We start from the raw sequence: 56,233 nt of genomic DNA, 5'->3' as shown, positions 1-56,233 counted from the left end.
CGTTTCCTCTGATGCGATTATTCAGAGCGTTACCAGTACCATTGATAGCAGATGAGCCTTCTAAAGTTAGATTTTCTACGTTATTTCCTAATGTATAAGTGATGGTGCTGTAAACAATATCAGTTCCTTCACCAGCATTTTCTGTAATGGTATCTCCGGCATTATCAACAGAGTAGGCATCATCACCCACACCACCAATTAGGGTATCTGCACCTGCTTGACCATCAAGGAAGTCATTTCCAGCACCACCATTTAGAGTATTAGCAGCTGCGTTTCCTCTGATGCGATTATTCAGAGCGTTACCAGTACCATTGATAGCAGATGAGCCTTCTAAAGTTAGATTTTCTACGTTATTTCCTAATGTATAAGTGATGGTGCTGTAAACAATATCAGTTCCCTGATCAGCAATTTCGACGATGCTATCTCCGGCATTATCAACATAGTAAGAATCATTACCAGCACCACCAATCATGCTATCTGCACCTGCTTGACCATCAAGGAAGTCATTTCCAGCACCACCATTTAGAGTATTAGCAGCTGCGTTTCCTCTGATGCGATTATTCAGGTCGTTACCAGTGCCATTGATAGCAGATGTGCCTTCTAAAGTCAGGTTTTCTACGTTATTTCCTAATGTATAAGTGATGGTGCTGTAAACAATATCAGTTCCTTCACCAGCATTTTCTGTAATGGTATCTCCGACATTATCCACAGAGTAGGCATCATCACCCACACCACCAATCATGGTATCTGCACCTTCTTTACCTTCAAGGAAGTCATTTCCAGCACCACCATTCAAAGTATTAGCAGCTGCGTTTCCTCTGATGCGATTATTCAGAGCGTTACCAGTACCATTGATAGCAGTTGTGCCTTCTAAAGTCAGGTTTTCTAAGTTATTACTCAATGTATAAGTGACGGTGCTGTAAACAATATCAGTTCCCTGATCAGCAATTTCGACGATGCTATCTCCGACATTATCCACAGAGTAGGCATCATTACCAGCACCACCAATCATGGTATCTGCACCTTCTTTACCATTGAGGACATTATTACCATTGTTACCAGTGAGGGTATTATTTAAAGTATTACCAGTACCATTAATCGCAGTTGTGCCTTGTAAATTCAGGTTTTCTAGGTTATTTCCTAATGTGTAAGTAAGAGTGCTGAAAACTGTATCAGTTCCCTGACCAGCATTTTCTATGATGGTATCTCCTGCAATATCAACATAGTAGGAATCATTACCAGCACCACCAATCATGGTATCTGTACCTTCTTTACCATTGAGGACATTATTACCACTGTTACCAGTGAGGGTATTATTTAAAGTATTACCAGTACCATTGATAGCAGTTGTGCCTTCTAAAGTCAGGTTTTCGAGGTTGTTTCCTAATGTGTAAGTAAGAGTGCTGAAAACTGAATCAGTTCCCTGATCAGCATTTTCTGTGATGGTATCTCCGACATTATCAACATAGTAGGAATCATTACCAGCACCACCAGTCATGCTATCTGCACCTGTTCCTCCGTTCAGGGAATCATTTCCAGCACCACCAGTCATGCTATCTGCATCAGTTCCTCCGTTGAGGGAATCATTTCCATCACCACCATTGATGGTATCTGCACCTGTTCCTCCGTTGAGGGAATCATTTCCAGCACCACCATTCATAGTATCTGCACCTGTTCCTCCGTTCAGGTAATCATTGCCATCACCACCGGTTAAATCATCGTTTCCAGCACCTGCGTTAATCCAATCATCACCGCTAGTACCTACAAAGCTGATTTTGCCATTAAATCCACTTAAATCAAAGCGTTCAAATCCGATGATGGTTGTACCAGGAATATTAAATTGATTAGCATTATTGAGATTAATAGTAATGGCATTACCACTAGTTCCTCCGGTAATAATCAGAGTATCAATTTCTGTACCACCGTTCAAAGTATCGTTTTGTTGTAAATTGGCAAAGGTGCTAGTGATAATGTCGTATCCACCTTTAGCGTCTATGATATCTTGTTGGGCTGTGGTGGTGAATTTTTCGGCTGTTCCTAAGTTAGGGTTATTGGGGAGAATTGTACCGTTGATAAAATACTGTCCTAAACTGCCATAATCGGTGTAGCCAGTACCAAGAGGATCTCCTTTTCCGACACCATCAATGGCTAAATAATACGTTCCCGCAGCGACATTGGTTGTAATCGTAGCGGATAGTAGGTCGCTGGGATTGGATGATCCGATTAAATTACCACTAGCATCGTATAGTTCTGCTAAGATGTCTAGGTTTGGTGCGCGGGTAAAGGGATTCACGGTGAAGCTAATTGCACCAGCACCAGTATAAAAACTATAAAAATCAATATCTGTATTGCGCTCGATGATGCCATTACCACTTAGAGATGTACTAGTTGTGGTGAGTGGTTTGGCGGTAGCAATTGTATTACCAGTATCATCGTCTCGGTAGCCAAAACCGTTTCGGGTTGTAATAATGTGCAGATCATCTTGTTGATTATCAGCAGAAGCATACTCGCCTTGGCTCCATCCTCTTAGGTTCTTGCTGGACCCTCCCATGATTGATCCCCAGCCAGTTTCCCCAGTACCATGTCCTGAGTAGTATTCTTCGACAGGAGCTATTCTGCCATCATGTTTTAGTCCCAGAGTATGTCCTATTTCATGAGAGATAATGTTAGCTGTAGCTTGTTCGCTTTCAGACAGGTTATCACTAAAGAGAAAAGTGGGAGTATCAGTATTCCAGTTGAAAGAAGAGTAATATGCGATTCCGTTAATTGTACGAGATAACCAGTCACTGTTACCACCAATAACAACACGGATACCCCAACGAGTATCACCAGATCCACTATTAATCAGATCGTTGATATCTGTTGGTTCTTGGGTGGTGACATTAACATTAAACGGGATAAAATCCTCAACTACGCGCTGCCAAATATACTGGATTCTTTCCAGTTCGGCATTACTAAAAGATGCTGTATTGCCGTCAAAATCGAAAGCTGGGGTAACAATATCAGCCCCACCTGTCTCGTCTCTATTCCAGGGAGTATTACTGGTAGTATGTCCGTTGAAGTCTAAATAAATTGTATGTTTAGCTGTTGGTAAGCTGCTGAGGAAGAATGTCTGAGACAAATCTGATAAAATTGTTGTGGGTGCAAATACTCCCTGATAGGTGTTGAGGGTATCTGCACGAAAAACAAGAGAAGTCCCATTATTTTGCGGAAGATTAACTTCTAATTCCCAATTTCCCCCTAATGCTGCATTTCCGGTTTTTGTTGCTGAGGCGCTAATGGTTGCGTTTGTAATCTCATGTAACTTGCGAATAAATTCTTCTCCACCATCCCCCGCAGCAACATTACAACCATAGAGTAAAATGCTTTTGCTTTGCCAATGCTGCAACCAATCAGCATATTTACTGATGTTGTCTAAGTTCAGTTGACTATTACCTAAATACAAACATCCCGGTGAACCGTGTGAAACAATGTGAATGGTGGTAATTTGGGGATGTTGTTGGATAAATTCGGTAATTTCCGCAATTCCATTTTGATTGGGGGAAAGAATAACTGCTTCTACTCCTTCAACAACTCCCGTCTGTAGGGTTTGATAGTCAGAAATAGAGTCATCAATAAAGACCACTGTGGTGGTTTGATAGTGTAAAGACTTATTTAACATATGTATGATTTTTGCCCCTGATAACAGAGTGTAGTTTCTTACTGAGGTTGCTAGCAGCATTTTATAACCTATCAGATATGCTGCTAATACTAGTGTAACTTTGGTTTTATGGTTGGTCAATATTCAAGAATATGATCTACAGTTTGTCCAGAATCTATGGGTAATTGATGTCCTGGAGAAAACCCTACGAGTAATGTCAGAATTGCCTGAAATCTAGATAACATTAAATTCGGCGTGTTTATCATTCACAGAGTGCCAAGATCCTTCAATTGAAGTGAATGAGACAGATGCGATCGCCTATTCTGCGAGAGAATCAGTAGGGAAAAGTGCAGATGTAATTCTCGGTGGTGGCAATTTGGAAAGCAAAGTTTGGGAATTGATGGCGCTTCAGGTTGATCAATTCCTGGAAATTCAGACGGTGTATTTTTAACCCACATGAGATTTAAATCTGGTAGGGTCTATTTATGACGTTAGTTCTAACGCACTGAGAATCTAGGATGGTGCGTTGCGCTACGCGACAACACTACGAAAAAGGATCAGGAAGCTGATTGCACTAACTTGATTTGGTGAAATTGGGATAAGATTGGGTACAAAATATTGCTTTAGCGATGGGCGTTCGCGTAGCGTGTCCGCATGACTCAGCCCCGCCTTTGGCGATCGCAGATCAGAAGTATTGCTAAAATCCAATTAATTTGCCCTCAATCTTGATAACCTGATTCCTATGAAAGAAACTGTCCTAGAGGTTCGTAATCTACAAGTTGATTTTTCCAGTGATGGTAGCAGTGTCAAAGCTGTGGATGATATATCCTTTGAGATTAATCGTGGTGAAACTCTAGGTATAGTGGGGGAATCGGGTAGTGGTAAGTCGGTGACAGCATTGGCTGTGATGGGTTTGTTGCAAAGTCCGGGGAAAATTCGCGGTGGTGAGGTTTGCTTTCGTCCCCAGTCCCATAGTAAACCGATTAATTTGGTAGAATTGCCGACTGCACAAATGCAGCTACACCGAGGCGGCGATATCGCTATGATTTTTCAAGAACCGATGAGTTCGCTGAATCCGGTTTTTACTATTGGGTTTCAGATGGCTGAAGCGATTATGCAACATCAGAAGGTCTCGGAAACTGAAGCAAAACGTATTGCGATCGCACTTTTGCAAGAAGTCAAACTTCTACCTAGTGATGAAATTATACAACAGCAGTGTCTGGAAAATTCAGGTCAAGCAGATGGATTCAAGTTGGCTAGGTTAGTCAAGCAGCACAAAGCAGCTATCCTGGAACGTTACCCGCATCAACTTTCTGGAGGTCAGCTACAACGGGTGATGATTGCAATGGCGATTTCTTGTAATCCTTTGCTATTGATTGCTGATGAACCAACTACGGCTTTAGATGTGACTGTGCAAGCAACTATTATTGAGTTGTTGGCAGAATTGCAGCAAAGTCGTGATATGGCGATGATTTTTATTACCCACGACTTGGGACTAATTTCGGAAATTGCTGACCAAGTAGCGGTAATGTACAAAGGTCAAATTGTCGAATACGGTGCAGCCGCACAAATTTTTAATAGTCCTCAACATCCCTATACTAAGGGTTTAATAGCTTGTCGCCCTACACTCAACCGTCGTCCTCATAAATTGCTGACCGTTTCTGACTATATGAGTGTCGATTCAACGCCAACGGGTCAGGAAGTAATTCAAGCGAAAGAACCCCAGCGTCCCCCAGAAATCAGCCTTGAGGAAATATCTCAACGATGGGACAAGCTAAAGGATAAATCACCCTTATTAGAAATTCGTGACCTCCAGGTGGGTTTTCCGATCAAGGGCGTATTTGGGATCACAAAACGCTACAATATGGCGGTTAATCATGTTTCATTTGATGTCAAGCCAGGGGAAACACTCGGTTTGGTGGGAGAATCTGGTTGTGGTAAAACTACCTTGGGTAGAAGTTTGCTGCGATTAATTGAACCGATGGGTGGGGAAATTATTTTCGAGGGTCAAAATATTACTACCCTCAAAGGCGAAGCGTTGCAGAAGTTGCGGCGAGAAATGCAAATTGTTTTCCAAAATCCTTTTAGTTCCCTAGACCCCCGGATGAAAATTGGGGATGCAGTTATGGAACCGTTGATAATTCACTCTGTGGGAAAAACCAAGAAACAACGTCAAGACCGTGTAGTTGAACTTTTAGAACGGGTGGGTTTAGATGCAGATGCAATGTATCGCTATCCCCATCAGTTTTCTGGTGGTCAACGTCAACGGGTTTGTATTGCGCGGACTTTGGCTTTAAATCCCAAGTTTATTATCTGCGATGAGTCGGTTTCGGCTTTGGATGTGTCGGTACAGGCGCAGGTGTTAAATCTGCTGAAGGAATTGCAAGAAGAATTCCAACTGACTTATATCTTCATTTCTCATGATTTAAGTGTAGTCAAATTTATGAGCGATCGCATTTTAGTGATGAATCGTGGTCAAATTGTCGAACAAGGAACAGCCGAGAGTATTTACTTAGAACCCAAGGAAGAATATACACAAAAATTAATTGCTTCCATTCCTACTGGTAGTGCTGAACGGGTACGCGCTAGGCACTTACGGACATTGTAGGAATCCTATTATCGAACCGCCTTGGCGCTAGCCTCTCCCTTTGGGAGAAGTCGCCAAATTCGCCAAGAGAAGAAGGAAGGTGGTGAGAAAGTAGAGACGCATGGAACTTCTCTACAAGGGTTATGGGAAACTCATATTTAAATTCGGTCAATGTCTAATGAATCCTCAAAACAGTAAAAAATGGTTGGGAAATGCTTTAACCTTCATTGAATCTGTGGGGAATAAGCTTCCCGACCCACTGACACTATTTTGCCTATTATCCTTAATGGTAATTGTTGTTAGTGCGATCGCATCTGCTCTCAATCTCTCTGTTGTCCACCCCGGAAACGGTGAAACCATCGTTGCAGTATCTTTACTTACTCCTGAAGGTATCCGCCGCATTTTCACCTCTGCTGTGAAAAATTTTACTGACTTTCCCCCTCTGGGTGCTGTGCTGGTGGCTATGTTAGGCGTAGGCGTTGCCGAATACACTGGTTTACTTTCAGCATTACTACGCAAAATTGTATTAATTGCCCCTAGTAAATTTATCTGTCCCGTTGTCGTCTTTGCAGGTATCATGGCAAACATCGCTGCTGATGCGGGTTATGTGGTGCTTGTACCCCTGGGAGCAATTATCTTTTTAGGATTTCGACGGCATCCTTTAGCTGGTTTAGCTGCGGCTTTTGCGGGAGTGTCTGGTGGTTTTAGTGCAAATTTACTCATTAGCTCCCTTGACCCGTTGCTGGCTGGATTAACCCAAAGTGCAGTGGAATTAATTAATCCTAGTTATCAAGTCAATGCCACTGCTAATTATTATTTTATGGCAGTTTCGACATTTTTAATTACTCTAATTGGCTGGTTTGTTACCGAAAAAATTGTTGAACCGAGATTGGGTAATTATGCAGGCGAAGTTGATTTTCAAATGGCAGAAATCAGCGTAGCTGAAAATAAAGGTTTACGCTGGGCTGGTTATGCTTTATTAGCATTTATTGCCTTTTTGTTGGTAATGGTTGTACCACCGCAAGGAATTTTACGACATCCAGAAACTTTCACAATTATTCCTTCACCTTTTCTGGATAGCATTGTGTTTATTATTGCCTTGGCTTTTCTAATTCCGGGAATTTTTTATGGCAAAGTGGCCGGAACTATTCACAATGATAAAGATGTTGCTAAAGCTTTGAGTAATTCCATGAGTGCTATGGGATATTATATTGTTTTGGCATTCATTGCGGCTCAATTTATTGCCTATTTTAGCTGGAGTAATTTAGGCGCGATTATGTCGATAAATGGGGCGAATTTTCTCAAGTCTACAGGTATTACTGGCGCACCATTACTAATATTATTTATTTTAGTCAGTATGCTGCTGAATTTATTTGTGGGTTCGGCTTCGGCAAAGTGGGCAATTATGGCTCCTGTGTTTGTGCCAATGTTTATGTTAATGGGTTATTCTCCTGAGTTAACTCAAGCTGCATATCGTATTGGGGATTCTACAACTAATATTGTTACGCCGTTGATGCCTTATTTTCCTTTGGTGGTGGCGTTTGGACAGAAGTATGATAAAAATTTAGGCATTGGGACGTTGATAGCTATGATGTTGCCTTATGCGATCGCCTTTTTGTTGGGGTGGTCTATGCTGTTAATTATCTGGTTTGTTTTGGGGTTACCCCTTGGCCCTGGGGCTTTGATGAGGATTTAACGAACCGCAGAGGCGCAGAGAACGCAGAGGAGGAGAAAATGAGGAGTTATGTTGAGGAGATGGCTTTGTTGTTGGGGTTACAGCTTGGGGATGAATATGTTGATGGGGTGGTGCAGAATTTTGAGAGAATTAAGGCGATCGCTCAATTAGTAAATGAGTTTCCTTTACCGGAGGAAGTTGAACCTGTATCTGTGTTTGCACCATGAATGATGCTGTCTCAATCGCTGCGGCTGTGCGTATAGGGGACGTTAGCGCGGTGGAAGTTACTCAGGCTGCTTTATTGCGAATTGCGGCGCAGAATCATCAACTCAATTGTTTTACGGCGATAACTGCGGAAACTGCTTTAATAGATGCAGCTAAAATTGACCAAGAAATCGCCCAAGGTAAAAATCCCGGTTTGTTGGCTGGTGTGCCTTTTGCGGTGAAAAATCTCTATGATATCGCTGGTTTAACAACTCTAGCCGGGTCGAAAATCAATGCCGAAAATCCCCCAGCTAGCCAAGACGCGACAGCCGTAGCGAAGTTAAAACAAGCGGGTGCGGTGCTGGTTGGGGCTTTAAATATGGATGAGTACGCCTATGGGTTTGTCACGGAAAACTCCCATTACGGTGCTACCCACAACCCCCACGATTTACAACGAATAGCTGGTGGTTCCTCTGGTGGTTCGGCTGCATCTGTATCGGCGGGTTTAGTTCCCTTGACGCTGGGTTCTGATACTAATGGTTCAATTCGGGTTCCGGCGGCTTTGTGTGGCGTGTTGGGCTTTAAACCCACCTATGGGCGCTTGTCTCGTGCTGGGGTAGCTTTATTTTCTAGCAGTCTTGACCATGTTGGCACTTTTGCCCGTTCGGTAAAGGATATTGCGATCGCTTTTGATCTGCTGCAAGGTGAAGATCAGCGTGATCCTGTTTGTACAAAGCGCTCTCCCGAATTATGTCTACCACAATTATATCAAGATATTTCTCAGATCAGAATGGCGATCGCATCTGATTATTTTACTCAAGGTGCATCACCAGAAGCCTTAGCCGCAGTGCAGAAAGTAGCAGAGGCTTTAAGTGTAACTGACTATGTAACTATACCAGAAGCCCACCGCGCCAGAGCAGCAGCCTTTGTAATTACCGCTAGTGAAGGGGCAAATCTGCATTTAGATCAGTTAAAGTCACGTCCCCAGGATTTTGATCCGGCTACACGCGATCGCTTTTTGGCAGGGGCATTAATACCGAGTAGTTGGTACATCCAAGCACAAAGGTTTAGAAGGTGGTATGGCGATCGCCTCCGCGAAATCTGGCAAAATGTAGATATAATTCTCGCCCCCACCACACCAATATCTGCACCGCTAATTGGTCAAAAAACCATGATTTTAGATAGTGAAGAAATTCTAGTGCGTCCTCATTTGGGATTATTCACACAACCATTATCTTTCATTGGCTTACCCGTTTTATCAGTCCCAGTTCAGCTTCCTGATAGTTTACCTTTGGGTGTGCAAATCATCGCTGCACCCTACAATGAAGCCTTAATTTTACGAGTTGCAGCTATATTAGAATCCCAAGGTGTGATTTCTGCAAAAATAGCTGGTAGCTAATAAATTGAATTCGGGAACACCAAAAAATAAATTACCCAAAAATTGTAGGGTGGGTTAGCGCAGCGTAACCCACCATTATCCTTAACTACAAATTAATTGGGGATTTTATTCCTTGGAAGTCCCTTATCCGAACTGGATATTTAGTCATGAGTATGATCGCAGCAATGCTTTTTCGCCTCTGGAACTGGATCATAACCACCAGGATGGAAAGGATGACAACGCAAAATCCGCCGAGTCGCCATCCAGCCACCGCGCCAGATCCCAAATCGCTCAATGGCTTCCATCGCATACATTGAACAAGTTGGTTGAAAGCGACAAGTCGGGGGAAACAGTGGCGAAATAAACATTCTGTAACCTTTAATCAACGAAATGAATAATACTTTCATCGCGATCGCCTAAAATCTTATAAATTAGTAATAAAGCTCAAAAATTTATATATTATAGTTTCTTTGTTATCTCCATCTCTCGATTTCACCTCAATTTCACCTTTGTGGCTGCAAATTACCGTAGTTGCAGTTTGGGTATCACTCATCCTCCTGGTCGCATGGGTAGTACATCGCTTTGCTCAGGGCGATCCCGAAATAGTCAGAAAAATAGTTCACATTGGCACTGGGAATGTAATTTTGCTGGCTTGGTGGCTCGATGTTCCGGCTAGTTTAGGGATTACAGCGTCCATTGTCGCCAGTGCCATCACCTTACTATCATACCGATTTCCCCTCCTTCCCGGTATTAATAGCGTGGGTAGGCAAAGTTTGGGAACCTTCTTTTATGCTGTCAGTATGGGCATTTTAATTGCCTGCTTCTGGCATATACAACAGCCCCAATACGCCGCTATCGGCATCATGGTGATGGCTTGGGGTGATGGGTTAGCAGCATTGATTGGGCAGCGTTTTGGTAAACATAAGTATCAAGTCTTGGGAGCGCAAAAAAGCTGGGAAGGCTCCTTGACGATGGCTTTAGTCAGTTATCTGATCAGTAGTTTAATTTTATTGAGTGTTGAAGGTAACATCTGGCAAACTTGGGTAATATCCCTAGCGATCGCTTTCGCTGCTACTAGCTTAGAAGCCATTTCATTTCTGGGTATTGATAATTTAACAGTTCCTTTAGGCAGTGCAGGCCTAGCATTTGTGTTAATTGATATCTTCTTGCACCATTCCCCATAACCGAATAGCACTAAGATAAGCTAAAACCTCGTCAGGGCAGGGTGTGGGAGGTGTGGGAGGTGTGGGCGTAGCCATATCTCAAAAGTGTCCACCTAACAAATGATGACAATAGTTAGTATTTTTCACAACCTTAATTTTTAGCAATTACAGTCAAGCGATCGCCAGGACAGATCATGCAAAACTCGATTATTTGATGACATAGCCGTAAAACCTGGAATATTGTCAGTTTATTTTCTCAAGGTATGAGTTTGGCAGCAAAAAAATTAGACTTTATATCTACTTTGAGGAGTAAATATACAACATTGATTTCTATCTAGGGATTTATGAATTCCTCACAAACAGTGCTTATAGTTAAGTTCTTAGGTGGTCACAAACCTATGTACGTAAGTGAGGCTAACAATCATGTCACATGAAATATTTGCATCAGAATTGTTTGTTACTTTATCTGATGATCAACAGGAGCTTTTAGCTGGTGGTGCTGACTTTGAACTGGCTGGTAGCAACTTCGGTCAAAAACGTGCCAACTTACAAGGAACAAGTAATGCCGGGCCAAATGGCAGCACTGCCAACTCTACAGGTGATGTTACAGCTATCAATACCGCTGCACAAGACTTGTTAGGATTTGGTGCGGACGAAATTCCTTCAATTGATGCCTTGGGTGCTGCACCAGTTCTTAACAGTGGTAGTGCTGGTGGTGCTGGTGGTGCTGGTGGTGAAGATGAAGGTTAATCAACTAAACCATTTAAAAGATTCCTACAGTTGATCCGAAAAGCTGATCTGTCACATTCAAGCGTTTCACCCATCTCAGTAGGAAATGGTGCATGGGGGTGATTCACCGAATCAGCAGGGCAATTTTGTATTCCTTCCCCTACCCAAAAACTGCAATTATGATCTCGAATAGCTGAACTATTGCAGAGATCAGCCTGGTTAGTTTTCCCAGGAACTTTGGTGGCGCTGAACTAATTAAGCACTTTGGGTTTCTTTTTCTCAGGCGTGGAAAGTAGGCTGAAATTCCAGAATTTTCTTGCCAGTTGATTTTGACTGCATAGGTCAGCAAAACTGCATCAACAAGTTAGGATCTGGAATCTGTTGTTTAAGAATTACGTAAATGAGGCTAACAATCATGACAGAGCATATCGTATCAGAATTCTGTGTCGCGTTATCCGACGAGCAACAAGAACTCGTAGCTGGTGGTGTTGACTTTGAACTAGCTGGAAGCAATTTTGCTAACAGACTGGCAAATTTACAAGGAACAGCCAATTCTGGCCCAGATGGTAGCACTGCCAACTCCACAGGTCAGTTGACAGCTGTTAACACTGCGGCACAAGATTTATTGGGATTTGGTGCAGAGGAAATTCCTGAAGTTGATGCTTTGGGCGGCGCACCAGTTCTCAACGCCACAGGTGGTGAGGAATAGACATCTGGTGACAAAGAATGTAGAGACATTCCATGAACGTCTCCATAAGGGTTCCAGATAAAGGATATTTAATTTTCACCAATCCGGTCTAGTAGTCTGTCAATTTCAAATTCACGGGTCAGCAAACTCTCAACATGACTTTGACAAAGTACTAGATAAATCTGCAATTGCTATCTGGAATAATTGATGATTGCACAAGTAACTGTGTTTATTGTCTCCAGCTGGCAGTGAATTATCTGGTTCCTGACTCAACATTTGCGCCAGAACGGATTCCAGAGCTTGAATGTGTGATTCATGTTTGCACAACTTGATTATTTAGCTGAATACTCAGGATAAACTGCATCCACAAGACAGTTTCTGGAATCCTTTATTGGAGAATTATCTAAATGAGACTAACAATCGCCAAATCACATTGGAGTAGATTGTCAGTGAGGCTAATAATTATGTCAGATCAAATCATCACATCCGATTGGTTTGCAGAGTTAGAATTGTCCGATAGACAGCAGGAGTTGCTGGTTGGTGGTGTTAACTATCAACTGAACGATAACAATTTCGCTCAAGGATCTGCAACAAAGAAAAACTCAAGTAATAATAGTCCAGAAGGAAACTCTTCTGAATTAAATACTCAGCTTGCTGATGTAAATTCTAATGCCACAAGTTTTTTGTCTAATGAACCTACAGAATTTCCGGCTCTTGCCAACTCGGAAGAACTAAATCAATTCAATACTGAGTAGAAATTTGGCAACATCAAGATTTACGTTTTCTGCCTCTATCTAAACTTTAGACATTAGCCTTGATTTTGCTGGACTATAAAAGTTTTCCTGTGGTTTATAAAATTTTTGGCGTTGCATCTGAAAAGGGGGGAGAGGAGATAGTTATCACTCGCTCAACGTAAGTGAGGTCTTTGAGAAAGTTTGAGCATTCTCCTCTGTTGTTTCTACGCGTTATCCACGTTAGATACATGAGAAAGGTGATTGCCGTACATAGCTGACTCCTTTCTCTATCCCCATTTTTAATTATATAACATCATAAACCATGTTGTTGGCTAAGGTTAGCATCATATGTTACAGTTTCAATTTTTGTCCCAATATTTGACAAGTTATTCATGGCTTTGCTGATGTCTTGATTCTCAATCTTTAAGGTAAATATTTCTATTTATGGAAGATTTGAAGGATATTTAGCCAATCAAAAATCTGAGCTTAGTCACTCGATGACGGCAACTTCAGATTCCTAATTAACAGACACGATCTGAAATAACCCGATTCATCTATCCAATTCAAACCCAAGGTACAGTACAGTGAACTCCTTTCCCCAACAAGATAACCATTTTTGGAATCGGTTTAACGAACCTACTCCAGAAGAACTGAGTTTAGTTGAACCTCACGAGTTTCTTCCCCGCATCAGTAAATGGACAAACATCGGCGCAGGAGTTCTGCTGATTACTTTTATGGCGGCGGCTGGACTCACATCTGTGTTTAATTACAATGTCACAGTCAAAGTTCCTGCGAGTATTAGACCAGAAGGAGAACTGGGAATTGTGCAGTCTGCGGTAATTGGAACAGTGCAGAAAATAGATGTGCAAGAAAATCAGCTAGTCAAACAAGGAGAACCCATTGCTTACATTGATGATTCCCGCCTGCAAAATCAAAAAAGCCAACTAGAAAACAGTATTGAGCAGAGTCAATTACAACTGCGCCAATTTGATGCTCAAATCGCTGAAATTGCTACTCAGATTGCGGCTCAAAGAACCTTAGCTAACCGGACAATCATTGCTGCACAAGCAGAACTCAGTGCGAGTCAACGCAACTATGAAGACCAGCAAAAGACGACAATGGCTGATCTGGCACAAGCCGAAGCTGCTTGGAATTTAGCGAGAATACAACGCGATCGCCTTCAACAGAATAACCTATTAACTGCAACAGTACAAGAAGCCGAAGTAGCTTTAAATGTAGCGAAAATGCAACGCGATCGATTACAGTCAGTAGTCGCATCCGGAGCAGTTTCTCGCAATTTATTTGAGGAAAAACAACAGGAGGTAAAATCCGCCCAGGCCAAGCTAGAACAAGCCAAAGCTAGCGCTCAGGACTTGATGTCAGAAAAAGAACAATCCTTGCAGATTGCCCAAATCCAACTCGAAAAAGCTCGCACCAGTATCAATCCTCATAATGCCGCTATCACCATAGCCTCAGAACGCATTAAACAAGAGCAAGCCAGTGGTGAATCGACCTTAGCCGCTTTAAACAGAGAACGAGAAACCCTACTGCAACAGCGTCTAGAACTAGAAAAACAAAGTATGCGATCGCGCAAAGAACTACAACAGGTAGAAACTGACCTGAATCAAACTATAATTCGATCGCCAATTACAGGTACAGTGCTGCAATTAAATCTGCGTCATCCTGGGCAAGTAGTAGAACCAAGTCAAGCTATTGCTCAGATTGCACCCGTCAATAGTCCAATGGTGATCAAAGCATTTGTCCCGCCTCAAGATATCGACAAAGTAAAACCTGGGCAAAAAGTACAGATGCAGGTTTCAGCTTGTCCCTATCCCAACTACGGTACTCTCCACGGGACAGTGAAAAATGTTGCACCAGATGCCCTCCCAATCGGAAATAACAGCGCCGAGCCTGGTGTTCCAGGTGCTACCCAGACAGTCGGCTATGAAACCACCATAGAAGCCGAAACCAATTATGTAGGTACAGACAATCATCAATGTTATATCCAAGCAGGAATGAAAGGTCGAGCTGATATTATTTCCCGACAGGAAACAGTACTGAATTTCATTCTCCGCAAAGCCCGATTAATCACAGATTTCTAAGCAACCCCCATCACAAAACTTAATTACGAATTACGAACTACGAATTACGAACTACGAATTACGAATTACGAATTACGAACTACGAATTAAATTATGTTTGGTTTAATCAAACTTCAAAAAACCTATCAATGCGTTTCACAGTTGAGCGAAGAAGATTGTGGAGCAGCTTGTCTGGCTTCTATTTGTAAACATTACGGCCGATTTTTAAGCATTAATCGCAGTCGAGAATCCGTAGGAACTGGACAACTAGGAACTACTTTATTAGGACTAAAACGTGGTTCTGAGAATTTGGGTTTTAATACTAGAGCAGTTAAAGCCTCGCCAGAAATTATCGACAGAATCACAGAAGTGCAGTTACCAGCCATTATCCATTGGCGCGGTTCTCACTGGGTGGTTTTATATAACCAGCAGGGCAAAAAGTATGTGATTGCTGACCCATCTGTGGGTATTCGTTATGTTAACCGCAAAGAGTTAACAGAGGCTTGGAATGGGGTAATGCTCTTACTGGAACCAGATCCAGACCGCTTTTTTGATCAGCCCCAAGACAAACCAATGGGTGGTTTCGGACGCTTTCTGAAGCGGATTTTGCCCTATCGTGGTTTGCTGACTCAGGTTTTAATGCTCAATGTTGCTTTGGGTGTACTCGCTTTGGGTTCTCCCATACTCATCCAAATTCTCACAGATGATGTTTTAGTGCGGGGAGATGTCCAGCTACTGACTGTTGTCGTCGCCGCAGTTGTAGTTATGACCTTATTTAGCAGCACTCTCCAATTATTGCAATCGACGATGATTGCTCACTTTGGTCAACGGCTGCAATTAGGGCTTGTTTTGGAATTTGGGCGCAAAATGCTCCAGTTACCTTTGAATTATTACGAAGCCCGCCGGAGTGGGGAAATCACTAGCCGATTACGAGATATCAATCATATTAACCAGTTGGTATCACAGATAGTTGTGCTTTTACCGAGTAAGTTTTTCATTGCAGTGATTTCCTTCTGCTTAATGCTGTTTTATAGTTGGAAACTCACATTAGCAGTTATCCTGGTCGGTGCTTTAATGACTTTATCAACTCTGCCTTTTTTACCTATTCTCCAACAAAAGACTCGCAGTCTTTTAGTCTTGGGGGCGGAAAATCAAGGTGTGTTAGTTGAAACCTTTAAGGGCGCACAGGTACTTAAAACTACGAACGCTGCACCCCAATTTTGGGAAGAATTTCAAAGTCGTTTTGGTCGTTTAGCTAATCTGACTTTTAGTACTGTGCAAATCGGAATTATCAACAATACTCTTTCTCGACTCCTTTCGACTATTGGTGGTGTAGCTTTATTGGGGTTTGGAAGTATCTTGGTGATTCAGGGAGAATTAAGTATCGGTCAAATGCTGGCTTTTAATGTGCTACAGGTGAATGTTCTGAGTTTAATTAATTCCTTAGTGGGTTTAGTAGATGAATATTTTCGCTCTCAAACAGCAGTTTCTCGGCTTTTAGAAGTGATTGATGCGACACCGGAAGTGGTGGGAGGGAGTGAAAAGCCTGTGGCGCAAATTTCCGGTAGTGCAGATATTCATTGTTCTCATCTGACATTTCACCACCCTGGTAGAGTGGACTTATTAGAAGATTTTTCCCTAAAGTTGCCTGGTGGTCAAGCGATCGCTTTGATTGGTAAATCTGGCTGTGGTAAAAGTACCTTAGCCAAACTGTTAGCAGGTTTATATCAGCCGAATTCTGGGAATATTCGCATTGGCTCGTTTAACCTCGATGACATCGCTCTCGATTGTCTGCGACAGCAAATTGTTTATGTCCCCCAAGAACCTCATTTCTGGAGTCGCACAATTTTAGAGAATTTCCGGTTAGGAACGCCCTATATCTCCTTTGAGGAAATTGTCAAAGCTTGCGAGATTGCGGATGCAGATAGCTTTATCAGTCAACTTCCCAGTAAGTATCAAACTGTGTTAGGCGAATTTGGGGCGAATCTCTCTGGTGGACAAAGACAAAGATTAGCGATCGCTAGAGGAATTATGACTAATCCACCTGTGCTAATTTTAGATGAAGCCACAGCCGGACTCGACCCAGTTAGTGAAGCTAGCGTTTTAGATGCAATTTTGGACTACCGCAAAGGTAAAACTACAGTTTTAATTACTCATCGTCCCAGCGTTGTCAAGCGAGCTGATTGGATTGTGATGTTAGAGAAAGGTGAAGTGCAATTAGAAGGTACTCCAGAAACTTTTCTGGCAGAAAAAGGAGAGCATCAAAAGTTTTTATCATTATGACAATTTACCCTGGTGTGAGCAAGTAAATTCATGTCTGAAAATCATACATCAAACAATTCATTTTTTTTGCAAAGTCTGACTGAAGCAGAGCAAGAAAGCCTAACTGGTGGGCAAGGGGAAGGTATACTAGGAACCAGTAATTTTTTGTTTCAGAAAACTGACATTCAAACTGAGGCAGACAATAATTTAAACCTTGCCAAAGATGAATCGGGTTCCCAAACTACTAAGTACAATTTGTCACAGATTACTATGGCATCATCTATAACGTTTGGATTACCAAATCCTAGTTCTAATAGTAATAGCATAAATGATTTTATAGCTAAAGTTATCAGTGGATTATAGGAATCCGGTTTGATTTATGAAAAAATTAAGTATTGTAGGGTGTGTTCAAAAATCAAATATTAGTCCTATAGTTTCTTGAATAATCTTAATATATTAGGACTTACGCAATAACTCTCTGAAACCTTCTTTCCTTTGTGTTCTTTGTGTCCTTCTCCCAAAGGGATAGGCTAGCGCCAATGCGGTTCGTTTTTTCATGATTTTGCGTAAGTCCTGTATATATATGGCAATTCGTCTAGTTTTCCTATTTTTATAATCAGCAAAAAAACTTAGCTTTTCAATTTTGCAAATTATCTGGAGAAAAATCAAATCTTCTCTCATTGCCAGGTAAACATTACTGGCTGAGATACTCGATTTTTTTAAGAAGTCGGGTATTTTTGTTCTTCTTTAGGATTGTTATTTATGAAAATAAACAAAGAGAAATAAACTTGCTTTCATGAGTCTAAAGAAATAAAATTTTTTGATATTTTTCTAACTTAAGAACAATTTAAATAATTGTCTAATAGTTAATAATAAAAACACAGGTGATTCCACACCTATATTAAGTAAGTGAGGCACAAAATTATGTCATTCCAAATCACCAAAACTGATTTGTTTGAAGAGTTATCCGCAGAACAACAAGAGCTTTTATCTGGCGGAGAAAATGGATTTGGTCAAGGAAATGGATTTGGCCAAGAAGATGGATTTGGCCAAGAAGATGGATTTGGCGGTTCTCAACCTAGTAATGGTGGCGATTCTCAAAGCCGTGTTCGCCGTATTCCCATCCGCTTGACCGGTATTCTTGAAGTTGTTAAATAATAATTGAGTATTACCATGATTTCAACTTCGCCATAGTCTTGTTTAATTAGCCAATATTTTTTACGGTATGAGGTAAAACTTAAACCGTAATTTCGCACCCACCCAGAAAAATTTCTGGTATGGGTGCTACCTAACATTTATGTCCTAGATTGAGGCAACAAATTATGTCACAACAAATCATTCAACCTGATTTATTTGTCGATTTATCCCCAGAGTCACAAGAACTGATATCTGGGGGTCAACAATTACAATTAGGTGGACAAACTAGACCTGATATTACCGTTATTGGTACTCTCATTGATTCTAGCGGTCAACGTATCCCTGTTCGGATTTTTGGCTTTGCTGCTGGACCACCTAGCGGCGGTGGCGGACCTTTTGGTGGTGGCGGTTTCTAATAGCGCCGGGGAAGAAGTCTCCGACTAATCATTAAATACCTTGAAACCTAACTAAACTATCCTTTCTTGTACAAAACAAATGAGATGCTCATCACCTTTCTCCTATGAGGAGAGAGGTTTTTTAAGTTATTTTGTATTTAATAAAATATGCTTTCAGATTTATTGTCTGCCTCTTCCTGAAGATGTAAATAATTATTTGATTTTATCAGCATATTTTTTGAACTGGAGTTAAAGACACTCCTGAAAATCAAGAATAAAATTCAAAATTCAGATTAAATTAATTGAAATTTAAGATCATGATTTTTTGCTCATGTTCAGGAAAACTTATATTTGAATTAAAACTAAATTCTGCATGAGTCAAAAGATGTATTTCTTAGGGTATTTATTTATAACTATGGGGCAATTTAATCATTAGAAAATACGTTTAGAAATAAAAGCACAGGTACAACACTTCCATATTTGTTTGAAGTATGTGTGTACCAGCTATGGACAAATTTGAGGTGAAAATTATGTCAGTTAAAGACCTTCAATCTGATTTGTTGATAGATTTATCCACAGAGGAACAGCAGCTTGCCTCTGGTGGCTACGGCTACGGTGGCTACGGTCGCGGCTGGGGAAGACCCGGTTTCGGTTACGGTGGCTGGGGTAGAGGTGGCTTCGGTCGAGGTGGCTGGGGTTACGGTGGCTTTGGTCGAGGTGGCTTTGGTCGAGGTGGCTGGTACTAGTAATGTGCCATTCGCCTATACTTACCTGACAGCTCAATTTAGGGAGTTGACGACATTAAAAAGCCTGCCCCCCGCAGGTTTTACGAAACGAAGCCCGTGGGGGCTTCGTTTTTTTGAATTGCTAATTAGAGGAATAGCGATCGCTCATCCAATCGAGTAAAATCGGATTGACTAACTCAGGTGCTTCATCTTGGGGGCAATGTCCCACCCCTTCCAAGGGGATAAACTTTAGCACTTGTGGGTAATTGGCTAGTTCTCTACCTAAATCTACTGGTTCCCAGGGGTCGGCTGTTCCCCAGAGAATAATGGCAGGACAAGGTAGCACAGGCAAAAGGTCTTCTGCTAGAGGCCCTGTAGAGTAAGAAGTAAAAGCCAGAAACACCGCTACCGCCCCTGGGTCTTTTGCTGGTGCTGTCAAAATATCAACCAACTCTTCTGTGACTATCTCTGCATTAGCGTAGGCTTGAAGCAAAATCTTTCGTACTGTTTTCGGTTGAGCAACTTGATTGAAAAAAAACTGACCCACTGGTTTGATAGATAATATCTTCTGGAGTATTGGCGCTCCGAAGCGACGCGACCAAGGTAGTGTTTCCCGTTTGCGGTCATGCAACAATCGTAAGGAACAGTTGATTAAGGCTACTCCTAAAGCTATATCCGGGTTGCTGACGGCTGCTTGTAATAACACAATACAGCCAATGGAATTTCCCACTAAAAAAGCAGGTTCCCCCACGACTTCCCGACAAAAGTCGGCTAACTGCTCTCCCCAAGTTTCCAATGTGTAATTAATTTCCCCTCCCGGTTGAGGTTTAGCAGAACCGCCAAAGCCAATTAAATCAATGGCATAAACGCGACAATTTTCTGCTAGCACGGGGATATTTTTCCGCCAGTGCCACCATGAGGCTCCAAAGCCATGCACGAGGACAACTGCGGGGCCATCAGTTCCTTGAGTCTGATAGCAGATGGGAAAACCTCGCCAAATCCAAGTTTTAGTGGAGGTAAATGTGTTTGTGGAAGTTGTCATCAGAACTTTATGAATATATGAATATGATTACCAAGAAAAAATACCTTTGTCCCTTGACTCAAAACTTATAATCCTGACAAATAGAAGATATCGGACTTCCATTTGATTGCGGAAAATCGAGCGGTTTTAAAACATCGGTTTCTCGCCTTTGACAAATCATTGAGGATTGCTATACTTGAAATTTTCGTAAGCCTTCAGGGGGATTTTGATATTATCTCTATGATACTTCACATTTCGTAATCTTGCCGTTTCCTTACCTGGATAGGGCGGAAGAGTTAAAGCTTCTGTTTTGCAAAAAAATGTTAAAATGTCATTTTGTATGATGTAATAGAATTAGTATCGTTAATAAATTCAGTAGTTTCACAATTTACGATAGCCAGATTGGTCTGTAAGATCATGGGATATCAATGATTGACTTAAGATTGGTTTGCACGCAAAAAAGTTACCCTAAATTTCAGATAAACTTTTTTGTTACTAGTTCCTTGCGACTATAGAAGATGAATATACTAGAAACAATTAACACACCTGTTGGTAGCTATGCACCTGATTTTGAGCTTCCAGGAATTGACAATCAAGTACACCATCTCAGCCGGTATTTAGAAAAGTTTCGTGCAGTTGGTGTGATTGCTATGTGCAACCACTGTCCTTATGTCAGCTTGTATCTAGAGAGATTAAAAAATATTCAAGCGGAATTTGCTCAACACGGCGTGACTCTGATTGGGATGAATTGTCGCATGACTACGCAAAACCTGAGCGCCAGCTTTGATGACATGAAAGCTTTTGCGGAACGTCACCAGTTGAATTTTCCTTATTTATGGGATTCAACCCAAGATGTGGCTCGGAGTTTTGGCGCTAGTAAAACGCCAATGGCTTTTCTGGTCGATCAGAATGGGATAGTCCAGTACAAAGGACAAATTGACAATTATCCCCAAGAACCATCATCTGGGGGAGAAGATTATCTCAGAAATGCGATCGCTTCTCTGTGCAGTAATCAAGCAATTAACCTAGCACAAACAGCAGCAGTCGGGACTTCATTGATTTGGCGAAACTAGACATATATCGTCGCGGTACTGCTATCTTAAATTGGAGGCAATTGCAACTTTTTTGATAAAGCGTAACTTCATGGGAACGAATTACCGACGGGTTTTACTTAAACTAAGCGGTGAAGCCTTAATGGGCAACATGGGCTATGGTATTGATCCAGAAGTGGTCAAGGAAATAGCCGAGGAAGTAGCAGAGGTGGTAGCCACTGGCGTTCAAATTGCCATTGTCGTTGGCGGCGGTAACATTTTTCGTGGCGTTAAAGCTGCGTCGGCGGGGATGGACAGGGCAACTGCTGACTACATAGGGATGATTGCCACGGTAATGAATGCCATGACGCTACAAGATTCCTTAGAGCGCATTGGGGTACAGACGCGGGTCCAAACCGCGATCGCTATGCAAGAATTAGCGGAATCCTATATCCGTCGTCGCGCTATCCGCCATTTAGAAAAAGGGCGAGTAGTAATTTTTGGTGCTGGTTCCGGAAATCCCTTCTTTACAACTGACACCACCGCAGCCTTAAGAGCCGCAGAAATTGATGCCGAGGTGATTTTTAAAGCCACCAAGGTAGACGGCATATATGATGCTGATCCCCATATTTATCCAGAGGCCAAGCGTTACACCAGTCTCACCTACGCGCACGTTTTAGCCAAAGATTTGCGCGTCATGGATAGTACAGCGATCGCCTTGTGTAAAGACAATAATATCCCAATTCTGGTATTTGATTTAACGGTGCGAGGTAACGTCCGCCGAGCCGTCTTGGGAGAAAAAATCGGCACCCTTGTGGGAGGTTCATGTGAAATTATCTGAAGCTGAGAGTACGATGCAAAAGACCGTTGAAGCAACTCAACGAGCTTTTAACACTATTCGCACTGGCCGCGCCAATGCGAGTTTACTAGATAAAGTCTCGGTGGACTACTACGGTTCACCCACACCATTGAAATCACTGGCAAACATTAGCACGCCAGATGCCTCAACCATCTTGATTCAGCCTTACGATAAAGGCAGCTTAAACATAGTCGAGAAAGCAATTTCCCTCTCTGACATCGGTTTAACACCCAGTAACGACGGTTCTGTGATTCGGCTAAATATACCACCATTGACAAGCGATCGCCGGAAAGAATTTGTCAAAATGGCTTCTAAGTATGCTGAAGAAGGTCGCGTAGCCATTCGCAATATCCGTCGTGATGTCCAAGACTCCATTCGCAAAGAGGAAAAAGCTGCGGAAATCTCCGAAGATGAATCCAAAGACCAACAAGATAAACTGCAAAAACTCACAAACAAATACACTTCCAGAATAGATGACTTGCTGGTAGAAAAGGAAAAAGACATTTCAACTGTCTAAAAGCAGCTCATAGAGTAGAGTATTATTAACCATAAAGGCTGAAGGATGTTGTCTAAATTCTTCAGTCTTTCTTTCTTTGTCTACTTCTTCCAAAAGGAGAAGGGGAGAAGCTACGCGAATGCGGTTTGTTTCTCCTATAATTCCGCGCATCCTTATAAAGAATTGGTATGACGCTTGAGTACAAAAGATGCGCTGAGAGTGCCGAGGGCAAGTAAGCTAAAGATGGACGAGGGTTCAGGGACAGTGATTGGAGAAAGTTGATTTCCCGATATTTGAGTCCCTCCGGGTGGGAAGCTCGATATTCCGACACCACCGGAACCGAACAGTATTGGGTTAACAGTGCTGGAATAAGAAAAAATCGGCCCTATATCAAGAACACAAACCTTCGAGATAAGATCAGGCTCATTCCCAGTATTATCAGCATCATTCCCATTATGATCAGCATCATTCCCAGGATTATCAGAATAATTGCAAAAAGAATCATTCGGCGGAATCAAAGCATCATTGCAAACTGCTGTATCAGGAACGCAAGCAGCAGATGCGGCTTGCATTGTCCCGAACATCAATCCCGATGTGACGGCGAGGGCTGTAGCAAATAGTAGAGATAGATGTTTCATGTGGTCGTTAGTGCGATCGCTAATCTTGTAGAGAGTTTCCGTAAAAATTATACATGGTTTCTCAGAGTAAATGCGCTATGACTACCCAAAAAATAGGTGTGCCTCATTTCAACTTGTATAAATTCGTCCCAAGTCCGAAATTTTAATCATCCAAGATATCAGCCTCCCACGGGCGCAGTTTTCATTACCTCAAAATATGAAACCAAGCTTTCTTCCCCACTCGCTGTATTTCTGGAAAAATCATCAGCCAGGATTGAATTTATGTAAAGCAATTCCCTTACTCCAACCTACCTGAATCCCCTTCAGACACTGCTCGATATATTTCCACAGCATCTTATACGAAAGATTGTGAGTAAACTTCAGGCGAATTATTCTTAATAAACAGCGATAAATCAGTAGTAGAGTCAAGCGGATGACTAAAACAGGAAAAGGCAGTTTATTAAAAGCGTGTTTTAAAGCAAAGTAGGTGGTATTTTTCGCCAAAGAATACCAACAAGTCAAATGTTTTTGGTCTAAGCGATTGTGACTAGGTTGGGGGTAATGGTCTACAACTACATCACAATGGTGAATTTCATAGCCAGCTTGAATCAGGCGCAAACAAACATCAGTTTCATCTAAAAAATAGTCGAAAAACTCATCATATCCGTTAATCTTTTCTAATAATTCTTTGCGGTAAGATGAGTTCGTACCCATCAAACCATTATACCAAAAACCTTGCGGTTGATTGTAGTTGATCACACCAGCCAAACAAATTGGACTTGTATTACTAATAATATTTGTGATGCCACGATGATATTGTAAAGGATAGCCAGGAGCCGTCATATCACGCACTGCACCACCCACACCGGCGCATTTATCACCATATAAAGAGTATGTAGATAAAAGTTTTTCTATCCAGTCAGGTGGTGGAATTGCATCATCATCAATAAAAGCAATAATCGCACCTGATGCCAACTTTATACCCACATTGCGAGATACACTAATATTTCTTTCTTGAACAGTGGCTACTTTGAGGTTTCTGTTGAAACTGCTGGACATGATAGTTAGCATTTCCATAGTTTCAGGACTTGATGAAGCATCGACTACAATAACTTCACAAAATGAATAAGTAATTTCTTTGATTGCTATGAGTGTCTTCTCTAAAGAAATCCGACGGTCAGCTGTACAGATAACAATAGATATCAAGATTGTTTGATTTTGGTTTACTTCCGCTTCTAATAAACTACTGCAATGCATTTTTTTGTTTTAAAACTCCTTTTATATAAATCCTCATTGATGCAGATAAAGATAGTTTGTCTGCAAGACGTTTGGTGATTTTCCAAACTATTGCTAAAATTAGAGTTCTCAGATTTGAACCTGATAAATCTTTGAAATTATTTGCATATATTTTCCCCGGTTGGACATAAAGTTCTTGTAGTCTGGTAAATAAAAAATAATTAGCAGTCACCTTTGCTATTTGCGGTACTTTCAGCAATTGCGTGAATACATCAACATCAAACTCTAGAATTGGTTGTGATTTAATTTGATTCAGCATTTGGGGATTTTGGATAATTTGACTTAAAAGTGCAGTCAATCCCTCTACAGAACCATCAAATTTATAACAATTAATTCCATGCTGAAAATGCTCTTTAAATGCCGGAATATCCGCTAAAATTAGAGGTACTCCCATCCAGTTAAGCTCATGAGCCGCCAGGCAAAATGTTTCCACACGAGACGCAAAAATTGCCAAATGTGACTCTTGAGATATTTTTAAGTATTCCTCTGCTAAATATTGCCCAGAAAATGTAAAATGTTTCAGAAAATTGGGAGAAATGAAACTTTTAACTTCATCTAGATAAGACTTATATTTTGAGTTTGTCGTAGCTAAATTGTATCCGGCAAAAGTGACATGAATCTGCTCAGTCAAAGTCTGACAAATTTCTTCACAAGCACGAGCTATGATGTCCGTACCTTTCAAATGTACTATTCTTCCTGGACAGAGAATTTTTATCGGAAATTGAGGATGGTTAGTTACACAGTGGCTATTTTGTTCTGCCAGCTTACGATAAGGTAAAGGAGAGATAAAAACTTGATTATGAATACCAAAATAGCTCGTGTACCAGTCGGCTACAGACTGAGAAGGACTTTTCCAAGCATCTGCTAATTCTAAACAAAATCTCTCAGCATAATTAGATAATATATAGTCATTCCCGACATCCAAAGCTACAGGATAACGGTCTGTTAAATCCCAAATTTCTCTGGAACCATGTAAATGAACCCACATGGGTATGTTTTTGAAGACTGAATCAGGATTGCAATGTTTGTCTCGCAGTGTATGAAATCCTATACCCCCATGTTCGCACCATTCCACTCCAATGATATTTTTATCAGCAATTATTTTTTTTAAACCCTCGGCTAAAGCTAGAGAAGTTTTTTCTAAATTATAAATATCTTCGGAATTTAGCTGAATATCAGCGCATTCATTAACATGATATATTTCACATTTTAAGCTGGATGAATCAAAATATTCTCTGGCTTTGATAGCCTCAATTTCAGGAATGCCATACAATAAAATTAACGGTGTATATTCTGAACTTTGTAAATATTGAATAACTTGTGATATGTACTGCCCTATTCCTCCATTAATAAATGGGGCAATTTCTAGCGTGGGAAAAACTATGTACATAAAATTAGATTTTCATCTCCTTTAAATATTCTCGTTATTCAGATAATCAAGATAACTATGCCAAGATGTCCTTGTTAATCGCTCAACTACATGAGGATATTTGGGATTGATTTTATACTTAGCTTCAAACTTGCGTCGATTGATGTCATTATTTCTGTTACCCAAAGAAGGTGGATGGGGAATATGTATGATGTAAGACTCAAAGCAACTCGCAAAAAAATAACCCGCTAACCAGGCTCGATAAGTAAAATCAATATCATCAAAGCCATAATTACCATCGTAGATAGGATCAAAACCACCCAAATTGATCATCGCCTGCTTACACATTCCCATATTTGAAACTAGGACTCCTGTCCAATTAGCTATAGGCTGATCAGCAGAAGGTTGCATCATACTGACTGGTTCATGTCCCCAAAGAAAATTAACAGCGCCACTACAATCGGAATTTGCATATTCCAGTCGTGGCCCCGTAGACAACACAGCGCGAGGATGTGATAAGTGCAGATTTACATGAGCTTCAATATGTGTCCGGGATGGTACATGATCTGCATCTAGTATGATTACTAAACCATCTAGACAAGCTGAAACACCTTTGTTACGCAGCGTGTTTAGTCGAAATGCATTTTTTATTGTTGGTTCTTGAACAATTTTGTAATTGAGATTGTATAAGTTGCAATGTTCAATAAATACTTGTAACGAATTATCTGTTGACCCATCATCACACAAAATAATTAAATCAGGTTGCCGCGTATTTTTGGCTATGGCAGAAATCACAAAAGGTAATTCCTGGGATTTATTATAACAGATAATTACCAGAGAAATTGGTGTATTTACTTGATATTTATGTAAAATAATTGGTTGAGAAAATTCATAAGTATGATCATGAGTTTCTCTGGTTAGTGAAGTTTCCAGTATTGATTTATGCTGATTTAATAAAAAGCTGTTTTTCCCAAAAGGCAACACTAGATTAATATAGTGGAATATGTCTAGTAAGAATCTGCCAATCATCCGGAAAATCAAGTTTCCTTTGAACTTTGTCAGCAATAACCATGTGCGAGAGTTTTTAATTTCAGAAATTTCTGCTAGTAACGAGTTATAAGATAAATTTAATTGTTCTATTTCTGCGTTCAAGGATTGGCATTGCTGCGCTAATTCTGAATTTTCTTTAATTAGGCGATGATCGCACTCTGAGCTACATAGTTTCTTTTCCATAATCACATATCCTCATTGTAATTATATGATCAATCTGAATCATTGATTTTTCTAACTTGCAACTTTTTGTAAATAATAATTTATCGCTTTTTTAGTTTCACCAATAAACATAATTTTGCCTTTATCTATCCACAGCACACGCTCACAAGACTGTTGCACAAAATCCAAATCATGTGATACTACCAGAACCGTAGTTTTTTCATGCCAAAAAGTTTCAAGTCGCTGCTTACACTTATGTTTAAAACTTTCATCACCAACGGAAAGTATTTCATCTAATATCAAGATATCTGGCTGTACATCCGTAGCAATAGCAAATCCCAACCTGGCTATCATCCCTGAAGATAAACCCTTAACTGGGACTAATACATAGTCCTCCAATTCGGCAAACTCCAAAATAGACTGCGCCCTTTTTTTGATTTCTGCCCGTGAAAAACCCAATAGCACACCATAAAGGAAAATATTATCTATCACTGAAATATCTGGATCAAAACCTGCTCCTAGTTCAATCAAAGGAGCAATTTTACCGCGGACTCTGACTGTACCACTGGTAGGTTGCAAAATCCCAGAAATTGTCTTCAAAATAGTAGATTTACCAGAACCATTTGCGCCAATAATGCCAATTTTTTCACCTTCTTCAATCACCAAATCAATTTGATCTAGGACTAACCTCTTGACTGGGCGACGATATTTACCTTCTAATAAAGAAAAAAATGTTTTCTTCATATCATAAGAAAACTCTTCTTGTGTTCGTCGCCATAGAAAAACTTGATTTAGGCGAATTACTTCCATACTTTTTAAAACATTCCTGTTCTGTTCGCAGTTGGTGGGTGCTTCAACTCTGGAAATTAAAGCAGATGAATTAATTAACCACAGATAAACACAGCTAATTTTGTAGCTACTAGATGGAGAAAGGCTATAGCTAGTTTTAGGAGTTGCTTGATTAGAGTCAATCACTAATCCAGTTCTTTAGATAATCCCAATTTGTATTTAACTTTAAACCACAGCTTGCGTAACTGCCAAAATTTAGATGATTCCATCGCCCAAATTCTCTTTTTCAATTCATCTATTTCATAACTATGACTTCCTGATATCGCCACCTCATATTCTATTTCTTTATCTTTCCATAATTGAGTCAGGTATTGCACCATCACATGAGAATATGAACTCACCGTTTTTTGGTGTTTCCCCAACATATACTGAATTAATTGTGTCCGGCGAGGTTGTGCTACTGTCCACACCATTGAATCGTAGTGGCGACGATAAAGAAATAATTCTAATGGTAAAATATCCCCGGCACAGCCATTTTCATATAAGCTAATGAAATAATCCCAATCTTCATAAGAAATTAACTCTTCATCAAAATCTCCTACTTTGGCAATAGCTGATCTGCGGTATAAATTTGTACTATTTACCACATTAGTATTATTAAACAGCATCAATTCTGGAATGAAGCCTACAGGAGCTTGAGTATATTCATAAGCTTCAAAGTTGCGAGTATAACAACCTACATAACTTAGTTCATGATTGTTGATCAAGGCTATGACTGCTTTTTCTATATATTCAGGATGAATTTTGTCATCTGAATCTAGAAGCATAATATATTCACCTGAACTGACTTTTATCCCGGCGTTACGAGCCGAACTTAAGCCTCCATTAGGTTTAAAGACTTTAATTACACCTGATAAATTTTGAAAAATCTTATTAGTTTCGGAATCAGTCGAGCCATCATTGACAACGATAATCTCTACATTTTTATAAGTAGATTCTTGAATAGATTGAATCGTTTCTTCAATATAATTTCCTTGGTTGTAAAGAGGAATAACTACAGAAATTTTAGCTTCTTGATTAACTAGCCAATTTTTGGGAGAACTAGCAATTTTATAAGATTCTTCCACTTGAGCAGAGGCTAATTCAGGATCACACCATTGCTGAATGCTTGATTGAGCGGTTTCGGAAATCTGCTGTAAATAAGCAATATTTCTGTAATTATCTAAGATTGTATGGGCAATTTCTTCAGCATGGGATGGATTAATTAAAAATCCGGAATTTCCGTGTTCAATCATTTCTGACATCCCACCTTCTTGACTACCAATTACCACACAACCAAAAGACATCGCTTCTAAACAAACATTAGCCCAGTTCTCCCAGCGTGAAGGAAATACACAAAAACAAGTGTCTAACAAAATTTCGGGAATTTCTGCATAGGGTGCAGCTCCTTTAAAAATAATTTTGTCTTTTAAATCATAGGGAATACGTTTTTGTAAATATTCAGTATAAGAACGATAAAAGGGCGCAGAGTATGTATCTCTCCCATACATTTCAAAGATAAAGTTCGGTTCTTTAGCCAGAATTATTTTAGCGGCTTCAATGAAAGTATCTACGCCTTTTCTGACTTGAATACTGCCAATAAATGTAATTTTTTCAATTTGTGATTTAACAAATTTACGTGTAGGCTTAATAGTAGATAATAATAAGGGATAAGGACTTCTAGTAATACAATTCACATCAAGTCTTTTGGTAAAATACTCAGCCAGAGATGCTGAAGGTGATGTGACAATATCGGCATTTTTAACGCAGTAGTCTTCTAAATATATATCTATTGGCGTTTGAGTAGTTGTATGCTTTTCTTCATCGATTTCGACTAACAGAGAGCGTGGTGTATGTAATTTTACGACTAGTTGAGTATTGGCAAATTCATTTAAGAGTTTTTTGGCTCTAATTGTGGTGAATCCTTCGGCGTTGTATTCAGCAAACTCAATGACATCAAAAGGAGTCAGCAACTTGAGGGTTTGATAAACTCGATCAGAATAATTTTGATTATATGTAAAAAAATGGCGATCGCTTAGTGCTGGTTCTGTCCGAATTAGTGTAACATTTGGGGGTAAATAATGTAGATTAGACTCAGTAAAGCAGTCAGTAATCAGGTACACGTCATGGCCTCTTTTTGCCATATATTTGGTAATATTAGCAATATAAGTACCAATTCCTCCTCCGGTAATAGGGCCAAACTCACGAGAAACATAAGCTATTTTCATTAGTAAAGCTCTTCTGTTTGAAAAATTTTATTTTGACTTTGCCAGAAATTCAATGATATAAAGGATACAATAAAGTCCGGTGAATAATCAACCATATACACAAAACTTTTACCAATCTATTCGAGAAGGTTCACTACTTTCAGCCCAAGTAGTTGTCCCCTTAGTCATGGAACTAACCCAAGCAAAAAGCCTAGTAGATGTTGGTTGTGGTTTGGGAACTTGGCTGTCAGTATTTAAAGATGCTGGTATAGATGACTATCTAGGAATCGATGGAGATTACGTAGATGTAAATATGCTGGAAATTGAAAGCAGCAAATTTCTCTGCTTTGATTTAAAGCAACCTCTAGTAATTGAGAGAAAGTTTGATTTGGTTGTGTCTTTGGAAGTGGCGGAACATCTTCCTTGCGAGTCTGCGGAAATCTTTATTCAGTCATTAACTAACTTAGGAAATATCGTGCTATTTTCGGCAGCAATTCCCTTTCAAGGTGGTCTGAATCATCTGAATGAACAGTGGCTGGAATATTGGGGAGAAATTTTTGCCAAGTATGGCTATGTGGCGATTGATTGCTTACGCCGGAAAATATGGAATCACGAAAAAGTAGAACCTTGGTATGCTCAAAATCTCCTAATTTTTGTTAAGGAAACTTGCCTTGGTGAATATCCTTTATTAGAAAGAGCATTTCACCAAGGTGAGCATAATTTAGCAATGGTTCATCCTAAAATCTACCTGAGTGCGATCGCCGCAGTCAAATGGGAGATGCATCTAGAGTTGGAGAAATTAAAATCTCAGCTAGAAACTTAAGCCATACCTGCAATTTCCCAACCAGCCGGCGCATTAGGCAAGTTAGCAAAACCTGTATAGTTAGTTCCATCCATCAACCAAATTGAATTCCATCCTTCGGTGATATTATTCATGATAATGTCAGCTTTACCATCGCTATTAAAGTCTCCGGTTCCCAAAGATTGCCAACCCGGTGCGCTGGGTAAATTCGCAAAGCCCATGTAATCTGTGCCATCTAAGAACCAGACTGTGTTCCATCCTTCTGTGGGATTATTCAAAAGAATATCCGCTTTACCATCGCCGTTAAAGTCAGCAACACCAGTAATATCCCAGCCATCAGCCACAGGTAAGTTACCAAAACCTGTGTAAGTAGCACCATTAGCACCGCCTAAAAACCAGACTGTATTCCAATTATTGGCAGTATTATTCAGCAGAATATCAACATTACCATCACCGTTGAAGTCTGCGGCTCCTTTAATGTCCCAACCTGCTGCTATTGGTAAACCTACACCATCTAAGTAGTTAGGGCCATCCAGAAACCAGGCAACATTAAAATTGTTAGTGGGATTGCTGGCAATTAAATCGGTTTTACCATCTTTGTTAAAGTCAGCCGTTGCGACTGGTCGATAACCAGGAGAACCAACAATATTAATAACTCCTGTATAGTTAGTCCCATCCATTGTCCATGCTTGATTCAAGCCTTGACTGGGATTAGTTAAGAGGATATCCGTTTGACCATCTTTATTGAAGTCTTTTGCTGCGTTGGCAGAGGGAATAGTTAAGTTGGATAAACTTAACGAATAATTAGAATTGGTAATAGCACTATCCGGTTGAACTTCGATAAAGTAATTACCAGCCGCCAAGGTAGCATTAATCGTCCCATTGCTATTCAACTCAGCAATGTTAGTGTAAAGTGTTTCTCCACTATCAATTAAGCCATTATTATTTGCGTCGGAAATAATACTAGTTTTCAGCCTGCTTTCCGTTACTCCACTCAATAGCAGACTAATTTCACTTGTAGCTGCAAGGGAAAAGTTATAGTAATCGACTGGATCTACAACACCGACAAACTCATTGTAAGTTCTATTACCCCTTAGATTGCCAATATTGTAGGCGGTATTCAGTGTATTTCCCGGATCTGAAAGAATAGAAGCCAGAGTAGTTGTAGCGCCTAGCTGTAAAGAATAGCCAGAATAAGTATTACTACTAGCTGAAGTATTGGGTTTAACTTCAATTAAATAATTACCAGCACCCAAGGTAGCATTAATCGTCCCATTACTACTGGGAAAAGCCGTGTCACTGTAAAGCCGTTCTCCGCCATCAAGTAATCTATTATTATTTGCGTCATAAATAATACTAGCTTCTACGGAATTTACAGTTATTCCACTCAACAGAAAATTAATTGCACTTGTTTCTAAAACGGAAAATTCATAGTAATCGACTCGACCTACAGCACCGACAATTTGATTGAAAGTGTTAGTAGCTCTGAGATTCCCAATATTGTTGAGGATAGTTAGTGTATTGTTGTCTGACATATTTTTTTGTTAATTGTTAATTTGATCCGGCGTTGACTACGTGCTGTGCAAGTATGTCAGTTTGATTATACAAGTAATTATGGTAAACAAGTGATTTTAGCTACGCTGCTATTATAGTTATGTATCAAAAAGAGGAGTAAAAAATTTTATGAAAATAATATCTTCTATCTCAGGAGAGATATTTTATGGTGGATTGTGCGATCGCTTGTCATGCGTGCGATCGCTTTACACTATTAAAACTAAGCCATACCAGCAATTTCCCAACCAGCAGGCGTAGTCGGCAAGTTAGCAAAACCTGTATAGTTAGTCCCATCCATCAACCAAACGGCATTCCATCCTTCGGTGATATTATTCATAATAATGTCAGCTCTACCATCGCTATTAAAGTCTCCGGTTCCCAAAGATTGCCAACCCGGTGCGCTGGGTAAATTCGCAAAGCCCATGTAATCTGTGCCATCTAAAAACCAGACTGTGTTCCATCCTTCTGTGGGATTATTCAAGAGAATATCCGCTTTACCATCGCCGTTAAAGTCAGCAACACCAGTAATATCCCAGCCATTAGCCACAGGTAAGTTACCAAAACCTGTGTAAGTAGCACCATTCTGACCGCCTAAAAACCAGACTGTGTTCCAATTGGTTGTAGTATTATTCAGCAGAATATCAACATTACCATCACCGTTGAAGTCTGCGGCTCCTTTAATCTCCCAACCTGGTGCTGTGGGTAAACCTACACCATTTAAGTAGTCACCACCATCCAGAAACCAGACAGCATTAAAATTGTTAGTGGGATTGCTGACAATGATATCGGTTTTGCCATCTTTGTTGAAGTCAGCCGTTGCAACTGGTCGATAACCCGGAGAACCAAAGACATTAGTCGCTCCTACATAGTTAGTCCAATCCATTAACCATGCTTGATTCCATCCCTGACTAGGATTGGTTAAGAGAATGTCAGTTTTGCCATCGCCATCAAAATCTGGTATTTGCGACAGTGGTAACAGTCTGCTATTAAATTTATACTCTCCTGTCTCCCCTGATGACCCACTCCCTACTTGAAAAGGATTGAAAGAATCATTACCATAACCAGCTACAGCTACAAAATAATCTGTATTTGCGGTTATTTCATAGTATAAAAGTGGGTCTAGATCAAAAAATAGATCCCTATCATCGTTAAAATCTAAAAGATTGCCTTCCCTGTCGTAGATAAAGACAACGGCATCAACTGGGACATTAATGCTAGGATCAGCATAGGATTTGATATCAAGCTCTAAAATCCCGGCGATAGGAGAATTGATTTTGAAAAAATCGACATCGCGATCGCCTACTTCAATCAATTGTCCAGTCTCAAAATTACGATCACTACCAATGACCCCTCCGATATTTGTTGCCGGGAAGGGTATATAAGAACCGTTTAATGCCTCAGCAATACTATTATAAGGACTCATAACTAAGTAACTCGGTATTTACTGACTACGAGTGTAATACCTATTAAAATATTGTGCAGAAAGAAAATAAATACTTTACACAAAAAACACTAGTATTTTCTCTAGGAAAACAAAAAACTTAGAGTTGGTAAAAAACGTAGTCAAACCTGTAATTTAGAGATTTGTCCAGTTTTTTTTTGCCTGAATCCGGTGAATTTTATCAAAATGGGATGCTCCCGTTCAGTTTTGCTGTTACTCATCCCATATCTGAAAGTTCTAATGTTTGATCAAACCCCAACTTTTTGTTAATTTCAGCCAGATTTGTCTTAATCGCCAAAACTTGCTAGATTGCATTTGATTAATTGTATTTTTAGATACTTCAAGTTCAGATTTAAGATTTTTGAGATCCAATCTCAAATGAGATAACTCTTCGCTTAATTGGGATATGAGATGAGACTCAGAATCTGCTGATAGGGAATCTAATTCATCAGAATTCATTTCAGGAGAATCAATTTTATTGTGTGAAGCTTCTAAATAGGGAATACCTGCTTGAAAGCCATAGATAAATTCACCATTTTCAGACACCAAAGAATTATCTTGCAGATGCAATGGTTGCTTAGTGATGGGACAAGCTAGAAGTGGAAAAAACCAATCTTGATCATTCTTCTGTGTCAAAGCTTGCATATAGTGAGGTTTAACATTGATATCCCCAGGCTTCCGCACCACAATATAATGAGTATTGTGAGTATTAGGACTATCTCCTTTCAGCAAATTCCCTAACGAAAGTTGACGAATCAGGTTTTGCCAAAAAAACCAAGTAACCTTGCGTGGTGGATGAAACTGTAAATACTCCCATAACAACCATGCTAAAGTTTGACCAAAATGATGGACATAACTAGTTTCAATGACTTCAAAACCTGCATATTTAACAATTTCCATCAAGCCATTTTCAGTAAACCGGATGTAATCTCCAGGAAAGTCATGTTGTGGTTGGAGAAAGGGAACAGCAATAATTCCATATCCCATCGGTCTGAGAACTCGATAAAATTCCTCAGCAATTTGCCAGGGATATCGAGTATGTTCTAGGACAGCAATAGAAACTATTGTATCTACTGATTCATCTAGTAAAGGAATATGATGTAAATCTGCCAGGATATCTGGTTTATTCCACTCAGTAATATCAATATTTAAATCTTTTTCACCTAATTGAATACTTCTTTGACCAGAACCAGCATTGAGAACAATACCATAGCAGTATTTGCGAAAACGACTGATTTCTTCAGACAAAGGCATCCAGACTAATGGATTAGGAAAAATAGTCATATATATATATAGAATATGGCAATGGTAATTTATTTGAGAAAAATCTTCAGTAATCTAGGGTGGACATTATAGCAAATCCATAAATTGATCTCGCCACAGATGAAAACAAGCCCAACCCAGAGACAAAATAATCATACCACTGAGTAAAGCACCCCAAATTAAACCCAAATCTGCTGATGTTCCTGATAATGTAATTTGACGCAAACTTTCAATAATCGGTGATAATGGATTCAACACCAAAAACTGCTTGACGTGTGAGGGAACAATAGCGGCTGGGTAAAATATCGGACTACTAAGCCAAATCACAAATACAACTAACTCATAAAAATAAGGTAAGTCTCTAAAAAATACGTATAATCCACTAACAAAAAATCCCACCCCTGTAGAAACTAACACTAAAGCTAAAAACGGGAAGAACAGCGCCAGCACATTGACTAAACTCTGGGAATAAATGAAAGTAATCACTGCCAACACAGGCAGTACTCCTACTGAAAATTGAAATATATTCGACGTAATTATAGATACAGGAAATACACTAGATGGCAGAGAAATTTTATTCAATAGTGAGCCATTATTGACTATACTATTTAATGCCTGAGAGGTGGAAGCCGAGAAAAAATTGATCACAACCAATCCCGTAAAGGCTGCGAATATATAGTTGAGGATTGAATCGTCGTAATAGGATGCAAATGCCGTCCCAAAAATGGCTGAGTACAATCCTGTCATCAGTAATGGATTCAATAGCGACCAATAAACCCCCAAAAACGAGCCTCTATAGCGGACTTTTAAATTCCGCAATACCAAAACGTGCAGCAATTCCCAATAGCGGCGTACTAGCAACCAAGTAAAATTACTTTTAAATGAAATTTTCATTCTTAAAAAATACCATACACTCTTAATTTTTTGAGATTAATTTATTTTTGGTAAGTTCTCAAACGCCGACAGCCCTTTGCTTACCTTCGCATAGAGTCTCCCAAAGGGAGAAGCAAAAGGACAGGTTTGGTGTAGCAGCAAGGTACTCAGCAAACATCGAGAGGCTCAGATTCCAGACTTCTTCAATTCGTCGGGGATCTATATAGCGTAAAGCCTCCAACTTAAACAAGGTTTTTTCTCCCCTGCTCCCTTTCCTCTTTTCTGACTAAGCACCTACGGATTTTTTGGCTGCATAAAGCACTTCGGCGTTGGAATCTCTTCCTTATCTTACACGACCATTGCAAAAATTAGCATCAACTATCGAACAAAAAAGATACTCTCTGTAACTTAAATTCACATTGTCTTGTAGCTATCCAGGAGAGCAGATTTAAAATCTACCGCACTCTTAAAATAAATTTCGGGTTTCTCCACTAAACCCAAATCAATCACTTCAGCTAACTTTTTCGGGATATTTGCGTTGCGTTGTCGAATAGGTACAGGGTCATTTTGCAATACAGCTAAAAATGGGTCGTTTGTCAAATTGCGGGGTAATTCCCCAGTTAACATATTATAAAGAGAAGCCGCAGTTGCCCAAATATCTACTTCTGGTTGTACGTATTTAAAATTTAGTAGCTGTTGACGAGGGATAAAAGCAGGTGTCCCAGCTTGAGAACCTGAAAGAGTTTGTCCACTTAAACCTGCTAAGTCAAAAGCTTTTGCTAAACCATAATCTGCTATTTTAGCAGTGATTTTGTCATCAGTGTAGTTAAGTAAGATATTACCCGGTTTCAAATCGCGGTGGACTAAACCTTTACCTTTACCAAAACCTCCATCTTTTAATTTTACATAGGGAATTTCGGCATTATGACTATATTCCAAACCGTTGAGAACTTGCATAATAATTGGGACAGCAATATTCACAGGTAATTTACCACCATATTTTGCCATTAAATCGGCAACAGTTCCGCCAGCACAATATTCCATTGTGAAAAAGAAAATATTCTCAAAAAAGCCATAATCAATGACTTGGATAACATGAGGATGCTGTAAAACTTTAGTATTTTCTGTTTCGCGTAAAAACCTTTGGACAGCATTTTCATTACCGATAATTGCAGGTAACATCACTTTCAAGGCGATAAATTTACCAGAATTATTGTGTTGGGCTAAATAAACTTCTCCAAAACCACCTCTACCCAATAATTTAATAATATTGTAACCCTGAATTGCCAAGAATTGATTATTAGCCTGGGCTGCTAAACCGAGCCAACGTTTGATAATTGCCAGGAAGTTTGGTGCTTGTGTTGCAGATTGATTATGATCAATTGTAGGAAGAGAAAAGTTAGGAATATTTAATTCTTCTGGGTCAGCTTCGATATGCACTGCAAACACAGTATTACCCAGTTTAATTTCATCATCACATTTTAAATCGTATTCGGGAAATTGTAATTTTGCACCTTTTTCTGGTGTTTGATTTGCGCCTCTCTGCCCAATTTTTTCACCGTTGACGTAAGTCCCATTTTTGCTGCCAAAATCTCTAATTCTGATATTTGGTGGGTTGATATCCAACAAACACTGATAGCGAGAAATGGTAAGATGGTCTGCATCATTTGGTAGTTGAATATTGCACTCTGAGCTTCTACCAATAATACAGGTAGTGCGGGAATCAAAGGTATATTGTCTTCCTGGAAGTTTACCTTTGATAATGGTCAGGGTAGCTTGGGCAGCCATTGGATTTTTTCAGCTAAAATTATATTTTAAGCTGATTACAGCACATTTAATGTGAGTAGTTACACGAGGGCGGGCAAGACTTGTACTGAGCTTGTCGAAGTATGCCCACCCCACAAGATTTATAATATTAAGGCGAGGATGTTGGGTTTTCTTGCGTCAACACACCCTACAGTTAATTTGTTTCCAGCCAGTTGAGTAAATCTGACATACTTGTGAAATCTAGCAAAGCTTCGCCAAGGGTTTCTAATTGATTTTCCGAAAGAGTTTGGATGCGCTGTTGTATTTCTGGGGATAGTTCACCTACTCGTCTTTTGAGTAGTTTTAAAATAATCGCCTGTTCGCCTTCTTGTCTTCCTCGCTCGTAGCCTATGCGCTCACCTGTGGTGACATATCTCATAGTCCTCTCCTGCTCAAATTGAACCAAGAAAAAATATACAATATTTGTAGGGTGTGTTATGCCGGAGGCTAACGCACCTGGAATTTTTCAAGCCGAGCCGAAGTGTTGACGGTGCGTTGCGCTGCGCGACAACACACCCTACGGTTAATTTGTTTGCAACCAGTTAAGTAAATCTGACATACTTGTGAAATCTAGTAAAGCTTCGCCAAGGGTTTCTAATTGATTTCCTGAAAGTGATTGGATGCGCTGTTGTATTTCTGGAGATAGTTCACCTACTCGTCTTTTGAGTAGTTTTAAAATAATCGCCTGTTCACCTTCTTGTTTTCCCTCTTCTTTTCCTCGTTCGTAGCCTATGCGCTCACCTGTGGTGACATATCTCATAGTCCTCTCCTGCTCAAATTGTTTAAATTCGTCCCAGAATTGATTTTCTAATGCTTTTGGTAAAATCATAACCCAATCGATGAATCGATAGAGGTTGCGAATATCTTGCTCTTGTAAGCCTATGTCGTATAATCGGCGAATTAGGCGGAATTTCCAGATTTTGCGTTCGGCGGGTGATGAGCGCGTCTGTTGGGTTTTCAAATGCGCCATGACTACTGTCGCAAAGGGATTATTGCTATTTTCTAACTCTTCCCAACGGTCTTCGTAATCTAAAAGTTTGACGCTACCAAATTCAAAGTTTAAGCGGGTGTCGGGATAATTGTAACTGTAGTTGCTGGGTCGCCATTCTCGGTTGGTGTCGCACAGAATGGCCAAGCTGATTGCTGGTTGGTCAAAGCGGTCAAAGATGCGAAAGTTATAAGTAAACATTCGCTTACTAAAATTATCTTCTTTTTGCGCCTGAATTTCTACATGAATTAATAACCACAGTTCTTGTCCTCCGATTTGCCAAACTTTTACTAATTGGTCTGCATATCGTTTACCTTGTTCGGCTTCACGGGCGATTTGTTGAAATTCTTTGTTGAGAAATTGGTAGGGACGTTCCCAGTCAATTAATGCTGCTGTTTCGGGGAAAAAGAATTGCATGGCTTGGGGAAAATACGCTTCCAAAATTTCTTTCCAGGGGCTATCGAAATCGGCGCGCTCGTTAACGTTGGTCATGAATTGATGGCGGAGGATTTTTTATGGTTGTAGGGGCGTGTTTATTATTATTGTCGTTAACAATTAATCATATCGGAGTCGGGGCGGGTTTATTATTATCGTTGTTAGTCGGAGATTCTGCGATTGCTTCACTCCACTTCGTTACGTTCGCAATGACGTGTAAAAAAGTGGGACAAACTTTAGATGAATGTGCGAGGAAGTATAGGGGGTTTTGTAAAAAATATCGACCCCAAGGTAAGGCGGAAAAGCGACACCGTTGGGGAAGTCGGTTGTTAGCAGGAATGAAACCACAACGCAATAAAGGGAAAAAATCTTCACCGGGACAGTTAAAGCTGTTTTGGGATGAGTTGAATATTGATAATGAGGAAATTCAACAAGTTGCGTCTAAGTTTGTGAAAGCGAATTGTTATAACCCTAATCCTATTTCAACGGAGGATGTACTACAAAAATCTGTGCCGGATTGAGAAAACAGAGTGCCAGGTATCGGAAACCCAGAACCCGCAAGACTTCGTGGAAAATTGGCTCTTCACAAAACTTAATAATTATTTGTAGTCTTTATAGATTACAGTTTAAAAGTCTCGACGCGAGAGAAGAGTACCCACTCCAAAACCCAAACTACTGCCCTCCCACGAACCCCACGGAACCAAACATTCCCCCACACCACATCTCTTAACCATCGGAAGGTGGGCTTCTGGTGCTTTGATATCAAAAGTAATATCTTTGTAGTACATCCAGTATCCTCCTTTTCTCCATCCCACTTTATCCCCAAAAGCTCTCCAGATTTCCGAGTTGTACTTTCTGGTTCCACCCAAACTTTGATAAATGCGCTTTTGGACAGAAAAGCCAAATCGCCCATTACTATATTTTACCCACAACTGGTCAATAGTGCGGAGGTCTTCACAGGGAAAGTTATCAATACTATTTGTATCTAACCAACCTTTTTCTTCCCGCTTCGCTACCGCTAACATTACCCGCAGTGTTTCCGCATCTGCTTCTTTCCACTTCCCAGCAGCGAGTAAGTCACGCAGCTGACTGTAGTCCATCCCTACGGCTGATTTTAGTCCCCCCTCCTCGCTTGCGGAGGTGACAACCAAACCCAAATTTTTCCGAAACTCCAACACCGTTGGGGTACGTTCTTCCGGTTCTAAAGCCATCCCCTGTAAAATCGCATCATTCACCCTCTGACTAATACCGGAATTATAACTGCGTGGTTCTGGTAAAGGTTCATCATCATACTTACGATTTACCGCAGGTACTGGCTGTTGTTCTCCCTCTGCTTTCAATCCGTTCGCAGTCAGCAGATAATATAATGTTGCAGCTAAAGCGTAAACATCGGTATGGGAACCATTACCTTTACGGCTATATTGTTCAATGGGTCTATAACCTTCTGTACCTGAATAACTCATGCTTGTTGTAGCAATACTCCGGGTTAAACCAAAGTCAATTAACACCGCTTCTTGTTGATTTTGTCGTAACAGGATATTTTCCGGTTTGATATCTCGGTGTAAGTGTCCTTTTTGATGAATATATTCTAAAGCCTGTCCAATTTGGTCTATATATAATAGTGCTTCTGTTTCTAATAATTGTCCTTGTTTCTGGACATATTCAAATAAAGTTACGCCATCGATATATTCCATCACAATGCCCCAAAGTTCACCTTCTTGGATGACTTCATTAACTTTGAGTATATGGCGATGGTCAAAGCCTCCCATAATTAAGGCTTCGTTAATAAATTTTTCCTGTTGTTCGGCAAAGTCTTTTTTGCGTTGCATTCGCTGATTCAGGGTTTTGATGGCGTATAATTTCCCCGTTTTGGGTTCTTTGGCTTTGTAGGTAATGCCAAAACCTCCGATACCCAGTGTACCCTGAATAATAAATCTACCGTTCTTTATTGGTTGGTCGGTTTGCCAAGTTATATATTCCATGTATTTGTCAATATAAATACCCTGTCCTGCGGCGATGTCTTTCAGGTAATCAGGGTGTGGTTTTGTATAAATTACAGTATAAGCGATTAATTAAGAACCCCACCCCCAACCCCTCCCCGCAAGCGAGGAGGGGAGTTAAGAGATGGTAAACACTGAGAGGCTCAGATCCCCGACTTCTTGAAGAAGTCGGGGATCTATATGATCTATATGGCTTAGATTAAGCGCCTACGGATTCTTTGGCTGCATAAAGCACTTCGGCGTTAATCTCTTTGAAGCCTCGCTCACGGGCAAATTTCTCGGTGTTGCGTTTGACTTTACCACGCACAAATCCGGGGATTTTGTTGAGTTCGGCTTGTCCGTCTTTCGACCAGTTGAGGTCTGAGTCGGCTGATATTCCTTTGGTGATTACTTCTTTGGTGTCGTGTCCACCGAAGATTTCTAAGAGGTGATCTTCCATTCCCAAGGTGAAGGAGTTGTATATCAAGTCTGTGATCTGATTTGTTCCTTCGTAACCTAAAAATGGTTTGTATCCTATGGGGAAGTTCTGGACGTGTATGGGTGAAGCTATGACTCCACAAGGAATGTCTAAGCGTTTACCTACGTGGCGTTCCATTTGTGTCCCGAATATGGCTGAGGGTTCGACGCGGGCGATCGCATCTCCAATTTCTCCGTGATCGTCGGTGATCAGCACTTCGTCGCAATATTCGCTCACTTGTTCGCGGAACCAGTCTGCATCATATTTACAGTAGGTTCCCGCCCAAACTACGTGTATCCCCATTTCTCTGGACAAAATTTTGGTCATGGCCGCAGCGTGGGTATTGTCACCAAAGACTACGGCTTTTTTACCAGTCAAGTTTTGACAGTCGATGGAACGGGAGAACCACACAGCTTGAGATACATTCATGGTTTGTTCATTGATGAATGCTTCGTAATCAGCTTCAGCGCCTTGGGCGTTAATTACCTGCTGAATTTTACGGATACATCTAGCAGTTTCTACTACACCCATTGGGGTAATATCTACATAAGGTGTACCGAATTGTTCTTCTAAGTAAGTCGCAGTGGCTAAACCCAGTTCTCGGTAAGGTAACAGGTTAAACCAAGCTTGGGGTAATTTTTTCAACTCATGAACCGAAGCACCTTCAGGAATGATTGTATTGATTTCAATTCCCAAATCAGCCATCAGCCGCTTGAGTTCGGTGCTGTCGTGATTGTTATGAAAACCAAGTGTAGAGTTACCAATAATGTTAACAGAAGGTTTTGCGGTTTTGCCTTCTGGTAATTCGCCCCGTTTCCGGGCTTTTTCGATGTAATACTGGACGATTTGATGCAGAGTGCGGTCTGCGGCTTGGAGTTCGTTAAAGCGGTAGTGGTTGACATCTGCTAACATGACATCACCTTTGGCTTCTAGCTGCGCCCGTTCCACAAAGTTGTGTAAGTCTTCTTGGAGAATGCTAGATGTGCAGGTGGGAGTTAACACAATTAAATCTGGGTGTTCTTCACCATCTTTGCGGACGATGTTATCTACCACCTTTTCTTGAGAACCCCTGGCTAAAACGTTGCGGTCAACTACACTGGTGGTGACTGGGGTGAAGTTTTTCTCCCGTGATAACATGGAACGCATGACGTTGAAGTAGTCATCGCCTAATGGGGCGTGCATAATCGCATGGACGTTTTTAAATGAACTCGCGACTCGCAGTGTGCCGATGTGGGCTGGCCCTGCATACATCCAGTAAGCTAATTTCATGAATGTGTTCTCCCTTTGCAATTGAAATAACTATAAGTGCATGATTATGAAATCGCTTCTGATTGTCTCAAATGTTGGAGTCAGGATGAAGGGGGAGTTTTTGCTGATTCTGTGGGTAATTAATGGCTGAAACCAAGTGCCTGATTGGGATTTAGCTTTTTGTTTTAACAATATTTATGTTGTTTAATTACATAACTCTTAATGATTGGACAAGTATTTTTATCATTTTTTGTTGATTGTTAAATTATTACTAAGAATGTTTTGAACCGCCAAGTCGCCAAGAACGCCAAGAGGGGAGAGAAGGAGGTTCACAAATGTTTTAGACGCAGACGACTTCTTTAATTAATCGCCCGTCTTCCATGTGAATGATCCGGTCTGCTATGTCTAAGATGCGGTTGTCGTGTGTCACCATTAAGATGGCACAATTCTGTTCTCTGGCTAGTTGTTGCATCAGGTTGACTACATCTCGTCCCGATTTACTGTCTAAGGCGGCGGTGGGTTCATCGGCTAGAACTAATTTGGGTTGACTGACTAAAGCTCGTGCGATCGCTACCCGTTGCTTTTGTCCTCCTGAAAGATCCGATGGATAGTAATCTACTCGATGTCCCAATTTTACAGCATTGAGCATAGCTTCTGCTTTGCGGCGTGCTTCTGCTGGGGAAATGTTTTTGTGTAACTCTAGTGTCATTTGGACGTTTTGTCGGGCTGTTAAAAAATCTAATAAGTTGTGAGCTTGAAAAATATAGCCAATATGACGACGTACTTTGACTAATTGCTCATTGCTAGCTCCATAAAGTTCTTGTCCTAAAAATTGGAGACTGCCATTTTGAAGAGAACGTAAGCCACCAATTAAAGTCAATAAAGTTGTTTTTCCGGAGCCGGAAGGTCCTGTCATAATAACAACTTCACCGGGTCTAATGGCAAGATTAATATCAAACAAAATTTGGAATTTTAATGATTTTTTGCCCAAGTATTGGTTAAGATTCTCTATTTTGACAATATATTGTTTTTTAATCTGTCGAGAGCCAAATTTATCTGCGTCCATCTGCGTTCATCCTCTTCTATCTGCGGTTAATGCTTTCGGGGATGAAACCTCACCCCAAGCCTCTCCTTCTCCGAAAGGGAGACGCTACGCGAAACTAAGGAGAGGGAGCAGGAATATATTTTAATTAACTAAGTTAAAAAATATCGGCTGGGTCTACATTTCGCAGCTTATTTGTAGACAAAAATCCTGATACTAAGCACATAATCATGGCTAGGGAAAATACAAATATTGCTCTTTTTAAATTCATGATTACAGGTAATTGAGTCGCATTTTTGGCAATATCATATAAACCTAAAGATATGGCAAAACCTGGAACATAACCTAAAGATGCTAAAATTATAGCTTGTTGGAAAACAATGCTTAAAAGATATTTGTTTTTAAACCCCATAGCTTTGAGTGTGGCATATTCAGCTAAATGATTAGAAATGTTGCTATAGAGAATTTGATAAACAACAATCACACCCACAACAAAGCCCATAATCACCATGAAGTTAAACACAAATCCTATTGGTGTTCTCAGAGTCCAATAGTCTTTTTCTAATTTGATAAAATCTTCACGAGTAATTAGTGTGACATCTTGAGGTAACTTGGTTGCTAAATTTGCTAAAACTTTTTCAGGGTTAGCACCGGGTTTGAGCTTAATTACACCTATATCTATATCTTGTACAGAACGCTCTTGGAATATCCTTAGAAAAGTTGAGCTGCTCACTATTAAATTTCCATCGACTCCAAAGGAAGGGCCTAAGCTAAATAAGCCGCCAACTTTGACTTTGTAACCAACTAAGCCAATATAGCTAAATATTTCAGCTTCTACAGTTTTTCCCTGCTCAAAATTTTTAGCCAGGGGTCCAAATTCTGGGCGAGATGCACCATCAAATAAAACCTGATTAGGAAGTCGGATTAAGTGGAGATTTTGCTGAAGATTTGGTAGATTTATAATCGATTGTACTGGATTAAATCCTAACACATATATTGGGTATTTCAAACCAGTTTGGGGATTCTTGAGTTTAGCAAATTGTACATATAAAGGACTAACTGATTCTACATCTTCAAATCCTAAAAGCTGGTATAAACGCTGACGGGGAAAGCTTTGGTTGGATGTCAGGGATTGATATTGAATACTAATTAAAAATAGGTTTCCATCGAGATTTTTATGCAACTGTGTAGCACTTGCATAGAGTGCATCCTGAAAACCAATTTGCAGAAACATCAGCACAGATACAAAAGCAATTCCAGCTAAGGCGACAATAAAGCGAGCTTTTTGTTTAACTAATTGTAGCCAAGCTAGAGGTATGTTGAGAATCATCTAGCTAACCTCAAATGTAAGTAAGCGGATGTGAATAAAGCCGTCGTCATTTATCTTTTGTCATTGGGAAGAGTTTGAGGCGTTCATCTATTTATATGTCAATGAGTACCTGCACTTGTAAGTCCGTTAAAGTTGTAACTGGTTGGTTATCAGGTAGGTTATCGATCCGGATTTTGACATCAACTACTTTGTTGTCTGTATTCACTTGTGGATTGAGGTCAAAAATATTTTGTCTACTAACTTGCAAACCAATGTCTGTGACTTGTCCGCGTAATTCTCCGGAAAAAGCATTGCTAGTAATTATGGCTGACTGTCCTAGACGCACTTTTTGAATGTCGGTTTCATAGACTTCTGCAACTACATACATCTGTTGTGTGCGCCCTAAGTCAGCTATGCCGGCGTTGCTAATAATTTCTCCTGGACGAGTGTTAATTTTCAGCACTTGGCCGTCGATAGGCGATCGCACTGAACTTAAATCCCAGTCGGCTTGGGCTTGTCTGACTGAGGCGATCGCACTCTCAACATCAGTTTGTGCTGCTTGAATATCAGTAGGACGGACTTCCGCAATACTCTGGAGTCTGGCTTGAGCTTCGTTTAACTGCTTTTGGAGAGTTTCTATAGTCCGGTTGAGCGCAGCTTGAGCTTCATTGAGCTGCTGTCTCACAGTATCGACTCGTAACTGCTTGCTATCTGAGTTGGAAGCTGAAACTGCACCTTCTGCATATAACTGTTGATATCGTTGATTTTCACTCTCAGCATTACGCAACTCAGCTTCTAAACGAGCAATCGTCGCTGATTGGGCTGAAATTTCTCCTCTTAACTCAGCTTCTAGACGAGCAATTGTGGCTTTTTGTGCAGAGATGTCTCCGGCTTTTGCTCCCGCTTTTACCTGATTGACACTAGCTTGAGCCACTAAAACCTGCTTTTGGGCTTTTTCTAAAGCTGCAAGGCGAGTTTCGTAACTGTCCAGAATCGCCACCACTTGACCTTGAGACACCCAATCGCCTTTATTAACCAAAAGTTTTGCCACCCGCACCCCAGCTTGGGAATTAGCCGCAGATAAACGAATGACTTCACCTTGAGGCTCTAAACGTCCTAAAGCAGCAACACCCGTAATCCTGGGAGAAGTGATTGGTGTAATTGCAGGTTCCACTGTAGAAGTTAAACGATTTCGTGAAAAGCTGTAGAAAGAAATTGTCCCAGTAGCTACAGCTAGAGAAATTGCCAAAATTATTGACCACTGACTTACAGGTTTTGTGAATAACTGCCTTTCTTTGGGTCCCATAATCACTTTTTTCTCAGTTAGAGATATTTAGCTACAAGTCAAACGATTTTGAATTTTGGAATTGACCCCACAGATAAATCTAGTACAAGTCGGCGGAAATAAACAGACCATTCAAAATCCATGAAAAGCCCATATTACAAGCTTTTTGACTTTTGACTTTTGACTTCCGCCTTGCGGTACTAGGGGCTTGTACCAAAAATTCCCAATCCAAAATCTAAAATCCAAAATCTAAAATTTTTCGGTCATTAGTCATTAGTTTTTACGCCTACGATAGCTTGCATGGCATAGCTATGGGATATGATTTGAACAGAGTCCTTAATCATTATCGGAGTATGCATCCCCAACAACTAATGACTAATGACTACTTAGCAATATGTATTTTTACTTGTTTAGCACTACCTCTTTTTGATTGTTCAAAATTGCTAAATATTCACGACGTGTGCCATCTATCCGGTAATGGTCGCAAATTTGGCAGAGTTTCAAAACATCCAATCGGCTGAATAATTTTTGATGCTCAATTTTGTTATCAGTCCTCCAACGCCAAAAAGTTGTCCGATCAATACGGCGATTACTCTCAGGCCATCTTCGTCGGGATAAGAAATCGACTATTTCTTGTTCATAAAACGAGTAGCCTTTGGGCAACTTTAGAAGTTCTTCTCTTAACTCAATTAGCGGTATGAGTGGATCTAACTCAGATAGTCTCATGCCAGCAATCCTTTATAGTTTCGTTTCAGTCTAATTTTGTAGAATGCTTGATGCAGCACGGTTTAGTTATATGCAAGTGCATTGTCATCCTGCGTGTAGTTCCATGCATAGAAGCATGAGATAATCAAGCAAGTTTATGTCTCTGTATTTCTCTACTTGGAATTTCACAGGATTTAATTACCTTTCACATCATTTAGAATAAACATCATGATACTCAATTGCAACCCATACGCAACATATTTGATCATAAATAATTGGCAAAATGGCACACATCAATTCTGCAAATAATTTTTAGCAAATAGCCAGTTTGGAATACCTTAGTTTATGGAAGGTTTTGATACATAATTAATTAGTATCATTGTGTATAGCCAGAGAATAATTGTTAGTAAATAAATTTACATTCGACGCAAAAAAATCATTAATCAGTAGTTTGAATTAATTAAATATACAACAACTACAGGCACTTCCAGGTAAATAGACTCGCCCTTGAGAGGCATAGTAATGTTCCCTACGGCAGATGTAGTTGAAATAAATCAAAACTGCTGTATAGGTTAATTTATCCCCAGCATCAGGCTCCTTAGCTCTCAGGTTTGTAGTCATTCGCTCAGGAATTACTAATGGCTATATCAGACTGGTGAGATTTTTGACCATAGTCCCGATCTAGAAAATTATGCTTTTAAATTGAATCAATCTCTAGGCAGATGTAAAAACTAGTTAGATAAATCAGTTTAGCAATAATTAATATTGTTTATAGGTATATCAACAGTGGTATACAACAATAAAGATGGCATAATTAACTTGATAAACTGTTAACAATAAATACAACAAATCAAATCTATGCAATTTTTATGAAATTTTGATAAAGATAACTTAACTTTATGACATACTGATAAATCAGACTGTTAATAACTATTGAATTAATAGTTCCCGCCCTTCAAAGAGCATAGACAAAATGAGATTACAGCGATTCATGCTCTCGTTACCAAGTTTTGATAATCAGAGGCTAATGTTTCATGCAGCGCGCCAGACTCTTCGCAAAGCGGAGATGGCACGTCTGGCGGTACATGAATGGCTCAATCAGCATGATTTTGAGCTGGAAGAGTGGAAAAATAAAACCGCTTCTGAGCTTGGTATTAGTATTAGTGAGCTAGAGCAGAAATTATTAGCTGCTGGTCAGACACAGGCAATGAAAAGAAAAAACAATGATCAAGCTGATTCAGAAAGCAATTTTTGAGCTAGCTGAGTGAGATTGATACAGAACCATGTAGGTAATAACAATTGATATGCTCAAACAATCCCGCTTTATCAGCATTTTTCCCTGGTTAGACATCTGGAGTTGCATATAAGTTGCAATCGAGAATCAACGGGTCTAATATAATTGCAATTAGCAAATTAATAGGATGATGTGCATCAGGATGAAGTTTCGATATCAAACTATCCCCGCTCAAGTTGTCAAATAACTGAGATTTCCACTTTGCATATATCCACAATTGATTTGATAAGAGTAATTTTGTACCTAATAGATTCTTTTAAATTTGCTGATTGACAGAGAATAACTCTCCACACATATACATTTTACAAGCAACGTAGTGAACTTGAAGACATGGCTGCTTCTAAAATTGAAGCTGAATTAGAACAGTTGCAAGATGAGATCCGCAATTGTGAAAATTCTCTACTGAAGCTCATACAGGGAAAGAAAATTATGGTGAGAAATGTACCGCTAAACACTAGCGAGATAAATACACAACTGCAAAAGACCAAAATTGCCATTGTCGGCATGGCTTCTATATTTCCGCAAGCCAAAAATTTACAGGAATATTGGGAAAACATTATTCACAAAGTTGATTGTATTACTGATGTTCCGCCTTCGCGTTGGAGCATAGATGATTATTACGACGCTAACCCCAGAACACCTGACAAAACCTACTGTAAACGGGGCGGATTTATTCCAGAAATCGATTTTAATCCGATGGAATTTGGGTTACCACCCAATATCTTAGAAGTTACAGATATTTCTCAGTTGTTAGGTTTGCTGGTTGCCAAATCTGCGATAGAAGATGCTGGCTATGGTGAATCTCGGCAGTTTAATCGCGAACGCACGGGGATAGTATTGGGTGTAGCTATCGGTAGACAATTAGCCATGCCCCTCGGCGCAAGATTGCAGTATCCAGTGTGGGAAAAAGTGCTGAAAAGCAGTGGCTTATCTGATGAAGATACACAAAGCATCGTTGAGAAAATCAAAAGCGCATATGTGCAGTGGAATGAGAACGCCTTCCCAGGGATGTTAGCTAATGTGATTAGCGGACGAATTGCCAACCGCCTAGATTTGGGGGGAATGAATTGTGTCGTTGATGCTGCCTGTGCCAGTTCTTTGGGTGCGCTGAAAATCGCCATTAGTGAGCTAGTTGAACATCGTTCTGACATGATGCTGACTGGCGGTGTGGACACAGATAACTCGATTATGGCTTATATGTGTTTCAGCAAAACCCCGGCTGTTTCTCCCAGCGAGAATGTCAAACCCTTCGATGTAGACTCCGATGGGATGATGCTGGGTGAAGGTGTGGGAATGTTGGTACTGAAGCGCCTAGAAGATGCCCAACGAGATAATGACCGCATCTATGCAGTGATTACAGGTATTGGCAGTTCTAGCGATGGTCGCTATAAAAGCATCTATGCACCCCGGACAGAAGGTCAAATCAAAGCTATACATCGTGCTTATGAAGATGCAGACTGTTCCCCTGCAAGTGTCGGTTTAATTGAAGCACACGGCACTGGGACTATGGCTGGAGATCCCACGGAGTTCTCCTCTATCAAGGCAGTTTTTGGGAAAAATAACTCCAAACAACAACATATTGCCCTGGGAAGTGTCAAATCACAAATTGGACATACAAAAGCGGCTGCGGGTGCGGCTAGTCTGATTAAAACTGCCTTGGCTTTACATCATAAAGTATTGCCACCGACGATTAACATTACTCAACCCCACCCTAAACTGAATATTGAAAATTCTCCGTTTTATTTAAATACGGAAACCAGACCTTGGATTGCTGCCAATGACCAACCCAGACGAGCTGGTGTCAGTGCTTTTGGCTTTGGTGGGACTAACTATCATGTGGTTTTGGAAGAATACAACAGCGAACACAACCAGGCTTATCGCATACATAATAGTTGTGAAGCCGTGCTGATATCAGCTAAAACACCCGAAGAGTTGCGATCGCGCTGTCAAGAAATCCAAAATCAACTAAAATCCGATGGGGGAGAACGGTATTATGCAGAATTGATTGCGGCTGTGAAAGCTGTAGAAGTTCCGGTGACAGATGCCAGAGTGGGGTTTGTGGTTGATTCTCTGACTCAAGCTGGGGAGTTGTTACAAAAAACCATTGACTTGCTGAAAAAACAGCCCCAGGCAGAATCTTGGGAGCATCCCCAAGGAATTTACTATCGCCAAACGGGGATCAGCAAAAACCAGAAAGTTGTGGCGCTGTTTTCCGGTCAAGGCTCACAATACTTAGAAATGGGTCGGGAACTGGTTATTAACTTTCCTTGTCTCCGACAGGCTTATGCAGAGATGGACAGGCTTTTATGCCAAGATGGTTTACAGCCTGTGTCAGAAGTTGTCTTCCCAAATCCTGTATTCAATCCAGAGTCAAAAGCAGCCCAGATGTCAGCTTTGCAGATGACAGAATACGCCCAGCCAGCCATTGGGGCTTTGAGTACGGGTCTGTACAAGATTCTCCAACAAGCGGGCTTTAAGGCAGATATGGTCGCTGGACATAGCTTTGGAGAGCTGACGGCGCTATGGGCTGCGGGGGTGTTGAGTGAGGAGGATTACTGCTTTTTGGTGAAAGCTAGGGGTCAAGCTATGGCTACACCCAAAGATTCTCAGTTTGATACTGGAACCATGCTGGCGGTGAAAGGGGATGTGAGTCAGGTGAAAAAACTGATTCAGAATTTCCCGTTAGTGAATATTGCTAATTTAAATTCTCCTCAACAGATGGTGCTAGCTGGGACAAAGGCTGAAATTGCTAAGGTCGAGGAGTTGCTCACGGCTAAAGGGTTTCATCCTGTATTGCTGAAAGTTTCCGCAGCTTTTCATACATCTCTGGTGGCTTATGCTCTGAAACCTTTTGCTAACGCCATTGAAAGAATTAGTTTGCAGTCGCCACAAATCCCGGTTTACACGAATTTTACGGGGAAAACTTACCCCAATCAGCCAAAAGTTATCCAAAATATCCTCAAGGAACATTTGGGGAGTCAGGTGTTATTTCAAGAGGAAATTGAAAACATTTATGCTGAAGGCGGTTATTGCTTTGTGGAATTTGGGCCGCGAAATACGCTGACTAATTTAGTTAAGGAGATTCTGGGTCATCGCTCCCATATAGCTGTAGCCTTAAATACGCATCCTCAAAAAAATAGCGATCGCACTCTCCGAGAAGCTGTTATACAATTACGTGTCGCTGGTTTACCGCTGCTCAATCTCGACCCCTACCAAGTGCAGCGCCCCATCCCCACAGAACCTCAAAATCAAGTCTTGAATGTTCGCTTAAATAGCACTAACTATGTGTCGGACAAGACAAAGCAGGCTTTTGAAAAAGCTCTACAAAATGGGCATCAAGCAAAATTGCCCCTTAGCAACGGTAAGCAATCAGCCGCAGTTGCGAATCATCACTCAGCAACACCAGACTTTTTCACTTCTGAGAGCTGGCTTGGCCAAGCCATACCTACAGAGAACATAGCAATAGCAGTCAATGGTCGAACTAAATCTATGAACAACGGGAAATCAGATGCACAGGATAGCAAGTCTACACCAACCAATTCCGAAGCATCTGTGAATTATCACAGAGCGATCGATAACTTAGAGTACACCCTGATCGAGTTCAATCGCCATCAACGTCACATCTTGCAGGTTCATGAACAGTCTTTGAAACATCAGACAGAATATACCAAAACCTTCTTCGGGCTGATGCAACAACAGCATATCTTGTGGGGGAATGGTAAATTTATTCAGCAACAACCGCAAACTCAGCAACTGGCTATCTCCAGTACAGAGCGTAGCATCATGCGGTTCCACGAGCATCAAGCTGACAGCCTCCGCATTCATGAGCAGTATCTCAACTATCAGCAAGAATATACGAATAACTTTTTCCAATTAGTTCAGCAACATCAACTGCCGACCTCTGATGATATCACTCCCAACAGTCTGATCTCCGCGCTCAAATATCAAGATAGTTCTACTATTCCTTCATACCCAGAATATCAGCCTATTACAGTCACAAGTGCATCGGATGTGGCTAATAAATCTCAGCCTGTTTCCACTAATGGTAACGGGAATGGTAATGGGAATGGTAACGGCAAGGTTAATGGCAACGGTAACGGGAATAGTAATGGCAACGGTAACGGCGCACATCATCAAACAATACCAGTTCTAGATATTATTGCGCCCAACGAGAATCAAACTGCAACCATAGTAGCTGCACCACCAGTAGATATTGATGCTGCTACCCTCAGCCAAACTCTGCTCACCATTGTCAGTGATAAAACAGGCTACCCCAGCGAAATGTTAGAAATGTCGATGGACATTGAAGCTGATTTGGGCATTGATTCTATCAAACGCGTCGAGATTCTGGGAGCATTATTAGAAATATATCCCCATTTACCCCAGCCGAATCCAGAGGAATTGGGACAGCTACGCACCCTCGCTGAAATAGCTGAGTATATCAGGACTTTAGCACCAGCAAACTCAGTCACCCCTGCTGCAACCAGCAATGAGGTATTAGAAGCAGAAACTCCTGAAGCCGAAACTGTAACATCTCCCTCACCTTCTCCAATTCCAGATCATCTCAGCCAAATACTGCTCACCATTGTGAGTGATAAAACAGGCTACCCCAGCGAAATGTTAGAGATGTCGATGGATATTGAAGCTGATTTGGGGATTGATTCCATCAAACGTGTGGAAATTCTGGGAGCATTATTAGAGCTATACCCCGATTTACCCCAGCCAAACCCGGAAGAAGTGGCTCCACTGCGTACCCTGCAAGAAATCGTGGATTACATAGAACAGACGGTAGAAGAGGCAGGGGTGCAGGGTGCAGGGAGCAGGGGGGAAAGAGTGGAAGTAGTAGGGAGCAATTTATCTGCTCAGAGCCAGTCCCTAGTTCGCCGCAGTCCGGTTAAACTGAAATTTCTTCCTGAACCTGATTTTTTAGATTTCACCTTACCTGCACAGCATATTGCTTTGCTCACCGATGATGGTTCCCTGACTACGACAAAGTTAGCTGAGGCTTTAAGCAAGCGGGGCTGGAAAACCGTGGTTTTAAGTTTTCCTCAAACGTTGATTGGTAAACAATCGCCTTTACCTGACAGCATCAATCGCGTAGTTCTGTCAGATTTGAGCGAGGAGCATTTACAACAACAATTAACGGCGATCGCACATGAATATGGTAAAGTTGCCGCATTCATTCATCTCAATCCCTCAAGTCTGCAAAATACCAGTCATCATGTCTGCTATCCGGAAACCGAAAAATCTATCCTGCGTCACGTTTTTCTCACCGCTAAATACCTCAAAGAATCTTTGAATCAAGCAGCGGAGTCAGGACGCAGTTGTTTCTTGACTGTGGCTCGTCTGGATGGCGAGTTCGGACTAGGACAAAAAACTAACTTTGGTGCAATTAGTAGTGGATTGTTCGGACTCACCAAAACTTTGAACCAGGAATGGCCACCTGTATTTTGCCGAGCCTTAGATATCAGTCCTGATTTCGATGGGGAAACTGCGGTCAAGCATATCCTGGCTGAACTTCACGACCATAATCGATTGGTTGTAGAAGTGGGATACAGTTCACAAGGACGCACAACCTTAATCTGTGAACCAGAATCAGATGATATTTTTGAGTCTGCAATTCCTGATCCCCAATCCCAAGTATTTCTCGTCAGTGGGGGTGCAAAGGGGATCACAGCTAAATGTGTGATTGAATTAGCACAACGTTATCAATGCAGATTTATTCTCCTGGGTCGTTCTGCTGCTGAACCTGAACCTGTATGGGCGGAAGGTTACCTCGGCGAAGCGGAATTGAAAAAGCGGATTATGGAAGATTTCGTCGCTAAAGGAGATAAACCTACACCTGCAATGGTGCAGAAAAAGTTTCAAAGGATTGCATCCAGAAGGGAAATAGCCGCCACCTTACAAGCCATTGAGCAGGCGGGTGGACAAGCAGAATACTTGAGTGTGGATATTACCGATGCGATCGCCCTTTCTCTGGAAGTTGCTAGTGCAGTTGAGCGTTTGGGTGCAGTTACAGGAATTATTCATGGAGCCGGGAATCTCGCTGATAAGCGGATTGAGAAGAAAACAGTCCAAGATTTTGAAACGGTTTACGCGGCGAAAGTGAACGGTTTAGAAAACCTGCTGCGCTGTATCCCAGCTAGTGAATTGCAATATTTAGTGCTGTTTTCCTCTGTGGTCGGCTTTTATGGCAACGTGGGACAATCAGATTATGCGATCGCTAATGAAATTCTCAACAAATCAGCCCATCTCTTCAAACGCAACCATCCTCATTGTCATGTAGTCGCAATTAATTGGGGACCTTGGGATAGTGGAATGGTATCTCCAGAATTAAAAAAAGCTTTTGCTGAACGAAATATCGCCACAATTCCCCAGGAAATTGGAGCGCAGACGTTAGTTTCCCAACTGGGACAAAAACACCACCAAACCACACAAATAGTAATTGGTAGTCCTCTTGTCTACACTCCAGAAGCATTCAGCCCAGAGTTAAAAAGCTTTCGTATCCAGAGGCAATTAACATTAGCAGCAAACCCATTTTTATCTGACCATGTGATTGCCGGTAAACCAGTTCTTCCCGCCACCTGTGCCTTTGCCTGGATTGCTAATACCTGTGAACAACTCTATCCCGGTTACAAATTCTTTAGTTGCCAAAACTTCAAAGTTTTGAAAGGAATTATCTTTGATGGTGATCAAGCCAATGAATACATTTTAGATTTAGAAGTTTCTCCTAAATCTGATCACAATCAAATCGAATTTCAGGCTAAAATATGGAGTAACAATTCTGGGAAAACTCGTTATCATTTCAGTGCTAATATCACACTACGGCAACAAATTCCAGTAGCTCCCACCTATGAGTTATTTAACCCCGAACGAACAAACCTCGATATCAGCGCATCATTTTATCAAAACGGAGCATCAAGCTTATTTCATGGTTCCGCTTTCCAGGGCGTACAAAGTGTTTTAAATATTAGCCCTGAGACAATAACTATAGATTGCCTATTGCCTAACTTAGACGCAACAAAACAAGGGCAGTTTCCAGTCCAAACATTCAACCCTTATATTGTTGATGTTCAGATACATTCACTGTGGATTTGGTCACAATATTTTCATCAAGTAGGTTGTTTACCTTCAGAAATCCATAATTTTGAGCAGTTTGCCAACCTACCATTTGGTGAAAAAATGTATATCTCTTGCCAAGTGAAATCCAAGTCAGAATCGGCAGTGGTGGCTGATGTAATCACACACGATGTCCACGGAAGAATATATTCCCGGATGATGGGTGCTAGAGGCATTGTTTTACCTCGCAACTTAGGAACGGTTTAAAACTACAGCAGTTTCCAATGATATAAGGTACATCTTAGCCCCCTCATCGCTTGCGGGGAGGGGGTTGGGGG

The 56,233-nt window shown here is 40.7% G+C and carries 44 protein-coding genes and 1 pseudogene; 23 read left to right on the top strand and 22 right to left on the bottom strand.

Annotated features, from left to right (window positions below; genetic code table 11):
- Positions 1-3,661: DUF4347 domain-containing protein (locus AACX33_RS13025; RefSeq protein ID WP_227789076.1), on the bottom strand; the 3,661-nt coding region annotated here is incomplete at its 3' end.
- A gap of 274 nt (positions 3,662-3,935) precedes the next feature.
- On the opposite strand from AACX33_RS13025, the gene AACX33_RS13020 reads away from it, so the two are divergent.
- From AACX33_RS13020 to AACX33_RS13000, 5 genes are all read left to right on the top strand, one after another.
- On the top strand, positions 3,936-4,091 hold the full coding sequence (locus AACX33_RS13020) for a hypothetical protein (protein WP_193999611.1): 156 nt from the start codon (positions 3,936-3,938) through the stop codon (positions 4,089-4,091).
- A 291-nt stretch (positions 4,092-4,382) separates the two neighbouring features.
- On the top strand, positions 4,383-6,248 hold the full coding sequence (locus tag AACX33_RS13015; RefSeq protein ID WP_193999613.1) for an ABC transporter ATP-binding protein: 1,866 nt from the start codon (positions 4,383-4,385) through the stop codon (positions 6,246-6,248).
- A gap of 157 nt (positions 6,249-6,405) precedes the next feature.
- Positions 6,406-7,923, top strand: coding sequence for an AbgT family transporter (locus AACX33_RS13010; protein ID WP_193999615.1), 1,518 nt, complete (start codon positions 6,406-6,408; stop codon positions 7,921-7,923).
- Positions 7,924-7,961: 38 nt separating this feature from the next.
- Positions 7,962-8,129, top strand: a complete 168-nt coding sequence (locus AACX33_RS13005) for a DUF4089 domain-containing protein (protein WP_193999617.1) — start codon at positions 7,962-7,964, stop codon at positions 8,127-8,129.
- The gene (locus tag AACX33_RS13000; protein ID WP_193999619.1) at positions 8,126-9,505 is read left to right on the top strand and encodes an AtzE family amidohydrolase; all 1,380 of its coding nucleotides are present in this window, start codon (positions 8,126-8,128) and stop codon (positions 9,503-9,505) included. Before AACX33_RS13005 ends, AACX33_RS13000 begins: the two co-directional genes overlap by 4 nt.
- Positions 9,506-9,645: 140 nt before the next feature.
- Here the strand turns inward: AACX33_RS13000 and yidD are convergent, their stop codons facing one another.
- A complete protein-coding gene (gene yidD, locus AACX33_RS12995; protein ID WP_193999621.1) occupies positions 9,646-9,891 on the bottom strand; it encodes a membrane protein insertion efficiency factor YidD in 246 nt (81 codons plus the stop codon).
- Positions 9,892-9,954: 63 nt separating this feature from the next.
- On the opposite strand from yidD, the gene AACX33_RS12990 reads away from it, so the two are divergent.
- From AACX33_RS12990 to AACX33_RS12945, 10 genes are all read left to right on the top strand, one after another.
- Positions 9,955-10,668 carry a diacylglycerol/polyprenol kinase family protein gene (locus AACX33_RS12990; protein ID WP_227789075.1) on the top strand — a complete coding sequence of 238 codons (714 nt, stop codon included), beginning with the start codon at positions 9,955-9,957 and terminating at the stop codon, positions 10,666-10,668.
- A 402-nt stretch (positions 10,669-11,070) separates the two neighbouring features.
- The gene (locus tag AACX33_RS12985) at positions 11,071-11,397 is read left to right on the top strand and encodes a CTB family bacteriocin (RefSeq protein ID WP_193999623.1); all 327 of its coding nucleotides are present in this window, start codon (positions 11,071-11,073) and stop codon (positions 11,395-11,397) included.
- A 394-nt stretch (positions 11,398-11,791) separates the two neighbouring features.
- Positions 11,792-12,085 carry a CTB family bacteriocin gene (locus tag AACX33_RS12980; protein WP_193999625.1) on the top strand — a complete coding sequence of 98 codons (294 nt, stop codon included), beginning with the start codon at positions 11,792-11,794 and terminating at the stop codon, positions 12,083-12,085.
- 443 nt (positions 12,086-12,528) lie between these two features.
- The gene (locus tag AACX33_RS12975; protein WP_193999627.1) at positions 12,529-12,819 is read left to right on the top strand and encodes a CTB family bacteriocin; all 291 of its coding nucleotides are present in this window, start codon (positions 12,529-12,531) and stop codon (positions 12,817-12,819) included.
- Positions 12,820-13,382: 563 nt separating this feature from the next.
- Positions 13,383-14,900 (top strand): HlyD family efflux transporter periplasmic adaptor subunit, encoded by a 1,518-nt coding sequence (locus AACX33_RS12970; RefSeq protein ID WP_193999629.1) that lies wholly within the window; start codon positions 13,383-13,385, stop codon positions 14,898-14,900.
- Positions 14,901-14,993: 93 nt separating this feature from the next.
- Complete coding sequence (locus AACX33_RS12965; protein ID WP_193999631.1) at positions 14,994-17,162, top strand: peptidase domain-containing ABC transporter; 2,169 nt, start codon at positions 14,994-14,996, stop codon at positions 17,160-17,162.
- Positions 17,163-17,192: 30 nt separating this feature from the next.
- Positions 17,193-17,504 carry a hypothetical protein gene (locus AACX33_RS12960; RefSeq protein ID WP_193999633.1) on the top strand — a complete coding sequence of 104 codons (312 nt, stop codon included), beginning with the start codon at positions 17,193-17,195 and terminating at the stop codon, positions 17,502-17,504.
- 561 nt (positions 17,505-18,065) lie between these two features.
- Entirely contained in the window at positions 18,066-18,299 is a 234-nt protein-coding gene (locus tag AACX33_RS12955; protein WP_193999635.1) for a hypothetical protein, read from the top strand.
- A 164-nt stretch (positions 18,300-18,463) separates the two neighbouring features.
- Positions 18,464-18,694, top strand: coding sequence for a hypothetical protein (locus tag AACX33_RS12950; protein ID WP_193999637.1), 231 nt, complete (start codon positions 18,464-18,466; stop codon positions 18,692-18,694).
- Between the two features lie 509 nt (positions 18,695-19,203).
- Positions 19,204-19,419 carry a hypothetical protein gene (locus AACX33_RS12945; protein ID WP_193999639.1) on the top strand — a complete coding sequence of 72 codons (216 nt, stop codon included), beginning with the start codon at positions 19,204-19,206 and terminating at the stop codon, positions 19,417-19,419.
- A 121-nt stretch (positions 19,420-19,540) separates the two neighbouring features.
- Here AACX33_RS12945 and AACX33_RS12940 read toward each other — a convergent pair whose 3' ends face one another.
- Positions 19,541-20,440, bottom strand: a complete 900-nt coding sequence (locus AACX33_RS12940) for an alpha/beta fold hydrolase (protein ID WP_193999641.1) — start codon at positions 20,438-20,440, stop codon at positions 19,541-19,543.
- A gap of 497 nt (positions 20,441-20,937) precedes the next feature.
- Between AACX33_RS12940 and AACX33_RS12935 the strand changes: the two genes are divergently transcribed.
- The 3 genes from AACX33_RS12935 to frr all read left to right on the top strand — a co-directional run bounded on the left by AACX33_RS12935 (position 20,938) and on the right by frr (position 22,826).
- Positions 20,938-21,492: a thioredoxin family protein gene (locus tag AACX33_RS12935; protein WP_193999643.1), complete on the top strand. Its 555-nt coding sequence runs from the start codon at positions 20,938-20,940 to the stop codon at positions 21,490-21,492.
- A 70-nt stretch (positions 21,493-21,562) separates the two neighbouring features.
- Positions 21,563-22,291 carry a UMP kinase gene (gene pyrH / locus AACX33_RS12930; RefSeq protein WP_193999645.1) on the top strand — a complete coding sequence of 243 codons (729 nt, stop codon included), beginning with the start codon at positions 21,563-21,565 and terminating at the stop codon, positions 22,289-22,291.
- Positions 22,278-22,826: a ribosome recycling factor gene (gene frr, locus AACX33_RS12925; protein WP_193999647.1), complete on the top strand. Its 549-nt coding sequence runs from the start codon at positions 22,278-22,280 to the stop codon at positions 22,824-22,826. The genes pyrH and frr overlap by 14 nt, the downstream gene beginning before the upstream one ends.
- A 152-nt stretch (positions 22,827-22,978) precedes the next feature.
- Here the strand turns inward: frr and AACX33_RS12920 are convergent, their stop codons facing one another.
- From AACX33_RS12920 to AACX33_RS12895, 6 genes are all read right to left on the bottom strand, one after another.
- Complete coding sequence (locus AACX33_RS12920) at positions 22,979-23,443, bottom strand: PEP-CTERM sorting domain-containing protein (protein ID WP_227789074.1); 465 nt, start codon at positions 23,441-23,443, stop codon at positions 22,979-22,981.
- A 243-nt stretch (positions 23,444-23,686) separates the two neighbouring features.
- Entirely contained in the window at positions 23,687-24,679 is a 993-nt protein-coding gene (locus AACX33_RS12915) for a glycosyltransferase family 2 protein (RefSeq protein WP_193999649.1), read from the bottom strand.
- Positions 24,666-26,108, bottom strand: a complete 1,443-nt coding sequence (locus AACX33_RS12910) for a glycosyltransferase (protein WP_193999651.1) — start codon at positions 26,106-26,108, stop codon at positions 24,666-24,668. Before AACX33_RS12910 ends, AACX33_RS12915 begins: the two co-directional genes overlap by 14 nt.
- Before the next feature lie 21 nt (positions 26,109-26,129).
- Positions 26,130-27,320 (bottom strand): glycosyltransferase family 2 protein, encoded by a 1,191-nt coding sequence (locus AACX33_RS12905; protein ID WP_193999653.1) that lies wholly within the window; start codon positions 27,318-27,320, stop codon positions 26,130-26,132.
- A 51-nt stretch (positions 27,321-27,371) separates the two neighbouring features.
- A complete protein-coding gene (locus AACX33_RS12900) occupies positions 27,372-28,109 on the bottom strand; it encodes an ABC transporter ATP-binding protein (RefSeq protein WP_193999947.1) in 738 nt (245 codons plus the stop codon).
- Positions 28,110-28,273: 164 nt separating this feature from the next.
- Positions 28,274-30,355 carry a glycosyltransferase gene (locus AACX33_RS12895; RefSeq protein WP_193999655.1) on the bottom strand — a complete coding sequence of 694 codons (2,082 nt, stop codon included), beginning with the start codon at positions 30,353-30,355 and terminating at the stop codon, positions 28,274-28,276.
- 79 nt (positions 30,356-30,434) lie between these two features.
- Here AACX33_RS12895 and AACX33_RS12890 point away from each other — a divergent pair, with 79 nt between their 5' ends.
- On the top strand, positions 30,435-31,157 hold the full coding sequence (locus tag AACX33_RS12890; RefSeq protein WP_193999657.1) for a methyltransferase domain-containing protein: 723 nt from the start codon (positions 30,435-30,437) through the stop codon (positions 31,155-31,157).
- On the opposite strand, the gene AACX33_RS12885 is transcribed toward AACX33_RS12890, so the two are convergent.
- On the bottom strand, positions 31,154-32,671 hold the full coding sequence (locus tag AACX33_RS12885; protein WP_193999659.1) for an FG-GAP repeat domain-containing protein: 1,518 nt from the start codon (positions 32,669-32,671) through the stop codon (positions 31,154-31,156). The genes AACX33_RS12890 and AACX33_RS12885 overlap by 4 nt on opposite strands.
- A 148-nt stretch (positions 32,672-32,819) precedes the next feature.
- Between AACX33_RS12885 and AACX33_RS12880 the strand changes: the two genes are divergently transcribed.
- Complete coding sequence (locus tag AACX33_RS12880; protein ID WP_265338653.1) at positions 32,820-32,948, top strand: hypothetical protein; 129 nt, start codon at positions 32,820-32,822, stop codon at positions 32,946-32,948.
- On the opposite strand, the gene AACX33_RS12875 is transcribed toward AACX33_RS12880, so the two are convergent.
- The 6 genes and pseudogenes from AACX33_RS12875 to AACX33_RS12850 all read right to left on the bottom strand — a co-directional run bounded on the left by AACX33_RS12875 (position 32,911) and on the right by AACX33_RS12850 (position 39,553).
- Positions 32,911-34,113, bottom strand: coding sequence for an FG-GAP repeat domain-containing protein (locus AACX33_RS12875; RefSeq protein ID WP_193999661.1), 1,203 nt, complete (start codon positions 34,111-34,113; stop codon positions 32,911-32,913). The two genes, AACX33_RS12880 and AACX33_RS12875, sit on opposite strands and share 38 nt — an antisense overlap.
- 255 nt (positions 34,114-34,368) lie before the next feature.
- On the bottom strand, positions 34,369-35,415 hold the full coding sequence (locus tag AACX33_RS12870; protein WP_193999663.1) for a methyltransferase domain-containing protein: 1,047 nt from the start codon (positions 35,413-35,415) through the stop codon (positions 34,369-34,371).
- Positions 35,416-35,481: 66 nt separating this feature from the next.
- A complete protein-coding gene (locus AACX33_RS12865; protein WP_193999665.1) occupies positions 35,482-36,288 on the bottom strand; it encodes an ABC transporter permease in 807 nt (268 codons plus the stop codon).
- A 393-nt stretch (positions 36,289-36,681) separates the two neighbouring features.
- Positions 36,682-38,055: a protein kinase domain-containing protein gene (locus AACX33_RS12860; RefSeq protein WP_193999667.1), complete on the bottom strand. Its 1,374-nt coding sequence runs from the start codon at positions 38,053-38,055 to the stop codon at positions 36,682-36,684.
- Positions 38,056-38,227: 172 nt separating this feature from the next.
- Positions 38,228-38,473: pseudogene (locus AACX33_RS12855) on the bottom strand (DUF4351 domain-containing protein); the annotation flags it as partial.
- Positions 38,474-38,596: 123 nt separating this feature from the next.
- Positions 38,597-39,553, bottom strand: coding sequence for a DUF4351 domain-containing protein (locus AACX33_RS12850; protein WP_193999671.1), 957 nt, complete (start codon positions 39,551-39,553; stop codon positions 38,597-38,599).
- A 23-nt stretch (positions 39,554-39,576) separates the two neighbouring features.
- On the opposite strand from AACX33_RS12850, the gene AACX33_RS12845 reads away from it, so the two are divergent.
- A complete protein-coding gene (locus AACX33_RS12845) occupies positions 39,577-40,017 on the top strand; it encodes a hypothetical protein (protein WP_227789073.1) in 441 nt (146 codons plus the stop codon).
- 105 nt (positions 40,018-40,122) lie between these two features.
- On the opposite strand, the gene AACX33_RS12840 is transcribed toward AACX33_RS12845, so the two are convergent.
- The 6 genes from AACX33_RS12840 to AACX33_RS12815 form a co-directional block, all read right to left on the bottom strand.
- The gene (locus AACX33_RS12840; protein WP_193999673.1) at positions 40,123-41,478 is read right to left on the bottom strand and encodes a serine/threonine-protein kinase; all 1,356 of its coding nucleotides are present in this window, start codon (positions 41,476-41,478) and stop codon (positions 40,123-40,125) included.
- A 217-nt stretch (positions 41,479-41,695) separates the two neighbouring features.
- On the bottom strand, positions 41,696-43,222 hold the full coding sequence (bchB, locus tag AACX33_RS12835) for a ferredoxin:protochlorophyllide reductase (ATP-dependent) subunit B (RefSeq protein ID WP_193999675.1): 1,527 nt from the start codon (positions 43,220-43,222) through the stop codon (positions 41,696-41,698).
- 319 nt (positions 43,223-43,541) lie between these two features.
- Entirely contained in the window at positions 43,542-44,267 is a 726-nt protein-coding gene (locus AACX33_RS12830) for a DevA family ABC transporter ATP-binding protein (protein WP_193999677.1), read from the bottom strand.
- A gap of 133 nt (positions 44,268-44,400) precedes the next feature.
- Complete coding sequence (gene devC, locus AACX33_RS12825; protein ID WP_193999679.1) at positions 44,401-45,573, bottom strand: ABC transporter permease DevC; 1,173 nt, start codon at positions 45,571-45,573, stop codon at positions 44,401-44,403.
- Positions 45,574-45,664: 91 nt separating this feature from the next.
- A complete protein-coding gene (locus tag AACX33_RS12820) occupies positions 45,665-46,858 on the bottom strand; it encodes an ABC exporter membrane fusion protein (protein WP_193999681.1) in 1,194 nt (397 codons plus the stop codon).
- 381 nt (positions 46,859-47,239) lie between these two features.
- Positions 47,240-47,563 carry a hypothetical protein gene (locus tag AACX33_RS12815; RefSeq protein WP_193999683.1) on the bottom strand — a complete coding sequence of 108 codons (324 nt, stop codon included), beginning with the start codon at positions 47,561-47,563 and terminating at the stop codon, positions 47,240-47,242.
- Positions 47,564-48,533: 970 nt separating this feature from the next.
- Between AACX33_RS12815 and AACX33_RS12810 the strand changes: the two genes are divergently transcribed.
- On the top strand, positions 48,534-48,797 hold the full coding sequence (locus tag AACX33_RS12810; protein WP_193999685.1) for a hypothetical protein: 264 nt from the start codon (positions 48,534-48,536) through the stop codon (positions 48,795-48,797).
- 369 nt (positions 48,798-49,166) lie between these two features.
- Complete coding sequence (locus AACX33_RS12805; RefSeq protein WP_193999687.1) at positions 49,167-56,162, top strand: type I polyketide synthase; 6,996 nt, start codon at positions 49,167-49,169, stop codon at positions 56,160-56,162.
- Positions 56,163-56,233: the final 71 nt, after the last annotated feature.

This window comes from Nodularia sp. LEGE 04288 (genome assembly GCF_963896525.1).
In the GTDB taxonomy this organism is placed as follows: Bacteria; Cyanobacteriota; Cyanobacteriia; order Cyanobacteriales; family Nostocaceae; genus Nodularia.
This window is presented reverse-complemented; position numbering and strand designations above follow the sequence as displayed.

Excerpts from the sequence above, each read along its gene's own strand:
- AACX33_RS12885 (WP_193999659.1), bottom strand. The coding sequence starts at position 32,671 with ATGTCAGACAACAATACACTAACTATCCTCAACAATATTGGGAATCTC.
- AACX33_RS12975 (WP_193999627.1), top strand. The coding sequence starts at position 12,529 with ATGTCAGATCAAATCATCACATCCGATTGGTTTGCAGAGTTAGAATTG.
- AACX33_RS12915 (WP_193999649.1), bottom strand. The coding sequence starts at position 24,679 with ATGCATTGCAGTAGTTTATTAGAAGCGGAAGTAAACCAAAATCAAACA.
- AACX33_RS12830 (WP_193999677.1), bottom strand. The coding sequence starts at position 44,267 with ATGGACGCAGATAAATTTGGCTCTCGACAGATTAAAAAACAATATATT.
- AACX33_RS12820 (WP_193999681.1), bottom strand. The coding sequence starts at position 46,858 with ATGGGACCCAAAGAAAGGCAGTTATTCACAAAACCTGTAAGTCAGTGG.
- AACX33_RS12960 (WP_193999633.1), top strand. The coding sequence starts at position 17,193 with ATGTCTGAAAATCATACATCAAACAATTCATTTTTTTTGCAAAGTCTG.
- AACX33_RS12875 (WP_193999661.1), bottom strand. The coding sequence starts at position 34,113 with ATGAGTCCTTATAATAGTATTGCTGAGGCATTAAACGGTTCTTATATA.
- AACX33_RS12900 (WP_193999947.1), bottom strand. The coding sequence starts at position 28,109 with ATGGAAGTAATTCGCCTAAATCAAGTTTTTCTATGGCGACGAACACAA.
- AACX33_RS12940 (WP_193999641.1), bottom strand. The coding sequence starts at position 20,440 with ATGACAACTTCCACAAACACATTTACCTCCACTAAAACTTGGATTTGG.
- AACX33_RS12850 (WP_193999671.1), bottom strand. The coding sequence starts at position 39,553 with ATGACCAACGTTAACGAGCGCGCCGATTTCGATAGCCCCTGGAAAGAA.
- AACX33_RS12980 (WP_193999625.1), top strand. The coding sequence starts at position 11,792 with ATGACAGAGCATATCGTATCAGAATTCTGTGTCGCGTTATCCGACGAG.
- AACX33_RS12910 (WP_193999651.1), bottom strand. The coding sequence starts at position 26,108 with ATGTACATAGTTTTTCCCACGCTAGAAATTGCCCCATTTATTAATGGA.
- AACX33_RS13010 (WP_193999615.1), top strand. The coding sequence starts at position 6,406 with ATGAATCCTCAAAACAGTAAAAAATGGTTGGGAAATGCTTTAACCTTC.
- AACX33_RS12955 (WP_193999635.1), top strand. The coding sequence starts at position 18,066 with ATGTCATTCCAAATCACCAAAACTGATTTGTTTGAAGAGTTATCCGCA.
- AACX33_RS13000 (WP_193999619.1), top strand. The coding sequence starts at position 8,126 with ATGAATGATGCTGTCTCAATCGCTGCGGCTGTGCGTATAGGGGACGTT.
- AACX33_RS12935 (WP_193999643.1), top strand. The coding sequence starts at position 20,938 with ATGAATATACTAGAAACAATTAACACACCTGTTGGTAGCTATGCACCT.
- AACX33_RS12945 (WP_193999639.1), top strand. The coding sequence starts at position 19,204 with ATGTCAGTTAAAGACCTTCAATCTGATTTGTTGATAGATTTATCCACA.
- AACX33_RS12845 (WP_227789073.1), top strand. The coding sequence starts at position 39,577 with ATGGTTGTAGGGGCGTGTTTATTATTATTGTCGTTAACAATTAATCAT.
- AACX33_RS12805 (WP_193999687.1), top strand. The coding sequence starts at position 49,167 with ATGGCTGCTTCTAAAATTGAAGCTGAATTAGAACAGTTGCAAGATGAG.
- AACX33_RS13015 (WP_193999613.1), top strand. The coding sequence starts at position 4,383 with ATGAAAGAAACTGTCCTAGAGGTTCGTAATCTACAAGTTGATTTTTCC.
- AACX33_RS12920 (WP_227789074.1), bottom strand. The coding sequence starts at position 23,443 with ATGAAACATCTATCTCTACTATTTGCTACAGCCCTCGCCGTCACATCG.
- AACX33_RS12870 (WP_193999663.1), bottom strand. The coding sequence starts at position 35,415 with ATGACTATTTTTCCTAATCCATTAGTCTGGATGCCTTTGTCTGAAGAA.
- AACX33_RS12840 (WP_193999673.1), bottom strand. The coding sequence starts at position 41,478 with ATGGAATATATAACTTGGCAAACCGACCAACCAATAAAGAACGGTAGA.
- AACX33_RS12895 (WP_193999655.1), bottom strand. The coding sequence starts at position 30,355 with ATGAAAATAGCTTATGTTTCTCGTGAGTTTGGCCCTATTACCGGAGGA.
- AACX33_RS12950 (WP_193999637.1), top strand. The coding sequence starts at position 18,464 with ATGTCACAACAAATCATTCAACCTGATTTATTTGTCGATTTATCCCCA.
- AACX33_RS12815 (WP_193999683.1), bottom strand. The coding sequence starts at position 47,563 with ATGAGACTATCTGAGTTAGATCCACTCATACCGCTAATTGAGTTAAGA.
- AACX33_RS12880 (WP_265338653.1), top strand. The coding sequence starts at position 32,820 with ATGAAAATAATATCTTCTATCTCAGGAGAGATATTTTATGGTGGATTG.
- AACX33_RS12905 (WP_193999653.1), bottom strand. The coding sequence starts at position 27,320 with ATGGAAAAGAAACTATGTAGCTCAGAGTGCGATCATCGCCTAATTAAA.
- yidD (WP_193999621.1), bottom strand. The coding sequence starts at position 9,891 with ATGAAAGTATTATTCATTTCGTTGATTAAAGGTTACAGAATGTTTATT.
- AACX33_RS13005 (WP_193999617.1), top strand. The coding sequence starts at position 7,962 with ATGAGGAGTTATGTTGAGGAGATGGCTTTGTTGTTGGGGTTACAGCTT.
- AACX33_RS12865 (WP_193999665.1), bottom strand. The coding sequence starts at position 36,288 with ATGAAAATTTCATTTAAAAGTAATTTTACTTGGTTGCTAGTACGCCGC.
- pyrH (WP_193999645.1), top strand. The coding sequence starts at position 21,563 with ATGGGAACGAATTACCGACGGGTTTTACTTAAACTAAGCGGTGAAGCC.
- AACX33_RS12965 (WP_193999631.1), top strand. The coding sequence starts at position 14,994 with ATGTTTGGTTTAATCAAACTTCAAAAAACCTATCAATGCGTTTCACAG.
- AACX33_RS12810 (WP_193999685.1), top strand. The coding sequence starts at position 48,534 with ATGCTCTCGTTACCAAGTTTTGATAATCAGAGGCTAATGTTTCATGCA.
- AACX33_RS12860 (WP_193999667.1), bottom strand. The coding sequence starts at position 38,055 with ATGGCTGCCCAAGCTACCCTGACCATTATCAAAGGTAAACTTCCAGGA.
- devC (WP_193999679.1), bottom strand. The coding sequence starts at position 45,573 with ATGATTCTCAACATACCTCTAGCTTGGCTACAATTAGTTAAACAAAAA.
- bchB (WP_193999675.1), bottom strand. The coding sequence starts at position 43,222 with ATGAAATTAGCTTACTGGATGTATGCAGGGCCAGCCCACATCGGCACA.
- AACX33_RS12985 (WP_193999623.1), top strand. The coding sequence starts at position 11,071 with ATGTCACATGAAATATTTGCATCAGAATTGTTTGTTACTTTATCTGAT.